The following is a 57,671-nucleotide window of genomic DNA, read 5'->3' as shown; positions in this document are numbered from 1 at the left end:
GGCAAGGTCGACCTGCTCGGGTTGCAGGACGAGAAGATCTGGGTCGAGCTGTCCAACGTCAAACTCGCCACCCTCGGCCTGCCATTGGCGGCGGTTCAGCAGGCGCTGGAAGAGCAGAACGCAGTGTCCACTGCCGGGTTCTTTGAAACCGGCAGCGAGCGATTGCAGCTACGGGTCTCGGGGAATTTTCAGACAGTCGACGAGATCAGGAACTTCCCGATCCGCGTCGGTGACCGAACGTTCCGCATCTCCGATGTCGCCGATGTGCGGCGCGGTTTCAACGATCCGCCGGCGCCGCGCATGCGCTTCATGGGCGAAGACGCGATCGGGCTTGCGGTGGCGATGAAGGACGGTGGCGATATTCTGGTGCTGGGCAAGGCCCTGGAAGTCGAATTCTCCCGCATCCAGAAAAACCTGCCGGCCGGCATGCAGTTGCGCAAGGTGTCCGATCAGCCGGCGGCGGTGAAAAGTGGCGTCGGCGAGTTCGTCCAGGTGTTGGTTGAAGCGCTGGCCATCGTGTTGCTGGTGAGCTTCTTCTCCCTCGGCGTGCGCACCGGCATGGTGGTAGCGCTGACCATTCCGCTGGTGCTGGCGATGACCTTCGCCTGCATGTATTACCTCGGTATCGGCCTGCACAAGATTTCCCTCGGCGCGCTGGTGCTGGCGCTGGGTTTGCTGGTGGACGACGCGATCATCGCTGTGGAAATGATGGCGATCAAAATGGAGCAGGGCTTCGACCGGATCAAGGCCGCCAGCTATGCCTGGACCAGCACCGCGTTCCCGATGCTCACCGGTACGTTGATCACCGCCGCAGGTTTCCTGCCGATTGCCACCGCGCAGTCCGGCACCGGTGAATACACCCGCTCGATCTTCCAGGTGGTGACCATCGCCTTGCTCGCTTCGTGGGTGGCGGCGGTGATGTTTGTGCCGTACCTCGGGGAAAAGCTCCTGCCGGATCTGGCGAAAATTCACGCCGCCAAACACGGCACTGGCGACGGACATCCGGACCCTTATGCCACACCGTTTTACCAGCGGGTACGACGTCTGGTGGAGTGGTGCGTGCGTCGGCGCAAGACGGTGATCGTGCTGACGGTGGGGCTGTTCGTCGCCTCGGTGATGCTGTTCAAGTTCGTCCCGCAGCAGTTCTTCCCGGCCTCCAACCGGCTGGAGTTGATGGTCGATCTGAAACTGGCCGAAGGCGCTTCGTTGGCCAACACCACCGCCGAGGTCAAGCGACTGGAAGCGATGCTCAAGGATCACGCCGGCATCGACAATTACGTCGCCTACGTCGGCACCGGGTCGCCGCGTTTCTATTTGCCGCTGGATCAGCAACTGCCGGCGGCGAGCTTTGCCCAGTTCGTGGTGTTGGCGAAAACCATCGAGGAGCGTGAAGCGCTGCGTACGTGGCTGATCGATACCTTGAACGAACAATTCCCGGCCCTGCGCTCGCGGGTCACGCGGCTGGAGAACGGCCCACCGGTCGGCTATCCAGTGCAGTTCCGCGTCACGGGCGAGCACATCGAGGAAGTCCGCGCATTGGCACGCAAGGTCGCGGCCAAGGTTCGCGAGAACCCGCATGTGGTGAACGTGCATCTGGACTGGGAAGAACCGAGCAAGGTCGTGTACCTGAACATCGATCAGGATCGCGCCCGGGCGCTGGGTGTGAGTACGGCGAATCTGGCGAAATTCCTCCAGAGTTCGTTGACCGGTTCCAGCGTCAGCCAGTACCGCGAAGACAACGAGTTGATCGAAATCCTCCTGCGCGGCACCGTGCATGAGCGCACCGAACTGTCGCTGCTGCCGAGTCTGGCGGTGCCGACCGACAACGGTCGCAGCGTTGCGCTGTCGCAGATTGCCACGCTGGAATATGGCTTCGAGGAAGGCATCATCTGGCACCGCAACCGGCTGCCGACCGTGACCGTGCGTGCGGACATTTACGGCAAGGAGCAGCCGGCGTCGCTGGTCAAACAGATCATGCCGACACTTGATCCGATTCGGGCTGAGTTGCCTGACGGTTACCTGCTGGATGTCGGCGGCACGGTTGAGGATTCCGAGCGCGGGCAGAAGTCGGTGAACGCCGGGGTGCCGATGTTCATTGTGGTGGTGCTGACCTTGCTGATGGTGCAACTGCGCAGTTTCTCGCGCACGGCGATGGTGTTTCTGACGGCGCCGCTGGGGTTGATCGGGGTGACGCTGTTTCTGTTGGTGTTCCGTCAGCCGTTCGGGTTTGTGGCGATGCTCGGGACGATTGCGTTGTCGGGGATGATCATGCGCAACTCGGTGATTCTGGTGGATCAGATCGAGCAGGATATTGCGGCGGGGCTCAAGCCTTGGCAGGCAATCATCGAGGCGACGGTGCGGCGGTTCCGGCCGATTGTGTTGACGGCGTTGGCGGCGGTGCTGGCGATGATTCCGCTTTCACGCAGTGTGTTTTTCGGGCCGATGGCGGTGGCGATCATGGGGGGGTTGATTGTGGCGACGGCTCTGACGCTTTTGTTTTTGCCGGCGTTGTATGCGGCTTGGTTCAGGGTTCGCAAGGAGGCTTGAGGCTGGTTGAGCTTGGCGGCCTTTGGGCCGGCCAGGCTCTTGGGTTTTGGGTGAATATCCGTTTCTGCGGGTGTACCCGCTGGCGGTTTCGCTTTTACAGCGACTCACTTTTGCAGACGCCCAAAAGTAAGCAAAACGCTGGGCCCCGGCGTTCGGCACCTCGCTTTGGCTCGGTGTTCCTTCGTTCCGGGATTCATCCGGGGGCATCGCCTCCGGTTTGCTTCGCTGCACCTCCTCTCGATGTGTTCGACTTCGTCGAACGGCGCTTCGCGCCTACCCCCGGATAAATCCCTCCACTCAGCCTGCCGATGGGGCCGGCACGTCAAAAGCGGTACTTGAGCTAACGCTCATCGTGTTGAGTGGGGCGGCTGCGCCGCATGCTGTGGGGGCTCCTACAGCTTTTTCAGATTTCTCTGATATTGAGGCGGTCCGGTCTGGGGTGTTGTACTCGGTCCTCTGTTTTTATGAGTGGTCGAGAGGTTTTTTGTGAAGAAGCCGCCAGTGTTGAAAGGACGGTCCGATCCGGTGTTCGATTTGCTGGCGCGGGCGCCTCACAAGCAGCATCTGGTGGATTATCTGGCGCTGCTCAAGCCTCTTGATGATCGGGGGCGTTATTTGCCTTTTGAGGATTTGCGCTATCGCTGGGCGCCGGGGCTGGATGCTCGTTTGTGTTGGGCGTTGGTGAAGAAGGCGAGGGCTGCGCAGTACATCAATCTCTTGCCGTTGGGCGAGCCGTCGCAGTGGGGCAAGTATTTGCTGACGCCCTCGGCACGGAAAACCCTTTCGGTCGTCGATCAGCAGACGACTTGTGCCTCGCTGGAATGCATGACCGGGCAGATCGGCGAACGCTCGCATTTCAGTTATTTGCTCAATGATCTGATCGAAGACGAAGTGATCGCCAGCAGCCAGTTGGAAGGTGCGGCCACGACCACGCGAGTTGCCAAGGACATGCTCAAGTATCAACGGCAGCCGCGCACGCCGGATGAGCGCATGGTCATGGGCAATTACAGGATGATGAATTTCGCCTGGGAAAACCGTTACCAGCCCTTGAGCGTCGACTTGATCGCGGCAATGCATCGGGTGGGTGTCGAGGGGATCGATGATGCGCAATACAGTCCCGGTTTTTTCAGGACGAACGATGAAGTGGTGGTACAGGATGGCGAGGGCAACACGGTGCATACACCGCCGCCGGCTGTGGGGCTGGTGATGCGTTTGCAGAAGCTCGTACGCTGGATCAATCAGCCACTGGATTCACCTCAAGAAAGGGACTACCTGCACCCGTTGATCAAGGCGATCACGCTGCATTTTTCTCTGGGCTACGAACATCCGTTTCGCGATGGCAACGGACGGGTTGCGAGGGCGTTGTTCTACTGGTTTATGTTCAAGCACGAGTTTTCGGCATTTCGCTACATTGCGATCAGTCCTTTGCTGCGCAATGCGCCGGTGAAGTACGGGCGGTCGTATTTGCACAGCGAGGCCGATGAGCTCGATCTGACGTATTTCATCGAGTTTCAGTGTTCGGTGATTCAGCGTGCAGTCAGTCGCTTCACGGACGTCTACCGCAAAAGCCTGGCGTACACGGAAGACTTTGAGCGGTGGTTGATGGCGTCGGGTTTTTTCGAGCGGCTGACGCAAAGGCAGCGGGCGCTGTATCAGGTGGCCAAGAGTGGAGTGGCGAAGGAGTTTACGGCGAGCAATGTGAGGGAGCACTTGGGCTGTTCTTGCAGCACGGCGATGTCAGCTCTGAATGGGCTGGTCGAGTTGCAGGTCTTCGAGAGAAGGAAAATGGGCAGCGAGTGGGTGTTCTTTTTACGCAGTCCAGCCAGAGAGTTAAAGGACGGGAGCGAGTTGTCTCGCTCCCGTGCAGCGTCGGCCTAGAGGCTGCCAAACACCTTCTTCGCCAGACTCGTCGCCGCAGCGGCCGGGTTCTTGCGGATGGTTTCTTCCTGTTTGCCGATCATCTCGAACAGGCCGTTCAGCGCTTGTTCGGTCACGTAGTTTTCGACATTGGCGCTTTTTGCATCCACTACACCCAACGTTGCCGCCTGGCCGGCGAAGGCGTTGTATTTCTGCGCTACGCCGACTTTGTCGGTCGCCTGTTTGACGATCGGCAGGAACTTGGCGCGGATCTGTTCGCGGCTGGATTTGTCCAGGTACTGCGTCGCGGAGTCGTTGCCGCCGCTGAGGATGCCTTTGGCGTCGGCCACGCTCATTTTCTTCACGGCGTCGACCAGGATCGGCTGAGCCTGGGTCACGGCGGTTTCCGCGGCCTTGTTCATGGCGGTTTCCAGCTCATCGACCTGGGCGCCCATGCCGAACGCTTTCATCTTGCTGGCGACTTTGCCGAGTTTGCCCGGCAGTTCGATTTTCACGTCCGGGTTATTGCTGAAACCGCCCGGCGTGCCGAGTTGTTTGACGGCCAGTTGCGCGCCTTGGGTCAGGGCGTCCTTGAGGCCGCCGGTGGCGTCGCCTTGCGACAGGTCGCTGAGGGACAGGGCCATGGCGCTGGCAGAAATCATCAGGCCCGCGCACAGGCCGGCGAAGCGAAGGGTAGGGCGGAGCATGAAAGCTTCCTTGTTCAAAAAATTAGCGGGCGGCGTCGACGCGGATCTTCAGCGGCTGCGGATCCTTGCCATCAAGCTGCACGGCATGGTTTTCGGTGGTGATGAACATCAGCTCGCCGTTGACTTCGATGCGTGCGCTGACAGAGTAGCGGTGGCCGGGTTTGACCTGGGCCGGATCGTAGCTCAAATGAAACGGCAGTGGCACCTGCCCCTTGATCGGGCCTTTCTGTTCATCGAGCACGACGGCCGGAGCATCGGCCAGCGAAATGTCCTGAAGACTCACACTCAAGGTCGCGCTTGGCGGCAGAGCGATGCGTTGCAGGTAGAACACTTCGCCGTCGAGGCTTGCCTTGCCGCTTGGTGTAGTGGACTGACAGGCGCTCAACAAGGTGGCGGCGGCGAGAAGAGAAAGTTTTTTCATGGGGACCTCAAAAGACTTGGGCGCCAGAGGGGCGCCCAGAGAAATCTAGCGGATTTTGGAAAGTGAGTCAGTGAACAAACGTAACGGTTCACTCAGCCACTGATTGACTACCTTCAATAAACGCGGACCAGACGGGCGTGACGCTGGTACAAGTTCGATATATCCAGGAAATACGGAAAGCCGTTGGTGATACCTGTTTTCTATACCCGTCAGTGCATAGCGTTTGCCTGGCACGACATGGTCTGGATCATATTTAAGATAAAAAGAAGTGGCGGTTTCTTCATCATGGGAAACGCGCGCCAGTTCGACTTCCGGACTTTCATTTTCATGCAGGCTGATGGTGATTGCCTGTTCGGGCGCGATCGCTTCGGGTTCCTGCACTTCAACATACAAGTAGCCGACCGGGCTCAAGTGCAGCGTCTGGCGATAGGGTGCCTGATGAACAATCACGAAATGTTCCTGCTCCAGCAACAAGGGTTTCCCGTTATGGAACAACTGGATGATGACGCGATATTTGACGCTGGCGCCGCTATAACGGTGAGGGAACGTGAAGTTCCACTGGCCGTCGACGACGGAAGGATTTTTCCAGTCCGTGACGTTTACCGTTTGTCCGGCATTGACTACCTGAACTTCGACGACGGTTTCATTATCGCCGTCGAGGGGAGCTTTGAAATCGGGTGGCAGACTGAAGGTTACGGTGATGTTTCGGAGGGTGTCGGCTAATGGGCTCATTTCGATTTCCTTATCGATTCAAAAGAGCCCATTAATTCATATAACAACTAACCGGAAAACAATCCGGTCTGCCAGTTAGTTGTCTTCAAGTTTCAGATGTCTGCGGTCGTTGCTGTTTCCGCCGCATCTTCACTGCGATGCAACGCCACCTGACGAATCGACAAACGAATCTCCGCCGGCAACACCCGTTTCGCTGCGCCTTCGGCCAGTTCGCCGAGCAGTTCGTGATAGCTCAATTTGCCTGCTTCGTCGCGACGCAGCACGTCGAGGTCGAGCATCGTCTGGATGAAGTGGCGGAACAGGCTCTTGTCGAAGAACTCCGGGGCATTCAGGCCGTGCAGGATCGACAGACGCTGGGCCATGACCGTGCACAGGTCTTCCAGCTCTTCGGCGCTGATGCTGTTCTGGCCGCTGTTGAGCAGCAGGGAAACGGTCATGTAGAAGCGTTGCAGGGTCTGGGCGATGCTCTTCGACAGCAAGGTCAGCAGCACGAAATGCCGCGAGCTTGGCGCCGGACGCAGGTACACGTCTTTTTCGAAACGCAGCAGGCCTTGTTCGACGAAGGCTTCCAGCCATTGGTCGATCACTGCATCCAGTTCATCCAGGGTCCAGCGGATGAACAGCTCCGCCTGCAGGTACGGATACAGCGCGCGGGTGTAGCGCAGGATCTGCTCGCGACTCATGCGCGAAGTGCTCTGGAAGAAACTCGCCAGCAGCGCCGGCAGGGCGAAGATGTGCAGCACGTTGTTGCGGTAGTAGGTCATCAGGACGGCGTTCTGTTCGTCCAGATACAGAATCTTGCCCAGCGCATCATTCTGCTCGGACAGAAGATCCATGTCCTTCACGTGTTCGATCAGCGCTCGGCCATCGCCCTCTGGCAACGTGGTATGCGGCGAGTACGGGACCTTGCGCAGCAGCGCCAGGTACAGATCCAGCACCCGCGCCATGGCCCGATCATCGAGCGCCAGTCGGGTGGTCGACAGCAGCGCCAGCGCCACCAGGTTGACCGGGTTGATCGCCGCCGCTTCGTTCAGGTGCTGCGCGACTTTCTCGCCGAGACGGTTGGTGGTTTCGTTGAGCCACGCCGGTTTGTACTGCGGGCCGAGTTCTTGTTGGCGCCAGTCCGGTTGTTCGCTGTCGAGGAATTCCGCGAGCTTGATCGGTTCGCCGAAGTTCACCGCCACCTGGCCGAAGCGCTGCTTGAGCGCGCCGATGACTTTGAAGATGTCGAAGATCGATTCTTTTTTCTTGCTCGCGCCGCGCAGTTCGCCGAGGTAGGTACGACCTTCGAGCACGCGCTCGTAACCGATGTACACCGGCACGAACACGATCGGCATCCGCGACGAGCGCAGGAAGCTGCGCATGGTGATCGCCAGCATCCCGGTTTTCGGTTGCAGCATGCGGCCGGTACGCGAGCGGCCACCCTCAACGAAGTATTCGACCGGGAAGCCTTTGGTGAACAGGGTGTGCAGGTATTCGTTGAAGACCGAGGTGTATAGCGGGTTGCCCTTGAACGTGCGGCGCATGAAGAACGCACCGCCACGACGCAGCAGGCTGCCGATCACCGGCATGTTGAGGTTGATCCCAGCGGCAATGTGCGGCGGGGTCAGGCCGTTGCGGAACAGCAAGTACGACAGCAGCAGATAGTCGATATGGCTGCGGTGGCACGGTACGTAGATCACTTCGTGACCCTGGGCGACCTTCTGCACGCCTTCGATGTGGTTGACCTTGATCCCGTCGTAGATCTTGTTCCAGAACCAGCTCAGCACCACTTCGAGAAAACGGATCGCGGTGTAGGTGTAGTCCGAGGCGATCTCGTTGCCGTAGCGCAGGGCCTGGGCCTTGGCTTTTTCCGGGGAAATGTTTTCGCGCTCGGCTTCGTCGAGGATCGCTTGCTTGACCAGTGGCTGGTTGAGCAGGCCCTTGACCAGATTGCGTCGGTGGGAAATGTCCGGCCCGATCACTGCGGCCTTGAGGTTGCGGAAATGCACCCGCAGGATCCGCTGGGCCATGCGCACGGTGCGCTCGTGGCCCTTGTTGTGTTCGATCAGTTCGCGCAGGTGGATCGGTGCGGAGAATTGCACGCGGGTCTTGCGGCCCAGAATCATGATGCTCAGCAGGCGACGCAGACGTCCGGTGACGGCCCAGCTGTCGGCGAACAGCAGTTTCCACGGACTGTTTTCGCTATCCGGCGACTGGCCCCAGAACACGCTGACCGGAATGATCTGCGCGTCTTCGGCCGCATTCTGGCTCAGGGCGCTGACCAGTCGGGTCAGGGTCGGCGGCGCGCCGCGTTTGTCCTGGCGGCCGAGCCAGTCCGGGTCCGGCGTCAGGTAGAAGAACGCCGCCGGCTCCAGCAGATTTCCGACTGACACCGGCAGCACCGGGCGCGGCAAACCGGCCTTGGTGCATTCGGTGTCGACCACCGCCAGATCAGTCAGCGATGGGTTTTGCAGGACGTAGAACACCGGACGACTGCGGTCGAGGTTGAGGGTGAACGACGACTGGTTGATCGTCTCGGAGCGAACCCAGAGATACAACAGTCGGCGCAAGGTGCCAAACACAAGACGGCGGAACGGGGAACGGGTCATACGGCTTCTGCATGAGTGGATAAACCGAGCGTTTGCTCGGGCGGTCGATAGTGTGCCGGATTCACGGAAAATCGGCAAAAAAGCGGCGAAGTAATCTCCTGTTGAGAGTTTTGTCGCCTGTCATATACTCGGCGCTCTGTCGCCGGGGCCCTTTTATGGACGTCGGACGCAGGCTGACGTTCCGCAAAGGCTTTCCTGCGAAAAGCCTGTTCAATAATAAAAAAGGAGTATGAACAGATGGCAACACGTGAAACCGGCAACGTGAAGTGGTTCAACGACGCCAAGGGCTACGGCTTCATTCAGCGCGAAGACGGGGTGGACGTGTTCGTGCACTACCGCGCGATCCGCGGCGAAGGCCACCGTTCGCTGACCGAGGGTCAGCAGGTTGAATACGCGGTGGTGGAAGGGCAGAAGGGCTTGCAGGCCGAGGATGTTGTAGGCCTGTAATGACTGTTCCCGCGCTCTGCGTCCGCCGTGGGTCGCAGAGCGTGGGAGTGTTCAGCGTCAGGCAGTTTTCCAGGTGATCTCTTCTTCACCGTCTTCGCTGATACGAATCCAGCGATCCGCCGTTTCCTCACCTTCTTCCTCGACCCACGTCCCCGGCGCGCAGCGCACTTCGACGTTCAGCGCGGCGAACGCGGCGCGGGCGCAGGCGATGTCGTCGTCCCATGGCGTCTGGTCGCTTTCCAGGTACAGGCTGTTCCACTTGCCCACGGCTTTCGGCAGCCAGGTCACCGGGATGTTGCCGGCCTTGCACTTGTAGGTCTGACCTTTCTGTACCCAGTCGCTGCACGGGCCAAGGGCTGCACCCAGCCAGGCGGAAATGGCCTTGTGGTCGACGTCGGCGTCTTTCAGGTAAATCTCGATGTCCGGTTGGCGCATGGATATCCTCACTGCGGGTCTGAAAAATCCATTCGCGGATTTAGCCGGCCCCGGGTCGTTGCCCGGGACCAAAAGTTATTGAAGAACGAAATAATCGTAGCGCATCGACACGGTGGTCACGAACGGCTCGGGCTGTTCGATTACCGCCGCGCGGCGTTCGGCACTGGCGCGCCAGCCGTGGGGCGTCATCGCCAGCAGGTTGGCGCGATCCTCGGGCTTGTCCAGCGTCAGCTTGAATTCCAGGGTTTCACTGTGCGCCAGCGCCATGCCTTCCGGCACCAGGGCCAGGTGCTTGTCGTCGGTGTACTCGCGCACTTCGTCGTACAGACGTTCGCGCAGTTCCATCAGGTGGCCGCTGGTCGGACCGACTTTCATCAGACCGCCGCCGACGCTGAGCAGACGCTTGGCTTCTTCCCAGTCCAGGGGACTGAAGACGCTGGCCAGAAACTGGCAGCTGCCGGAAGCCAAAGGCACCCGGGCCATGCTGGCGATCAACCAGGTCAGTGCCGGATTGCGTTTGCAGGCGCGTTTGACCGCTTCCTTGGATATGTCCAGCGCGTAACCGTCAGCATCCGGCAAAGCCTCGGCGATCTGTGCGGTGTAATAACCCTCGCCACAGCCGATATCGACCCAGCGGGCTGGCGCATAACTCGCCGCCAGTTCCGCCAGACGCTTGGCCACCGGCGCATAGTGGCCGGCGTTCAGGAAGTCGCGGCGAGCCTCGACCATCGCCTGATTGTCGCCGGGGTCGCGGCTGTTCTTGTGCTGCACCGGCAACAGGTTCAGGTAACCCTGGCGCGCACGGTCGAAGCGGTGGCCGGCGGGGCAGACCACGCCGTTGTCCACCGCGTTCAGCGGTTCACTGCAGATCGGGCACGCGAGCATCAGGCGAGCAACTTGATCAGGGTCTGGTAGTAGATCTCGGTCAGTACGTCGAGATCGGCCGCCAGCACGCGCTCGTTGACCTGGTGGATGGTCGCGTTGACCGGGCCCAGTTCAACCACTTGCGTGCCCATGGTCGCGATGAAACGGCCATCGGAGGTGCCACCGCTGGTGGACGCCTTGGTCTCGCGACCGGTGATCTGCTTGATGCTCGACGACACCGCGTCGAGCAGCGCGCCCGGCTCGGTGAGGAACGGCAGACCGGACAGCGCCCAGTCGATGTGCCAGTCCAGGCCGTGCTTGTCGAGGATGTCGGCCACGCGTTTCTGCAGGCCTTCAACGGTCGATTCGGTGGAGAAACGGAAGTTGAACAACGCCACCAGATCGCCCGCAATCACGTTGGTCGCGCCGGTGCCGGAGTTGACGTTGGAAATCTGGAAACTGGTCGGCGGGAAGAAATCGTTGCCGTGATCCCAGTGCTCGGCGGCCAGCTCGGCCAGGGCCGGGGCGGCGAGGTGGATCGGGTTCTTCGCCAGGTGCGGATAGGCCACGTGCCCCTGCACACCGCGTACGGTCAGTTTGGCGCCGAGGGAGCCGCGACGACCGTTCTTCACCACGTCGCCGACCAGAGTAGTGCTCGACGGTTCGCCGACAATGCACCAGTCCAGACGCTCGTTACGTGCCGCCAGACGCTCGACCACAGCCTTGGTGCCGTGATGCGCCGGGCCTTCTTCGTCGCTGGTGATCAGGAACGCGACCTTGCCCTTGTGATCCGGGTAGTCGGCGACGAAGCGCTCGGCGGCTACGGTCATGGATGCCAGGCTGCCTTTCATGTCCGCCGCGCCACGGCCGCAGAGCATGCCGTGCTCGTCGATCACTGCGTTGAACGGGTCGATCTGCCACGCGGTCACCGGGCCGGTCGGCACCACGTCGGTGTGACCGGCGAAGCACAGCACCGGGCCGTCGTTTTTGCCGTGGATCGCCCAGAAGTTATCCACATCTTCGATGCGCATCGGTTCCAGGGTGAAACCGGCATCGCCCAGGCGCTGCATCATCTGCTTCTGGCAATCGGCGTCGACCGGCGTCACGGACGGACGGCGGATCAGGTCGATGGCGAGTTGGAGGGTCGGCGAAAGGTCGGCGTGGGCCGTCATGGAAAACTCCGGATGCTTGAAATTGGGCAAGGGCCAATGGGGGAGCCAGCCTGCTGGCGATGGCGGTGTGTCAGTCAACATAAAGGCTGATTGTTACATTGCCATCGCGAGTCAGCTCGCTCCCACAGGGTTGGATATCACGCCAAGCCCCGCAAAATGGCGGTTATCTTAAAGCAAAACGGCGACCATTGGCCGCCGTTTAGTGCATCGCAGAGGATTTAGACAGCCGGTGCCGGTTCAGGCGTCGGCGTCGGTTTTGGCAGCGACGACAGGAACGCCATGATCAGCGCCGCCACGTACGGCAGCGACTGCACCAGCAGCATGGTCACCCAGAAGCGCATGTCGTTGCTCGGCAGGCCCTGCACCAGGAAGATCCCCAGCGCCGCGCCCCACAACAGCAGCATGATGAACAGCTCTTCCCGAGCCTCGGAAATCGCCACCCAGAAGCCATGGTTGTCGGCGTTTTTCGGGGTGCGGAAGAACGGAATGCTGCTGGTGAAGAAGCCGTACAGCACCGCTTTGGCGATGGTGTGTGACAACGCCAGACCGGCCAGTGCCGCGCAGAACGCATCCTTCAGGTTCACGCCCACGGCGCGACGGTAGAGGAAGATGATCTTGCCGACCTTGAACACGAACAGCGCCAGTGGCGGGATTGCGAAAATCAGCAGCGGCGGATCGACCCGTTGCGGCACGATGATCATCGCCGCCGACCACAACAGCGCGCCGACGGTGAAGAAAATATTCATGCCGTCCGCCACCCACGGCAGCCAGCCCGCGAGGAAGTGGTAGCGCTGGCCGCGAGTCAGTTCGGTGTCTTTGCCGCGCAGCAGGCTGCCGGTGTGACGCTTGATGATCTGGATCGCGCCGTAGGCCCAGCGGAAACGCTGCTTTTTGAAGTCGATGAAGGTGTCCGGCATCAGACCCTTGCCGTAACTGTCGTGGTAATACGCCGCCGACAGGCCTTTTTCGAACACACGCAGACCGAGTTCGGCGTCTTCACAGATGCACCAGTCGGCCCAGCCCAGTTCTTCGAGCACCGAGCGACGGGTCATGGTCATGGTGCCGTGCTGGATGATCGCGTCGCGGTCGTTGCGGGTCACCATGCCGATGTGGAAGAAGCCTTTGTATTCGGCGTAGCAGAGCTTCTTGAAGGTGGTTTCGTTCTGGTCGCGATAGTCCTGCGGCGACTGCACCACGGCGATTTTCGGGTCGGCGAAGTGCGGCACCATGTGCTTGAGCCAGTTCGGGTGCACGCAGTAGTCGGAGTCGATCACCGCGATCACTTCGGCGTCCTTGGCGGTGTGCGGGATCAGGTAATTCAGCGCACCGCCCTTGAAACCGGCCAGGGGCGAGACGTGGAAGAACTTGAAGCGCGGGCCGAGCGTTTCGCAGTAGTCGCGCACCGGTTCCCAGACCGCCGGGTCCTTGGTGTTGTTGTCGATGATCAGGACTTCGAAGTCCGGGTAATCGAGGTTGGCCAGGGCGTCGAGGGTCTGTTTGACCATCTCCGGCGGCTCGTTGTAGCACGGCACGTGAATCGAGACTTTCGGGCGGTAGTCGGAATCGCCGACCACCGGCAGGAATTCACGGCGACGCTTGTGAATCCACACTGCCTCGGCCAGTTCGTGGGCCTCGGTCAGCAATACGATGAACACCCCGAGCGCACCGAGCGCCAGCAGGAAACCCACCGTCAGGCTGAACCACGTGCTGTATTGCTGGCTGTAGTCGTAACCGATCCACACCAGTACCGAACCGCACAGAAACGCGATAAAGGTCAGGAACGTACGGCCGCGCTGGCGCAGGGCCGAGCCGTCGATCATCAGCAGGGTCAGCGACAACAGCGCCAGCACCACCGAGCCGATGGCCAGCACGCGCCATTGCGGGATCGCTACCACCGGGCCTTCGAAGTTGAATTTCTGTTGGCGTGCGGCGTTGAACACGCCCCAGTAAGCGCCGACCGAACCTTCGTCGCTGGCCTTCCACGGCTGGTCAAATGCTTCGATCACGAAGTAGTTGAAGCCCTGGCGGTTGAGTTTGTTGACCAGCGTGCGCAGGTAGATCGCCTGATCCGCCGGCGACGCATCGGCGCCACCGCGCATGCGGCCGTTGCTCGGCCAGCCCACTTCGGACAGCAGCAGCGGTTTTTTCGGGAACATCTTTTTCAGGTCGCGGGCGCGGTCGAAAACGAACTGCCCGGCCTTGTCCACCGGAATGAACTCCCAGTAAGGCAGAACGTGTGCGGCGATCAGGTCGACGTGCTTGGCCAGTTCCGGGTGCTCTTCCCAGACGTGCCACTGTTCAGAGGTGGTCACGGGCACTTTCACTGCTGCACGTACGCGGTCGAGTAGAACGCTGAGTTGTTCGGCGGTGATTTCCTTGCGGAAGATCGCTTCGTTACCGACCACCACGCGAACCACGCTGCGCGAGGTGTTGGCCAGTTCGATGGCGCGGGTGATTTCGCGCTCGTTACGTTCCTGGTCCGGGCTGATCCAGATCCCCAGCGTCACGCGCAGGCCGAATTCTTCAGCCAGTTTCGGGATGTCCTGCAGGGAGCCGTCGACCGAGTAGATGCGGATGTTGTCCGTCAGCTTGCTCATGATCTCCAGGTCGCGGCGCATTTCATCGTCGGACGGATACTGATCCTTCTGCGGGAACTGTCCTTGCTGGAACGGTGAATAGGAGAAGCCGGAGATCTGCTCCGGCCAGTTCGGCGCGGAGACGGGGCGGTTGATCAGCGCCCAGAAACCGGTGAACAGGGCGGCGATTGCCAGAACCACCACCAGGTTGAGTCCAAATTTACGCGATGACATAGCTGTGTCGGGTTCCAAGGTCTGTGGAACGAAGGGTCGGCTGGTTGACGCCTGAGGGCGCGCATCCTACACCGGCAGTTCGCCGAGTCCTACAACAGACAGGGAAATGCCGGACGTTGGGCAATCCAACCCGACTTAAGTTCTTTCGTTTCAGCATGTAAGGCAAAACTTTGTTACGTGCAGCTTTAATTAAAGCAGGCAGGTTCACCGTTCATAGCGCAAAGATGCTCTTGGCCGCCGACGGCCCTATAATGCGCGCCGGTTTTTGGGGTAATGGTCATGAGTACAGAAGATCCGCGGTTTGCAGGCATCGCCCGTTTGTATGGCGTCGAGGGGATGGAGCGTTTGCGCGCCGCCCACGTGGCGATTGTCGGCGTTGGCGGCGTCGGTTCCTGGGCGGCGGAAGCCATGGCCCGTTGCGGGGTGGGCGAGATTTCGCTGTTCGACCTCGACGATGTCTGCGTCAGCAACGCCAACCGGCAGTTGCATGCGCTGGACAGCACGGTCGGCAAACCCAAGGTCGAGGTGATGGCCGAGCGTCTGCGTGGGATCAACCCGGACTGCAAGGTGCACGCCGTGGCGGACTTCGTCACCCGCGACACCATGGCCGAATACATCACGCCGAACATCGACTGCGTGATCGACTGCATCGATGCGGTCAACGCCAAGGCGGCGCTGATTGCCTGGTGCAAACGCCGCAAGATCCAGATCATCACCACCGGCGGCGCGGGCGGGCAGATCGATCCGACGCTGATTCAGGTCTGCGATCTCAACCGCACCTTCAACGATCCACTGGCCTCGAAAGTGCGTTCTACGTTGCGCCGCGACTACGGTTTTTCGCGCACCGTGACCCGTCACTACAGCGTGCCGTGCGTGTTCTCCACCGAACAACTGCGCTATCCGAAACCGGACGGCAGCATTTGCCTGCAGAAGAGTTTTGTCGGTGACGGCGTGAAGCTGGACTGCGCTGGCGGCTTTGGCGCGGTGATGATGGTGACGGCGACGTTCGGCATGGTCGCGGCGACCAAGGCTGTGGACAAGATTGTGGCGGGCGTTCGGCGCCCGGCGGATCGGGTCAAGCCTCAGGCCTGAAGCATAGGGCTGCGCAGCAGCCCTTTTACTGCGCCAGCTCGTTCATCCGTTGCAGCACGGCATTCAAGCCATTGCTGCGCGACGGCGACAACTGTCGCGACAGCCCCAGCTGATTGAACCAGTCCGGCAGATCCACCTGCTGCAACTCGTCAGCGGTCAAGCCGTTGACTCGCAACAACAGCAACGCCACCAACCCGCGAATCATCCGCGCATCGCTGCTCGCCGCGAACTGCCAGTGGCCATCGCGCAACTCACCGACCAGCCACACCTGACTTTCACAGCCGTGCACCCGATTGGCCTCGCACTTGTCGGCATCGCTCAACGGCGGCAGGCGATCACCGAACTGCATCAACAGCCGCGCCCGCTGTTCCCAACCGGCCGCATTCTGAAACGTTTGCAGCGCTTCGGCGGCCTCGACCGGCAGGCTCATCGCAACAACTCCAGTGCCTGATCCAGTGCTTCAAAGAACCGCTCCAGGTCTTCGGAATCGTTGTACAGCGCCAGCGACACGCGAATCGCCCCCGCCAGCTCAAAGCGTTTGAGCAGCGGCATCGCGCAGTGATGCCCGGCGCGTACGGCAATGCCCTGTTCGGTCAACAAATGCGCCAGATCAGAGTTGTGCACGCCTTCGACGACAAAACTGGCCAGCGCCAGTTGCGGTTTGCCCAGCAGACGGATGCCATTGCGGGCGGCGAGGCCACGCAACAGGTAATCGTGCAACGCGGCTTCGTGGGCGGACACGGCGTCCAGATCCAGACCGGCGAGGTAGTCGAGGGTCGCGCCAAGGCCGATCACGCTGGCAATCGGCGGCGTTCCCGCTTCGAAGCCCAGCGGAGCAGGGCGGAAGCGTGATTCGTGATAATTGGCTTCCAGCACCATTTCGCCACCGAACTGCCACGGGCGCAGTTGCTCAAGCGCTTCGTTGCGCCCGAACAGTACGCCGAGGCCATCGGGGCCGTACAGCTTGTGGCTGGAAAACACATAGAAGTCGCAACCGAGGGCCTGCACGTCATGCCGGCCGTGAACCACGCCTTGAGCGCCATCGACCACGGTCAGCGCGTTCTGCGCCTTGGCCATCGCCAGCAGGGCCGGCAAGGGCTGCCAGGCACCGAGCACGTTGGACAACTGGCTGACCGCCAGCAGACGGGTACGCGGGCCGATCAGGTGCACGGCGGCGGTGAGGTCGATCACCCCGTCATCGTCCAGCGGCAGGATCACCAGTTTCAGGTCGCGACGTTGCGCCAGTTGCTGCCACGGCAGCAGGTTGGCGTGATGCTCCAGGGCGCTGATGACAATTTCATCGCCCGGATGGAAAAGATGTTCCAGGCCGTAAGCCAGGAGATTCAGCGCACTGGTAGCGCCGTGGGTGAAGATGATCTGCCCGCTGTCACCGGCATTCAGCCACTGGGCAACCTTCAGGCGACTGTCCTCGAACGCCTGCGTGGCGTGGGCGCCGGGCAGATGCTGGGCACGATGCACGTTGGCTGCGCCATTGGCGTAGTAATGCGCCAGCGCGTCGAGCAGGGCCTGGGGTTTTTGCGTGGTGGCGGCGTTGTCCAGATAGGTCTGGTCTTGCCGTTGCAGGGCGGCGATGGCCGGGAAATCGGCGCGCCAGGGGGAGGGAATCATCATGCTTTCGAGCCCTGGTGAACTTGGGCGGGTGTGCGCCAAACCCTGTGGAAGCGAGCAAGCCCGCTCCCACAGAAGGATTACGCGCGCTTAGTTGTGAGCGTGCAGCGCTTCGTTCAGTTCGATCGCCGATTTGTGGGTCTTGCATTCCACAGCACCGGTTTCCGAATTGCGACGGAACAGCAGGTCGGTCTGACCGGCCAGTTCACGGGCCTTGACCACTTTGACCAGGTTGTTGTGCTCGTCCAGCAGCGCCACCTTGGTGCCGGCGGTCACGTACAGGCCCGACTCGACGGTGTTGCGGTCGCCCAACGGGATACCGATACCGGCGTTGGCGCCGATCAGGCAGCCTTCGCCGACCTTGATCACGATGTTGCCGCCGCCCGACAGGGTGCCCATGGTCGAGCAGCCGCCGCCCAGGTCCGAACCCTTGCCGACGAAAACGCCAGCGGAGACGCGGCCTTCGATCATGCCCGGGCCTTCGGTACCGGCGTTGAAGTTGATGAAACCTTCGTGCATCACGGTGGTGCCTTCGCCCACGTAGGCGCCCAGACGCAGACGTGCGGCGTCAGCGATACGCACGCCGGCCGGAACCACGTAGTCGGTCATTTTCGGGAACTTGTCCACCGAGAACACTTCCAGCAGCTCGCCGCGCAGACGGGCTTCGAGTTGCAACTCGGCCAGTTCGCTCAGGTCGATCGCGCCCTGGCTGGTCCAGGCAACGTTTGGCAGCAGCGGGAAGATCCCGGCCAGGCTCACGCCGTGCGGCTTGACCAGTCGATGGGACAGCAGGTGCAGCTTGAGGTAGGCCTCAGGCGTGGAAGTCAGTTGCGCGTCTTCGGCCAACAGGGTGGCGACCAGCGGCTTGTGGCTTTCGGCCAGACGGGTCAGCAGCTTGCCTTGTACCGCGTCGATGCCTTTTACGGCTTCAGCCAGTTGGGCGGCTTGTGCGGTGGTGAAGGTGATGGCCTGGTTGCCTTCGGTGTAGCCGAGGATCGGTGCAACGGCGGCGACCAGCTCGGCCGAAGGATTGAGCAGCGGCTGGGCGTAGAACACTTCCAGCCATGCACCTTGACGGTTCTGGGTGCCGACGCCGAAGGCAATACTGAACAGGGAATTGGACATGTGAATACCTCTACAAAAAGTGACGGGCTGCTTACTTGAGGGCGGCCGCGTAGATATCTGGCTTGAAGCCAATCAGGGTTCGGTCACCGAGATCGAGCACCGGGCGCTTGATCATCGAGGGTTGAGCGAGCATCAGTTCGATGGCTTTCGACTGGTCGAGATCGGCTTTGCGTTCGTCGTCGAGTTTGCGAAAGGTCGTGCCTGCGCGGTTCAACACCGTTTGCCAGCCGTGTTCGTTACACCATTGGGTCAGGTGTTCACGGTCGATGCCGGCGGTTTTGTAATCGTGGAAGTCGTAGCTGACAGCGTGTTCATCGAGCCAGGTGCGCGCCTTTTTCATGGTGTCGCAGGCTTTGATGCCGAAAAGGTGCAACGTTTTGCTTGAAACGGTCAAGGAATCGCCCCCTTTACAGGTGCTGGAGAAAAATGGTGTCGGATTATGCCATGACCAAACCGTTTCGCGGCGGCCGAGGTTGATTTCCCGGACGGGGGCTGCGACATAGGTGCAACGGTCACGCACAGCCTAAGCGGCTAATATGGCAGTTCAACGCTGTCGATTGTCTGAGATTTCCGCTTTATGCAAACCGCTTATACGGTCCTGATCCTGCTGATGCTGGTCAGTGTTTCGCGTCTGGTCGGACGGGTCATCCCGTTGCCGCTGCCGCTGGTACAGATCGCCGCCGGGGCATTGCTGGCCTGGCCGACCCTTGGCCTGCACGTGGCTCTGGATCCCGAACTGTTCCTGTTTCTGTTCCTGCCGCCGCTGCTGTTTTCCGATGGCTGGCGCATGCCCAAACGCGAATTGTGGCGTCTGCGCGGGCCGATACTGACGCTGGCGGTCGGGTTGGTGCTGTTTACGGTGGTCGGTGCCGGCTACTTCATTCACTGGTTGTTGCCGACGATTCCATTGCCGGTGGCGTTCGCGTTGGCGGCGGTGCTGTCGCCGACCGATGCCGTGGCGGTGTCAGCGATTTCGCAGAACCGCTTGCCCACGCCTTTGATGCACATGCTGCAAGGCGAAGCACTGATGAACGATGCCTCGGGCCTGGTGACGTTTAAATTCGCCCTGGTTGCGGCGGTCACTGGTGCGTTCTCCCTGGCCAACGCCAGTCTGACGTTCGTGCTGGTCGCGGTCGGCGGGCTCGCAGTCGGCGTGGCATTGAGTTGGTTGGTGGGTCGGCTGCGGGCGTGGATGATCGCTCGGGGCTGGGACGATCCGGCAACCCACGTGGTGTTCATGTTGCTGCTGCCGTTTGCCGCTTACGTGTTGGCCGAACGGCTCGGCGCCTCGGGCATTCTTTCGGCAGTGGCGGCGGGGATGATGCAGAGCTGGCTCGACCTGTTGCCGCGCCAGACCAGCACGCGTTTGCTCAACCGCAGCGTCTGGTCGTTGCTGGAGTTCGCCTTCAACGGTTTGATCTTCCTGCTGCTCGGCCTGCAACTGCCGGACATCATCAAAGCTGTGGTCAGCCACGAAACGTCATTGTGGCCGACGCTGTTCTACCGCTGCCTCGATGTGGTGGCGATTTTCCTGGCGCTGGTGCTGCTGCGTTTCATCTGGGTGCAAAGCATCTGGCGTTTGTCGGTGCTGCTGCGTCGCTTGCGCGGCAAGGGTGAATTGACACAAGTGCCGACTGCCCGGTCCTGCTGGCTGCTGACCGTCGGTGGTGTACGCGGTGCGGTGACCCTGGCGGGCGTGATGTCGGTGCCGATGCTGATGGGCAGCGAGGCCTTTCCCGAGCGTGATTTGCTGATCTTCATTGCTGCGGGGGTGATTCTGATGTCGCTGGTCGCAGCCTGCATCGCCTTGCCGTTGCTGTTGCGCGGGATCCAGAAAAGCCCCGACGACAAACGCCGCCAGGAAGTCCGCGACGCCTGGCGCAAGACCGCTGAAGCGGCCATTCATGCGCTGGAAGTCGAAGAGGTCAACCCGCAGGATGCCGCGCAAGCGGCACTGTCGGCCGAGCTCAAGGCGCGGATCATGTCTGAATACCGTCATCAGCTTGAGGTGTTCAACGATTCGGCCGAAGCCCAGGCGCTGGCATTCCAGATGGATCTGCTTGAGCGCCGTTTGCGTCTCAAGGCGCTGCGTGCGCAACGCCTTGAGTTGTACAGCCTGAGCCGTCAGCACCAGATTGGTGATGATGTGCTGCGTGAGGTGTTGGGCGAGCTGGATTTGAGTGAGGCGAACCTGGGGCAGGTCAAATAGGAAAAGCGTTATTTGGGATAAAGCAATCGCATCAGTCGTTTGTCTTTCCTACTGATCCGGCGGTTGATCGGTACCTCCCAGTTGCCCACTGTCAATGTGTTTGCCACCGGGTGATGCATGATCGATTTTCGGTCGTAGGAGGTGTAGATCGCGTCCAGTGTGTCGAAGGATGCGAACAGGTTCCTGTCGACCTGCTCCTCGGTGAGCGGGTTCATTTCGCGGTTCTTGTAGAACTCATACACCTTCGGCTTATCCCACGGAATATTGGCCCTTGGGTGCTGATGTTCGTGCATCGCACCCAGTGCGTGGCCGAATTCGTGGATCACGATCACCTCGAAGTCTTCATGTTCCGGTTTGACCCCCAGGTTCATGGTGGGATGGTCGGGGTGGATCAACAGCGCATCGGTGCCCAGCATCGAGCTGTTGTCATTGTTCTTTGTCGCAATCCGGATGTCGCCTTTCAAATCGTCGACAAATTCAAACTTCAGGTTGATGTACGGCAACCATTGGTTGGCCGCAGCGATAATCCTGCTCTTGTGGTCAGCGTCGGGTGCGTCCATGAAGGCCACTTTCAAGGTTCGGCCGTTGGCCCACAATTTTGAATAATCAAGGATTGAGCGTTTGCGTCGAGTGCCGGCAGTTTTACCGGCATTGGCGGGGTTTTCATTGATGGCTGCCGTATAAGCGGCTTGATCATCGGGCCATTGAATGAGTTTGCAATCCAGCAGGTCGTTCATGTTCACTTCTTCCTTGAAGTTAAAGTCTTGAGTTTGTTTCAGGCGCAGAGATATCCGCGGCTCAAGACTAACGTCTGGCCGGCCGGCAAGTGGGGTAAATAGTTGGAGGGTCTGTAACCCGATGTATGAGGCGCCCATGCCGGATTGCCCGGCACGGGCGTTCAGGCATTACTTGTGGCGCAGGACGAAATCACGGATGCGTTCGGCCGCTTCCACACATTCCGCCAGCGGCGCGACCAGCGCCATGCGCACGCGGCCGGCACCGGGGTTGACCCCGTTGACATCGCGGGACAGGTACGAACCCGGTACCACGGTCACGTGTTCTTCGGCAAACAGGTCCCGGCAGAACGCTGCGTCATCACCTTGCACGTTTGGCCAAAGGTAGAAGCTGCCATCCGGACGCTGCACATCCATCACCGGGCTGAGGATCGCCAGCACGGCATCGAACTTCTCGCGATACAACGCGCGGTTGGCGCGTACATGCACTTCATCGTTCCACGCGGCAACGCTGGCCAGTTGGGTCTGAACCGGCATCGCGCAGCCGTGGTAGGTGCGATACAGCAGGAAGCCCTTGAGGATGTCGGCGTCGCCGGCAACGAAACCGGAGCGCAGGCCCGGCAGATTCGAACGCTTGGACAGGCTGTGGAAGACCACGCAGCGTTTGAAATCCTTGCGACCCAGTTCGGCGCAAGCGCTGAGCAGGCCCGGCGGTGGCGTTTGCTCGTCGAAGTACAGCTCGCTGTAGCACTCGTCGGCGGCGATCACGAAGTCGTATTCGTCGGCCAGGGCGATCAGCTTTTTCAGCACGTCGACCGGAATCAACGCACCGGTCGGGTTGCCTGGCGAGCACAGGAACAGGATCTGGCAGCGTTTCCAGATGTCTGGCGATACCGCGTCGAAGTCCGGGTTGAAGCCGTTTTCATCCAGGCATGGCAGGTAGTGTGGCTTGGCGCCGGCGAGGAACGCCGCACCTTCGTAGATCTGATAGAACGGGTTCGGGCTGACCACCAGCGCGTCGTCACCGCGGTTGACTACGGTCTGGGTGAAGGCGAACAACGCTTCACGGGTGCCGTTGACCGGCAGAACGTTGCGCGCCGGGTTGATCCAGCCGCTCGGCACGTTGAAGCGACGCTCGCACCAGGCGGCAATGGCTTCGCGCAGGGCCGGAATGCCGAGGGTGGTCGGATACACCGCCATCTGGTCCAGGTTGTTGGCCAGCGCCTCGGCGACAAAGCTTGGCGAACGGTGTTTCGGCTCGCCGATGGACAGCGCGATCGGGCGCTTGTCCGGGTTCGGCGTGACGCTGCCGAGCAGGGCGCGGAGCTTCTCGAACGGGTAGGGCTGCAACTGGGTCAGAGCGTTGTTCATCGGTGCTGGGTCTCGTGCAAAGCGGTTGAATCCGGGCGCTCAGTCAAATGCTGATACGCGACAGTTTGATATCGGGTTCCTGATTGACGCTGAGCTGCTCGACGATGGCATCCTGCAAACGACTGCACAGCAGCGGGTCGGACAGCGGCTGATTGTGGGCGTCGGTGATGAAGAACACGTCTTCCACCCTTTCGCCCAGGGTGGCGATCTTGGCGTTCTGCAGCGACAGGTCGAACTCCAGGAAAATCCCGCCGATCCGTGCCAGCAGGCCCGGACGGTCGGGTGCGGTGAGTTCCAGCACCGTCACCGGACGCTGGGCGTCGTTGTGGATCGTCACTTGTGGTGCGAAAGCAAAATGCTTGAGCTGGCGGGGTACCCGACGCTGGATGATGGTCGGGTAGTCGTCCGGGTTGCGCAGGGCTTCGGTCAGGCCGTCGCGGATCTGTTTGACCCGGGTCGGATTGTCGCCGATGGATTCGCCTTCCGTATCGAGCACGATGTAGGTGTCGAGGGTGAACTGGCTGCTGGAGGTGATGACCCGGGCGTCGTGAATGTTCAGGTTGAGCTGGTCCATCGCGGCCACGGTCACAGCGAAGAAGTCGTGCTGGTCCGGTGCATAAATGAAGATCTGCGTACCGCCCTCGAATTCGCGCTGGGTGGTTTCCTTGATCAGCACCAGCGGGCCGCCGTCGGCCGGCTGCTGGAGAATCGCATCGCTGTGCCAGGCCACGTCGCCGGCGGTATGGCGCAGGAAATAGTCATCGCCCAGTTGCGCCCACAACTGCTCGACATCGTCAGGGTCGGTGCCGCCGCGCACCAGAATATCCAGCGCTGCGCTCTGGGTCTGGCGGATCTGTTCTTCGCGATCCACCGGGTTTTCCAGGCCACGACGCAGGGCGCGCTTGGTCTCCGTGTAGAGCTGGCGCAACAGGCTGGCGCGCCAGGAGTTCCACAGGGTCGGGTTGGTCGCGTTGATATCGGCCACCGTCAGCACGTACAGGTAGTCCAGACGGGTTTCATCACCGACCGCCAGGGCGAAGTCATGGATCACTTGCGGGTCGGACAAGTCCTTGCGCTGGGCGGTGGTCGACATCACCAGATGGTTCTGCACCAGCCAGACGATCAGGCGGCTGTCCCACACCGGCAGTTGGTGGCGCTGACAGAACGCCTCGGCATCGACCGCGCCGATCTCCGAATGATCGCCATGCCGGCCCTTGCCGATGTCGTGATACAGGCCTGCCATGTAGATGAGCTCAGGCTTGGGCAACTTGGCCATGAGCTTGGCGGCCAGCGGGAATTTCTCCGACACCTGGGTGTACTGCAACTTGCGCAGGTGTTTGATCAGGTTCAGCGTGTGCGCATCGACCGTATAGATGTGGAACAGGTCGTGCTGCATCTGCCCGACGATGAAGCCGAACTCCGGCAGGTAGCGCCCGAGAATGCCGTAGCGGTTCATCCGCCGCAGGTTGCGGTGGATGCCGATCTTGCACTTGAACAGTTCGATGAACAGGCTGGTATTGCGAATGTCGTTGCGAAAGTTGTCGTCGATCAGGTGACGGTTTTCCCGCAGCAGACGAATGGTGTCGGCGCGCACGCCTTTGATTTCCGGCTGCTGGGCCATCAGCACGAAGATCTCGAGCATGGCGAACGGCGTGCGGCGGAACACGTTGTCGTTGCGTGCCTCGATGTATCCGTCGTGCAGCTGGAAGCGCGAGTTGATCGGCTGCGGCGGCGCTTCGTCTTCCGGGGCGAGGATGACTTCCTCGAAGTGCTGGATGATCAGGTCGCTGAGCTGGGCGATGCTCATCACCACGCGAAAGTACTGCTGCATGAAGTTTTCGACGGCCTGCTTGGCGTCGTCACCTTCAAACCCCAGCAGCCCCGCAATGGTGCGTTGATGATCGAACAGCAGGCGATCTTCGGAGCGGCCGGCCAGCATGTGCAGGGCGTAGCGTACTTTCCACAGGAACTCCTGGGACGACGCCAGCAGGGCGTTTTCGCTCTCGACCAGGAAGCCTTCGCCTGCCAGGGCGCGCAGGTTCAGGGTGCCGTACTGGCGACGGGCGACCCACAGAATCGTCTGAATATCCCGTAGTCCGCCGGGCGAGCCTTTGACGTTGGGTTCCAGGTTGTATTCGGTGTCGTTGTACTTGTGGTGGCGGGCCTTTTGCTCTGCGCGCTTGGCCAGGAAGAATTCCTTGGCCGGCCACATGTGTGCGGTGCTGGTGACATCGAGCATGCGCTGGCGCAAGCGTTCAGGGCCGCAGATGGTGCGGCTTTCCATCAGGTTGGTGACCACCGTCAGGTCGGCGCGGGCCTCTTCGGCGCACTCGTCCACCGAGCGAACGCTCTGACCGACCTCCAGGCCGATGTCCCACAACAGCGTGAGAAAACGCTCGATGGAATCGCGGAAGATTTCGTGATCGGCACTGTCCAGCAGGATCAGCAGGTCGATATCGGAATAGGGGTGCAACTCACCGCGACCGTAGCCGCCGACCGCGACCAGCGCGATGTCGGCGTCTTCGCTCCAGTTGAACTGGTCCCAGGCCTTTTGCAGGATGTTGTCGACGAACCAGGCGCGATCCTCGATCAGCCGCCGGATATCGCGGCCGCTGCGAAAGCGTGCATCGAGCACTTCGCGGGCCTGACGGATCGCCTTCTTGAAGGCGGCGATAGGGCTCGCTTTCAGGGCCAGTTCAGCCTGGAACTGGCCGCGGTCGAAGAGTTCGGGATCCACCTGCGGCATCGATTGGCTTTCCTTCTATAGGCTGGGAGCGGTGTCGGGATCAGGCCGATACGCGCGGGATCGTGTCATCGCTGCGCAGGGTGAAGATCTCGTAGCCGGTGTCGGTGACAAGCAAAGTGTGTTCCCACTGGGCCGACAGCTTGCGATCCTTGGTGATCGCGGTCCAGCCGTCGCCCAGCACCTTGGTGTCGGCCTTGCCCTGGTTGATCATCGGTTCGATGGTGAAGGTCATGCCGGCCTTCAGTTCCATGCCGGTGCCGGCGCGGCCGTAGTGCAGGATCTGCGGCTCTTCGTGGAACACCTTGCCGATGCCGTGGCCGCAGAACTCGCGCACCACGGAGAAGCCGTTCTTTTCAGCGTGCTTCTGGATGATCTCGCCGATGTCGCCGAGACGGCAGCCGGGTTTGACGATCTCGATCGCCTTGTACATGCATTCCTGGGTGACCTGGGACAGGCGCTCGGCCCAGACCGGCACGGTGCCGACGTGGAACATGCGGCTGGTGTCGCCGTGGTAGCCGTCCTTGATCACGGTGACATCGATGTTCAGGGTGTCGCCGTTTTTCAGTGGCTTGTCGTTCGGGATGCCGTGGCAGACCACGTGGTTGATCGAGGTGCAGATCGACTTCGGGTAGCCCTTGTAGTTGAGCGGGGCGGGGATGGCCTTCTGCACGTCGACGATGTAGTCGTGGCAGATCTGGTTCAGCTCATCGGTGGTCACGCCCGGCTTGACGTGTTCGGCAATCATTTCCAGCACATCGGCGGCCAGTTTGCCGGCGACACGCATGGCGGCGATGTCCTCGGGGGTTTTGAGGGTGACGGTCATACAGGCTCTCTCTGCGCTCGGCGGCGCTTGTTGATACGGGCAGGGCGGCGGTTTTCGCCTGGTGGCCCTGAAAAACGCGATTCTAACAGACCAAAGGCGCAAATCCGCGCCTGCGTGCATCGCTTCGACCTATACAATAGTGCGCGTCAGGGCGATTCCAAGGGGCTGGCGCCCATGTCCCTGACGCGATTACAGATTCCGGGTTCCGTTTACGCCCTTCCTGTGATATAAAATGCGCCGCTTTCCGGGGATAGCTCCGGGAGCATTAACCCACACACGTGTCGACACGATGGCCTGGGTGCCTTTGATCCTCGGATCAGGGGTTGGTCATTGGGATACGTGGAGGCCCAACCCGACTTATCAAGGAACTATCATGTCCCAAGTCAATATGCGCGATATGCTGAAGGCCGGTGTGCACTTCGGTCACCAAACCCGTTACTGGAACCCGAAAATGGGTAAATACATTTTCGGCGCGCGTAACAAGATTCACATCATCAACCTTGAAAAAACCCTGCCAATGTTCAACGAAGCTCTGACTTTCGTAGAGCGTCTGGCCCAGGGCAAAAACAAGATTCTGTTCGTCGGCACCAAGCGTTCCGCTGGCAAGATCGTTGCTGAAGAAGCAGCACGTTGCGGTTCGCCGTACGTCGATCACCGCTGGTTGGGCGGCATGCTGACCAACTTCAAAACCATCCGTGCTTCCATCAAGCGTCTGCGTGACCTTGAAGTGCAAGCCGAAGACGGTACTTTCGCCAAGCTGACCAAGAAAGAAGCGCTGATGCGCTCCCGTGACCTTGAGAAGCTGGATCGCTCCCTGGGCGGCATCAAGGACATGGGCGGTCTGCCAGACGCACTGTTCGTGATCGACGTTGACCACGAGCGCATCGCGATCACCGAAGCCAACAAGCTGGGCATCCCGGTCATCGGCGTTGTCGATACCAACAGCAGCCCGGAAGGCGTTGACTACATCATCCCAGGCAACGATGACGCAATCCGCGCTATCCAGCTGTACATGGGTTCGATGGCTGACGCTGTGATCCGTGGTCGCAACAATGTTGCTGGCGGCACTGTTGAGTTCGCAGCTGAAGAAACTCAGGCTGCAGCTGAGTAATTGACGCCCTGGCGTTGACTCAGTAAGCAAAAAGGGGGCTTGGCCCCCTTTTTGCCACCTCGAAAACCAACTTGTCGGCAGCGCAGCTACAGCATCTGTAACGTGCAGCGGCTACAAGGTGGTTCGGGAAGAATTGAACGCCCGTTCGATCGGGTGGAATGGTTGAAAACCTATCCAAGAGGAATTTGAAAATGGCAGCAATTACTGCAGCGTTGGTTAAAGAACTGCGCGAGCGTACCGGCGAAGGCATGATGGATTGCAAGAAAGCCCTGGAAAAGGCTGACGGCGACATCGAAAAAGCCATTGATGACATGCGTGCTTCGGGCGCGATCAAGGCTGCCAAGAAAGCTGGCAACGTTGCCGCTGAAGGCGCTATCGCCATCAAGTCGAACGACAAGGCAGCCGTGCTGCTGGAAGTCAACTCGCAGACCGACTTCCTGGCCCTGCAAGACGACTTCAAAAACTTCGTTGCTGCCAGCGTAGAAAAAGCCTTCGACGAAAAACTGACCGACGCAGCTCCGCTGATCGCCGCTCAGGAATCGGCTCGTGAAGCTCTGGTTGCCAAAGTCGGCGAGAACGTCAACATCCGTCGTCTGGTACGCGTAGAGGGTGACGTTGTCGGCACCTACCTGCACGGTAACAAGATCGGTGTTGCTGTTGTCCTGAAAGGCGGTGACGTCGAGCTGGCCAAAGACATCGCGATGCACGTTGCTGCAAGCAACCCTGAGTTCCTGCTGCCTTCGCAAGTCTCCGACGAAGCGATCGAGCGTGAGAAGGCTGTGTTCCTGCAGCTGAACGAAGAGAAGATCAAAGGCAAGCCAGAAAACATTGTTGAGAACATGGTCAAAGGCCGTATCAGCAAGTTCCTGGCAGAAGCGAGCCTGGTTGAGCAGGCGTTCGTCAAGAACCCTGAAGTCAAGGTTGGCGATCTGGCCAAGAAAGCCGGTGCTGAAATCGTTTCCTTCACCTACTTCAAAGTAGGCGAAGGCATCGAGAAGCCGGTCGACAACTTCGCTGAAGAAGTTGCTGCCCAGCTGGCTGCCGCCAAGCAATAAGACAGTTTTTCAACTGTCGCCCGAAAGAGGCTGCCCGCTCACGCGCGCAGCCTCTTTTCAGATAGGGTTACCAATTTTTAATTGGTTTCCCCTTGGAACTGACTTACAAAGCCATGTTCCGATGGCGCTGAAGCAGCGCCAAGCTAGAGTGAACGCCAGCTGTAAACAGCTCGCAAAGAATTTTTAAATACGCCGCAGGAGAGATTCGCAATGGCTCAGCAGGGCAGTGGTTATCAGGCTCGCTATAAACGCATTCTACTCAAGCTTAGCGGCGAGGCCCTGATGGGCTCGGAAGAGTTCGGGATCGATCCGAAAGTGCTGGATCGCATGGCGCTGGAAGTCGGCCAACTGGTCGGTATCGGCGTTCAGGTCGGTCTGGTGATCGGCGGCGGCAACTTGTTCCGCGGTGAAGCGCTGAGCAAGGCCGGCATGGATCGGGTCACAGGCGACCACATGGGCATGCTGGCCACTGTGATGAACGCCCTGGCCATGCGCGATGCGCTGGAACGTGCCAATATCTCGGCCATCGTGATGTCGGCCATTTCCATGGTGGGTGTGACCGATCACTATGATCGTCGCAAAGCCATGCGTCACCTGAACTCCAAGGACGTGGTGATTTTCGCGGCCGGTACCGGCAATCCGTTTTTCACCACGGATTCGGCAGCCTGCCTGCGCGCAATCGAAATCGATGCGGACGTCGTACTCAAGGCGACCAAGGTCGACGGCGTCTACACTGCCGACCCGTTCAAAGACCCGCATGCCGAGAAGTTCGATCATCTGACTTATGATGAAGTACTGGATCGCAAGCTGGGTGTAATGGATCTGACGGCTATCTGCCTGTGCCGTGACCACAAGATGCCGCTGCGCGTATTCAACATGAACAAGCCTGGTGCCCTGCTGAACATCGTCCATGGCGGCGCTGAAGGCACCCTGATCGAGGAAGGTCAACAATGATCAACGAAATCAAGAAAGACGCTAAAGAGCGCATGACGAAGTCCGTCGAGTCTCTGGCTCACAACTTCGGTCGCATTCGTACCGGTCAAGCGCACCCAAGCATTCTGGAAGGTGTGATGGTTCCGTACTACGGTTCCGACACTCCGATCAAGCAAGTGGCCAACATCACCGTCAAGGACGCCCGTACCCTGCAAGTTGTGGCGTTCGAGCGCAACATGCTCGGTGCTGTGGACAAGGCGATTGGTAGCGCGGGTCTGAACCTGAACCCGACCAACCTCGGTGAGCTGCTGCTGATCAGCATGCCGGCCCTGACTGAAGAAACCCGTCGTGGTTTCACCAAGCAGGCGCGTGATGTGGCTGAAGACGCTCGTGTTGCCGTGCGCAACATCCGTCGCGATGCCAACAGCTCGCTGAAGGATCTGGTTAAAGAGAAAGAAATCAGCGAAGACGAAGAGCGTCGTGCCACTGGCGAAATCGACGACCTGACCAAGAAGTTCGTGGCTGAAATCGACGCGAAGCTGGCAGAGAAAGAAAAAGACCTGATGGCCGTATAAGGGTCGAGCTTTAAATGGATAAGACCAAGCAGACTGCGCCGTCCGCGGTGCCGCGCCATGTCGCGATCATCATGGATGGCAACAATCGCTGGGCGAAAAAACGCTTTATGCCGGGTGTCGCCGGGCATAAAGCGGGCGTGGACGCTGTCCGGGCGGTGATCGAGGTGTGTGCCGAGGCCGGGGTCGAGGTGCTGACCCTGTTCGCCTTTTCCAGTGAAAACTGGCAGCGCCCGGCCGATGAGGTCAGTGCCTTGATGGACCTGTTCTTCAAGGCATTGCGTCGTGAGGCCAAGCGCCTCAACGACAACAACATCAGTCTGCGCATCATTGGCGACCGTTCGCGTTTCCATCCCGAGCTTCAAGCTGCCATGCGCGAAGCCGAGGCCATGACCGCGGGCGCCAATCGTTTTGTCCTGCAGATCGCCGCCAACTACGGCGGTCAGTGGGATATCGCGCAAGCGGCGCAGCGCCTGGCTCGTGAGGTTCAGGCCGGGCATCTGCGTCCGGAAGACATCACGCCGGATCTGTTGCAAACCTGTCTGGCGACCGGTGACCTGCCGCTGCCGGATCTGTGCATCCGCACTGGCGGCGAGCACCGCATCAGCAACTTCCTGCTGTGGCAACTGGCCTATGCCGAGTTGTACTTCTCCGACCTGTTCTGGCCGGACTTCAAACACGATGCCATGCGTATTGCGCTGGCCGATTTCGCTTCGCGTCAGCGTCGTTTCGGTAAAACGAGCGAGCAGATCGAAGCTGGAGCCCGGGTTTAATGCTTAAACAACGAATCATCACTGCGCTGATCCTGCTGCCGATTGCCCTGGGCGGGTTTTTCCTGCTCGAGGGTTCCGGTTTTGCGCTGTTCATCGGGCTGGTCGTGAGTCTGGGTGCCTGGGAATGGGCGCGCCTGGCCGGCTTTACTGCGCAATCGTTCCGCGTCGGTTATGCGGCAGTGGTCGCGCTGATGTTGTTCGTCATGTACATCCTGCCGGGGCTGGCGCCTTGGGTGCTCGGCGCCTCGGTGATCTGGTGGGCGGTGGCGACCTGGCTGGTGCTGACCTATCCGCGCTCCAGTGAGCGCTGGGCCAGCGCCGCGAGCAAACTGGTGATCGGTTTGTTGATTCTGCTGCCTGCCTGGCAAGGTCTGATCCAGATCAAGCAATACCCGCTCGGCAACTGGCTGATCATGGCGGTGATGGTGCTGGTCTGGGGCGCCGATATCGGTGCCTATTTCTCCGGCCGTGCTTTCGGCAAGCGCAAGCTGGCCCCGCAAGTCAGCCCGGGCAAAAGCTGGGAAGGCGTGTATGGCGGTCTGGCGCTGAGCCTGGTGATCACCACGCTGGTCGCTCTGTTTCGTGACTGGACGGTGGCGCAGTTGTTCAAGGGCCTGATCGGCGCTGCGCTGATCGTGTTCATCTCGGTGGTGGGTGATCTGACGGAAAGCATGTTCAAGCGCCAGTCCGGCATCAAGGACAGCAGTAATCTGCTGCCTGGTCATGGCGGCGTACTGGATCGCATTGACAGTCTGACAGCGGCGATCCCGGTATTCGCGGTGTTGCTGTGGATGGCTGCGCCGTGAGTCGCCCGCAGCAGATTACCGTACTGGGGGCAACCGGCTCGATCGGTCTGAGCACCCTCGATGTCATTGCTCGTCATCCTGAGCGATACCAGGTTTTTGCACTGAGTGGCTTTACTCGTCTCAGTGAGCTGTTTGCCTTGTGCGTGCGCCATGTCCCTCAGTTTGCAGTAGTGCCGGAAGTCGGTGCCGCTCGTGGTTTGCAGGACGACTTGCGTGCCGCGGGGCTGTCGACTCGGGTGCTGGTAGGGGAGGAGGGCCTGTGTCAGGTCGCGGCTGCCCCTGAGGTGGATGCCGTGATGGCGGCCATCGTCGGCGCTGCGGGTCTGCGTCCGACCCTTGCGGCGGTCGAGGCGGGCAAGAAGATCCTCCTGGCCAACAAGGAGGCGCTGGTGATGTCCGGCGCCTTGTTCATGGACGCTGTGCGCAAGAGCGGTTCGGTCCTGCTGCCAATCGACAGCGAGCACAATGCGATTTTCCAGTGCATGCCGCAGGATTTTGCCCGTGGCTTGAGTACTGTCGGTGTGCGTCGGATTTTGCTGACAGCCTCCGGCGGTCCTTTCCGGCAGACGCCGATGGCCGAACTGGCGCATGTTTCACCCGACCAGGCCTGTGCTCATCCGAACTGGTCCATGGGCCGCAAGATTTCCGTGGATTCGGCCAGCATGATGAACAAGGGGCTCGAGTTGATCGAGGCCTGCTGGTTATTTGATGCCAGGCCGTCGCAAGTCGAAGTGGTGATCCATCCACAGAGCGTGATTCATTCTCTGGTTGATTATGTGGACGGCTCGGTGCTGGCGCAGTTGGGCAATCCCGACATGCGCACCCCGATCGCCAATGCGCTGGCCTGGCCTGAGCGCATCGATTCCGGCGTGGCGCCACTGGACCTGTTTGCCATCGCGCGTCTTGACTTCGAAGCGCCCGATGAAGAGCGCTTTCCGTGCCTGCGACTCGCGCGTCAGGCGGCCGAGGCCGGCAACAGTGCCCCGGCCATGCTCAATGCCGCGAATGAAGTGGCAGTGGCAGCGTTTCTCGACGGGCGGGTTCGCTACCTGGAAATCGCGAGTATCATCGAGGAAGTGTTGAATCTCGAGCCGGTAGTTGCTCTGAATGATCTCGATGCAGTGTTCACGGCGGACGCGGCAGCACGCGCTCTGGCCGGGCAATGGTTGACCCGTCACGGTCGATAGGCCCTGCGGTACATGGCTCCACGCGGCATAGAACAGGATTGCGGAGAAAGTAGATGAGCGCGCTCTATATGATTGCCGGCACCCTGATCGCCTTGGGTGTGCTGGTCACCTTTCACGAATTCGGCCACTTCTGGGTCGCGCGTCGCTGTGGCGTCAAGGTTCTGCGCTTTTCCGTAGGCTTTGGCATGCCGTTGCTGCGCTGGCACGACAAGCAGGGGACCGAGTTTGTTGTCGCGGCCATTCCGCTGGGCGGCTACGTCAAGATGCTCGATGAGCGTGAAGGCGAAGTGCCCGCTGAGCAGCTTCATCAATCTTTCAATCGCAAGTCCGTTCGTCAGCGTATTGCCATCGTTGCAGCCGGCCCGGTCGCCAACTTCCTGTTGGCCATGGTGTTCTTCTGGGTGCTGGCCATGCTGGGCAGCGAGCAGGTGCGTCCGGTCATCGGTGCGGTCGAGTCCGGCAGTCTCGCGGCAAAGGCCGGGCTGAATGCGGGCCAGGAAATCATTGCCATCGACGGTGAGCCGACTTCTGGCTGGGCGGCGGTCAATCTGCAATTGGTGCGTCGTCTGGGGGAAAGCGGTTCCCTGCAGGTGCTGGTGCGCGAGCAGGGCTCCACGGCCGATTCGCCACGTGAACTTGCACTCGATCACTGGCTGAAGGGTGCCGACGAGCCGGATCCGATTCGCTCCCTGGGTATCCGCCCGTGGCGTCCGGCATTGCCGCCGATTCTCGCTGAACTCGATCCGAAAGGCCCGGCTCAGGCAGCCGGTCTGAAAACCGGCGACCGTCTGCTGGCGCTGGATGGCAAGGCGCTGGATGACTGGCAGCAGGTGGTCGATACCGTTCGTACGCGTCCTGATACCAAAATCATGCTGCACGTCGAGCGCGACGGTGCTCAAATCGACATCCCTGTGACGCTGGCAGCACGTGGCGAAAGCAAGTCGCCAAGCGGTTATCTGGGGGCTGGAGTGAAAGCTGTCGACTGGCCGCCGGAGATGATCCGCGAGGTCAGTTATGGTCCTTTGGCCGCGATTGGCGAGGGCGCTCGTCGTACCTGGACCATGAGTGTCCTGACGCTGGATTCACTGAAGAAAATGCTGTTCGGCGAGCTCTCGGTAAAAAACTTGAGTGGACCGATAACCATTGCTAAAGTGGCGGGCGCTTCTGCCCAGTCGGGTGTCGCTGATTTCCTGAATTTCCTTGCTTATCTGAGTATTAGCCTGGGGGTTCTGAATTTGCTGCCCATTCCTGTACTGGATGGGGGGCATTTGTTGTTTTATCTGATCGAGTGGGCGCGTGGTCGTCCCTTGTCGGATCGGGTGCAAGGTTGGGGGATACAGATCGGTATCAGTTTGGTGGTCGGGGTGATGTTGCTTGCTCTGGTCAACGATCTGGGTCGACTGTAACGCTTCGCTGAATTGCGAATCTGCCGCATTTTGCGGCAGTTTGTTTATTGCCAGTTGGAATAAGAAAGGACTTCATGAAACGTCTGCTGCTAACTGCGGTTCTCACCGTATTGATGATCGCCGAAGTTCACGCCGAGTCCTTCACTATCTCTGATATTCGCGTCAATGGCCTCCAGCGGGTCTCCGCGGGTAGCGTCTTTGGTGCCTTGCCGTTGAACGTCGGCGAGCAGGCGGATGATCGTCGCCTGGTGGAATCCACTCGTGCGTTGTTCAAAACCGGTTTCTTTCAAGATATCCAGCTGGGCCGCGAAGGCAACGTTCTGGTGATCACCGTCGTCGAACGTCCATCGGTCGCGAGCATCGAGATCGAAGGCAACAAGGCGATCTCCACCGAAGACCTGATGAAGGGCCTCAAGCAATCCGGTCTGGCCGAAGGCGAGATCTTCCAGCGTGCGACCCTCGAAGGCGTGCGTAACGAGTTGCAACGTCAATACGTTGCACAAGGTCGTTATTCGGCCACGGTTGATACCGAAGTGGTATCGCAGCCGCGTAACCGTGTCGGCCTGAAAGTGAAGATCAACGAAGGCACCGTTGCTGCCATTCAGCACATCAACGTGGTGGGTAACACGGTTTTCCCTGAAGAAGACCTGACCGACCTGTTCGAACTGAAAACCACCAACTGGCTGTCGTTCTTCAAGAACGACGACAAGTACGCCCGTGAAAAGCTTTCCGGTGACCTGGAGCGTCTGCGTTCCTACTACCTGGACCGCGGCTATATCAACATGGATATCGCTTCGACCCAGGTGTCCATCACCCCGGACAAGAAACACGTCTACATCACCGTCAACGTGACCGAAGGCGAGAAGTACACCGTTCGTGACGTCAAGCTCAGCGGTGACCTGAAAGTTCCTGAAGACCAGGTCAAGTCGCTGCTGCTGGTGCAGAAAGGCCAGGTGTTCTCGCGCAAGCTGATGACCACCACCTCGGAACTGATCACTCGTCGTCTGGGTAACGAGGGCTACACCTTCGCCAACGTCAACGGTGTTCCGCAGCCGCACGATGATGACCACACCGTGGACATCCTGTTCGCTGTCGATCCGGGCAAGCGTGCCTACGTCAACCGCATCAACTTCCGTGGCAACACCAAGTCCGAAGACGAAGTGCTGCGCCGTGAAATGCGTCAGATGGAAGGTGGCTGGGCTTCGACCTACCTGATCGACCAGTCCAAGACCCGTCTGGAGCGTCTGGGCTTCTTCAAAGAGGTCAACGTTGAAACTCCGGCCGTTCCGGGTGTCGACGACCAGGTTGACGTGAACTACAGCGTTGAAGAACAGGCTTCCGGCTCGATCACCGCCAGCGTCGGTTTCGCCCAGAGCGCCGGTCTGATCCTCGGTGGCTCGATTACCCAGAACAACTTCCTGGGTACCGGTAACCGCGTCAGCGTCGGCCTGACCCGAAGCGAATACCAGAGCCGCTACAACTTCGGCTACGTTGACCCCTACTGGACCGCCGATGGCGTGAGCCTGGGCTACAACGCGTTCTATCGCACCACCGACTACAAAGACCTCGACGTCGACGTAGCAAGCTACGCGGTGGACAGCCTGGGTGCCGGTGTGAACGTTGGCTACCCGATCAGCGAGACTTCGCGTCTGACCTTCGGTCTGTCCGCTCAGCAGGACAAGATCAAGACCGGTACATACACCGTTGACGAGATTTTCGACTTCGTGAACCGTGAAGGCGATCAGTACCTGAACTTCAAGGCTTCGGCCGGTTGGTCCGAATCGACCCTGAACAAGGGCGTGCTGCCGACCCGTGGCCGTTCCCAGAGCCTGACTCTGGAAACCACCATTCCAGGCAGCGACCTGTCGTTCTACAAGCTTGACTACCGTGGCCAGCTGTTCCAGCCGATCACCGAGAACTACACCCTGCGTCTGCACACCGAATTGGGTTATGGCGACGGTTATGGTTCGACCGAAGGCTTGCCATTCTATGAAAACTACTATGCTGGTGGTTTCAACTCGGTACGTGGCTTCAAGGACAGCACTCTGGGTCCGCGCAGTACACCAAGTACCGGTGCAAACGGCACTCTGCGAGATCCGGATCAGGATCCACTGCCGTTCGGTGGTAACGTTCTGATCCAGGGTGGTGTTGAAGTGCTGTTCCCGCTGCCATTCGTCAAGGATCAACGTTCCCTGCGTACTTCGGTATTCTGGGATGTGGGTAACGTGTTTGATTCGCAGTGCAAGAACACCACGAACAGTGATGGTTCGAAGTCCAACACGCAGTGCAACGACATCAGCTTGAGCAACATGGCCAGTTCCGTCGGTGTCGGCGTGACCTGGGTTACCGCACTGGGTCCTTTGAGCTTCGCGTTGGCCACACCGATCAAGAAACCGGATAACGCTGAAACTCAAGTGTTCCAATTCTCCCTCGGCCAGACGTTCTAAGCGTCTGACCCAAGATAACGACAATGGATTTTGTAGGAGTACATCGTGCGTAAGTTGACTCAATTGGTTCTCCTGGCCTCCGTACTGGTGGCAGGCCCGGCATTTGCCGACATGAAAATCGCTGTTCTGAACTATCAGATGGCACTGCTGGAATCCGACGCAGCCAAGAAATACGCTGTAGATGCCGAGAAGAAGTTCGGTCCTCAACTGACCAAGCTCAAGACGCTGGAAAGCAGCGCCAAGGGTATCCAGGATCGTCTGATGGCTGGCGGCGACAAGATGCAGCAGGGCGAGCGTGAGCGTCTGGAGCTGGAATTCAAGCAAAAGGCCCGTGATTTCCAGTTCCAGTCCAAGGAACTGAACGAAGCCAAAGCCGTTGCTGACCGTGAAATGCTCAAGCAGCTCAAGCCGAAACTGGATAGCGCAGTGGAAGAAGTCATCAAGAAAGGTGGTTTTGACCTGGTGTTCGAGCGTGGCGCAGTGATCGATGTCAAACCTCAATATGACATCACGCGCCAGGTTATCGAGCGCATGAATCAGCTGAAGTAACCCATGACCGTGACTATCAAACTCGGCCAGTTGGCCGAGTTCCTCGGTGCCACCCTGAGTGGCGACCCCGAGAAGCAAATTACTGGGCTAGCCACCTTGCAGGAGGCTGGCCCAGCTCAGTTGAGCTTTCTGGCAAACCCCCAATACCGCAAATACCTCGCTGGCTCGCAGGCGGCGGCACTGCTGCTCAAAGCGGCTGATGCCGACGGTTATGCCGGTAATGCGTTGGTGGTGCCGGATCCTTATCTGGCTTACGCACGCATTTCCCACCTGTTCGATCCGAAGCCGAAATCTGCAGCCGGTATCCATCCGACCGCAGTGATTGCTTCGGACGCCATGGTCGATCCGACTGCCAGTATCGGTCCCTTTGTGGTGATCGAAGCCGGCGCCCGGATCGGTGCAGGCGTGACACTCGGCGCGCATTGCGTTGTCGGTGCCCGCAGCGAAGTCGGCGAAGGTGGCTGGCTGGCTCCGCGAGTGACGCTGTATCACGATGTGCGCATCGGCAAGCGGGTGGTGATCCAGTCCGGTGCAGTGCTCGGCGGTGAAGGCTTCGGCTTTGCCAACGAGAAAGGCATCTGGCAGAAAATCGCCCAGATCGGCGGCGTGACCATTGGCGACGATGTGGAGATTGGCGTGAACACCGCCATCGACCGCGGTGCGTTGGCCGATACCGTGATCGGCAACGGTGTGAAGCTCGACAACCAGATTCAGATCGCCCACAACGTTCAGGTCGGTGATCACACCGCCATGGCGGCGTGCGTGGGGATTTCCGGCAGCACCAAAATCGGCAAGCACTGCATGCTCGCCGGCGGTGTTGGCCTGGTAGGGCACATCGATATTTGCGACAACGTTTTCCTGACCGGGATGACCATGGTGACTCACTCGATTACCGAGCCGGGTGCCTATTCTTCCGGTACAGCCATGCAGCCGGCTGCCGAATGGCGCAAAAGCGCGGCACGCATCCGTCAGCTCGATGACCTCGCGCGACGGTTGAAACAGCTGGAAAAGCGGGCAGGGGAAGTGACCCCTGGCGGTAATGCTTCATCTGAAGGCTGATACCATTTCCATATCAAGTGTGCACAGCCTCTGGACTGCCTCCTTGATTTGCTAGAGGAGTGCGCGTCAGTCGCGCTCCCAATCTTTACATAGGCTTCCCCCCGAAATGATGGACATCAACGAGATTCGCGAATACCTGCCTCACCGTTACCCGTTCCTGCTGGTGGACCGGGTAGTGGAACTGGATACTGAAGGCAAGCGAATTCGCGCCTACAAGAATGTCAGCATCAACGAACCGTTCTTCAATGGTCACTTCCCTGCGCATCCGATCATGCCGGGCGTCCTGATCATCGAAGCGATGGCTCAGGCAGCCGGGATTCTCGGTTTCAAGATGCTCGACGTGAAGCCCGCTGATGGCACGCTTTACTACTTTGTCGGCTCCGACAAACTGCGTTTCCGCCAGCCGGTCAAGCCTGGCGATCAGTTGATTCTTGAGGCCACGTTCATTAGCTGCAAGCGCAAGATCTGGAAGTTTGAATGCCAGGCGTCGGTTGATGGCAAGCCGGTCTGCTCCGCCGAGATCATCTGCGCGGAACAAAAAGTATGAGTTTGATTGACCCTCGCGCAATCATCGATCCTTCGGCCGTACTGGCTGAAGGTGTCGAGGTCGGCCCGTGGTCGATCATCGGCGCAGGTGTGGAAATCGGCGAGGGGACAGTGATCGGGCCGCACGTGATCCTCAAAGGCCCGACCCGAATCGGCAAGCACAATCGCATCTACCAGTTTTCCTCGGTAGGCGAAGACACGCCTGATCTCAAGTACAAGGGTGAAGAAACCCGCCTGGTGATCGGTGACCATAACGTTATCCGTGAAGGCGTGACGATTCACCGTGGCACTGTTCAGGATCGCTCGGAAACCACCCTGGGCGATCACAACCTGATCATGGCTTACGCCCACATCGGTCACGACAGTGTCATCGGCAACCACTGCATTCTGGTCAACAACACCGCGTTGGCCGGGCATGTGCACGTCGAGGACTGGGCGATCCTGTCCGGTTTCACCCTGGTGCACCAGTATTGCCATATTGGCGCCCACAGCTTTTCCGGCATGGGCACCGCCATCGGCAAGGACGTTCCGGCGTTCGTCACGGTGTTCGGCAACCCGGCCGAAGCGCGCAGCATGAACTTCGAAGGCATGCGTCGTCGTGGGTTCAGCGAGGATGCCATTCATGCCTTGCGCCGCGCCTATAAAACTGTCTACCGCCAGGGACTGACTGTCGAGCAAGCCCTGGCCGAACTGGCCGAGCCTGCCGCCCAGTTCCCGGAAGTCGCGGTGTTCCGTGACTCCATCCAGTCGTCGTCTCGCGGCATCACCCGCTGATCATGGCCAATCTGCGTATTGCGCTGGTGGCGGGTGAGGCTTCCGGTGACATTCTGGGCGCCGGTCTGATGCGTGCCCTCAAGGCACAGCATCCCGCTGTCGAGTTCATCGGCGTCGGCGGCCCGTTGATGCAGGCCGAAGGCCTGAGCTCCTACTTCCCCATGGAGCGGCTGTCGGTCATGGGGCTGGTGGAAGTCCTCGGGCGACTGCGTGAACTGCTCAAGCGCCGCAAGGACCTGATCGCCACGCTGATCGCTGAAAAGCCGGATGTGTTCATTGGCATCGACGCCCCGGATTTCAACCTCAATATCGAACTCAAGCTGCGTCAGGCCGGGATCAAGACCGTGCACTACGTCAGCCCTTCGGTATGGGCGTGGCGGCAGAAGCGGGTGCTGAAGATCCGCGAAGGCTGCGACCTGATGCTCACGCTGCTGCCGTTCGAAGCCAGATTCTACGAGGAGAAAGGCGTGCCGGTGCGGTTCGTCGGTCATACGCTGGCCGATACCATTCCACTGGAAGCCGATCGCACTGCTGCGCGCGCCGAACTGGGACTGCCGGATGGTCCGCTGGTGGCTTTGATGCCGGGCAGTCGCGGCGGCGAAGTCAGTCGTCTGGGTGCACTTTTTCTCGATACCGCCGAACGCCTGCGCGCCATGCGCCCGGGTTTGCGCTTCGTCATACCGTGCGCCAATCCTGAGCGTCGGGCCCAGCTTGAAGAACTGCTGGCCGGTCGTGACCTGCCGGTGACCTTGCTCGACGGCAAATCCCACTTGGCCTTGGCAGCGTGCAACGCAGTCCTGATCGCGTCAGGCACTGCGACCCTCGAGGCGCTGCTGTACAAGCGCCCGATGGTCGTGGCCTATCGTCTGGCACCGCTGACGTTCTGGATTCTCAAACGCATGGTCAAGAGCCCGTACGTTTCCCTGCCGAACCTGCTGGCCCAGCGACTGCTGGTGCCGGAATTGTTGCAGGATGATGCGACGGTCGAAGCACTTGCCCAGACTCTGTCGCCGTTGATCGACGGTGGCGAAGAGCAGACGCGCGGCTTCGACGAGATCCACCGCACCCTGCGTCTGGACGCTTCCAATCAGGCGGCTGACGCCGTTCTGAACCTGATCGGTCAAACACGATGAGCAAGACAAGCATGCAGATGGGCCTGGATTTCACCCTGGTTGCCGAAGTCGAAGAGCTGGTGGCCGGCGTTGATGAAGTCGGTCGTGGCCCGTTGTGCGGGGCGGTCGTCACGGCGGCGGTGATCCTCGATCCGAACCGTCCGATTCTCGGTCTCAACGACTCGAAGAAACTCACTGAAGCCAAGCGTGAAAAGCTCTACGACGAAATCTGCGAGAAGGCACTGAGCTGGTGCATCGCCCGTGCCGAAGTCGAAGAAATCGACGAGCTGAACATCCTTCACGCCACCATGCTGGCGATGCAGCGCGCGGTGGCGGGGCTGCATATCCAGCCGAAACTGGCGATGATCGACGGCAACCGCTGCCCGAAACTGCCGATGCGTTCCGAAGCGGTGGTCAAGGGCGACAGCAAGGTGCCGGCCATCGCCGCCGCGTCGATTCTGGCCAAGGTCAGCCGTGACCGCGAGATGGCGGCGTTCGAATTGATCTATCCGGGTTACGGCATCGGTGGTCATAAAGGCTACCCGACGCCCGTTCATCTGGAAGCGTTGGTGCGCCTCGGGCCGACGCCGATTCACCGGCGTTCGTTTGCCCCGGTGCGGCAGGCTTATGAAGCGCTGGAAGGCCTCACGCAGGTTTAGCGGCGAGGCTGATGTTTTGTTCAGGGCCCGGTACAATCCGGGCCTTGTTGTCTCTATGTAACTGGACAGGATCACTATGCCGGCTTCATTCGTTCATCTACGCCTGCACACTGAATACTCCCTGGTCGACGGGCTGGTGCGGATCAAGCCGCTGGTCAAGGCCCTGACCGGCATGGGCATGCCGGCCGTTGCGGTTACCGACCAGAACAACATGTGTTCGTTGGTCAAATTCTATAAAAACACCATGGGCGCCGGGATCAAGCCGATCTGCGGCGCCGACCTGTGGCTGTCGAACAAGGACCCGGAGGGTCCGCTGAGCCGGATCAGCCTGCTGGTCATGAACGCCCTGGGTTATCGCAACCTGACCGAGCTGATTTCCCGTGGCTTCATCGAAGGTCAGCGCAACGGCATGATCATCATCGAGCGCGAGTGGGTCGCCGAGGCCAACGAAGGCCTGATCATGCTGTCCGCCGCGAAAGAAGGCGAGATCGGTATGGCCATGATCGGCGGCAACCCCGCCGAGGCAGAGACCCTGACGCGCGAATGGATGGCGGTGTTCCCGGATCGTTTCTATCTGGAGATTCAGCGTACCAACCGTCCGAATGACGAAGAACAATTGCACGGCGCCGTGGCCCTGGCCGACAAGCTCGGTGCGCCGTTGGTCGCGACCAACGATGTGCGTTTCATCAAGCAGGAAGACTTCGCCGCTCACGAAACCCGCGTCTGCATCGGTGAGGGCCGGGCCCTCGACGATCCGCGTCGTTCGAAGAACTACAGCGATCAGCAGTACCTGAAAAGCGCCGAGGAAATGGCCGAGCTGTTCAGCGACCTGCCGGATGCGGTGGAAAACTCCGTCGAGATCGCCAAGCGTTGCAACATTGAAGTGAAGCTGGGCACGCACTTTTTGCCCAACTTCCCGATCCCCGATGGCATGACCATCGACGAGTATTTCCGCAAGGTGTCCTTCGAAGGTCTGGAAGAGCGGTTAACCGTTCTGCTGCCAAGGGACACGACCGAAGACTACGAAGCCAAGCGGCAGGTCTATGTCGACCGACTGAATTTCGAGCTGGATATCATTATCCAGATGGGGTTCCCCGGTTACTTCCTGATCGTGATGGACTTCATCCAGTGGGCCAAGAACAACGGTGTGCCGGTGGGCCCGGGCCGGGGGTCGGGTGCCGGATCGCTGGTGGCCTACGTGCAGAAGATCACCGACCTCGACCCGCTGGAATACGACCTGCTGTTCGAACGTTTCCTTAACCCGGAACGGGTATCGATGCCCGACTTCGACGTCGACTTCTGCATGGACGGTCGCGACCGCGTGATCGACTACGTGGCGGAGAAATACGGCCGTAACGCCGTGAGCCAGATCATCACCTTCGGTTCCATGGCGGCGAAAGCTGTGGTGCGGGACGTGGCGCGGGCGCAGGGCAAGTCGTTCGGCCTGGCAGATCGCCTGTCGAAGATGATTCCGTTCGAAGTCGGCATGACCCTGGAAAAAGCCTACGAGCAGGAAGAAATCCTGCGCGACTTCATCAAGGTCGATGAAGAAGCGGCGGAAATCTGGGAGATGGCGCGCAAGCTTGAGGGCGTTGTGCGTAACGTCGGCAAGCACGCCGGTGGTGTGGTGATCGCACCGACCAAGCTGACCGACTTCTCGCCGATCTATTGCGACGAGGCCGGTGACGGTCTGGTAACCCAGTTCGACAAGGATGACGTCGAGGCGGCCGGTCTGGTGAAGTTCGACTTCCTCGGTCTGCGAACGCTGACGATCATCGACTGGGCGCTGAAAACCATCAACCGCGACCGCGCCAAGGTCAACGAGCCGCCGCTGGACATCGCGTTCATCCCGTTGGATGACAAACCGACGTATCAACTGCTGCAAAAAGCTGAAACCACCGCGGTATTCCAGCTTGAATCCCGCGGCATGAAAGAGCTGATCAAAAAACTCAAGCCCGACTGCCTGGAAGACTTGATCGCACTGGTGGCCCTGTTCCGTCCGGGTCCATTGCAATCGGGCATGGTGGATGACTTCATCAACCGTAAGCACGGTCGCGCCGAACTGGCCTATCCGCACTCCGATTACCAGTACGAGGGCCTCAAGCCCGTCCTGGCACCGACTTACGGCATCATCCTGTATCAGGAACAGGTGATGCAGATTGCCCAGGTCATGGCCGGTTACACCCTCGGTGGTGCGGACATGCTGCGGCGGGCCATGGGTAAGAAAAAGCCCGAGGAAATGGCCAAGCAGCGCGGCGGCTTCATTGAAGGTTGCGCCACCAACAATATCGACGCGGACCTGGCCGGTAACATTTTCGACCTGGTGGAGAAATTCGCCGGTTACGGCTTCAACAAATCCCACTCCGCCGCATACGGCCTGGTGTCGTACCAGACCGCCTGGCTGAAAGCCCACTACCCGGCGCCGTTCATGGCCGCGGTACTGTCGGCGGATATGCACAACACCGACAAGGTCGTGACCTTGATCGAGGAAGTGCGCACGATGAAACTGCGCCTCGACGCGCCGGACGTGAATACCTCGGAGTTCAAGTTCACGGTGAACGACGAAGGTCGCATCGTGTATGGCCTGGGCGCGATCAAAGGCGTCGGCGAAGGCCCGGTGGAAGCGATCACCGAGGCTCGTCAGGCCGGTCCGTTCAAGGATCTGTTCGACTTCTGCGCCCGGGTCGACCTCAAACGCATCAACAAGCGCACGCTGGACGGATTGATTCGCGGCGGCGCGCTGGATCGTCTCGGTCCGTACTTCAATGACGAGCAAAAGGCTTATCAGGCCAACATCGACCGTAACCGTGCCGTACTGCTGGCGGCGATGGAAGAGGCAATCAAGTCGGCCGAGCAGACTGCGCGTACCCGCGACAGTGGCCACGCCGACCTGTTCGGCGGGCTGTTCGTCGAGGAAGATGCGGACGTTTACGCGCTGCATCGCAAGGCCAAGGAACTGACCCTCAAGGAACGCCTCAAGGGTGAAAAAGACACCCTCGGCCTGTATCTGACCGGTCACCCGATCGACGAATACGAAGGCGAAATCCGCCGTTTCGCTCGCCAGCGCATCATCGACCTGAAACCGGCCCGGGATACCCAGACCGTGGCGGGGATGATCATTGCCCTGCGTGTGATGAAGAACAAAAAGGGCGACAAGATGGGCTTCATCACCCTCGACGACCGCTCCGGGCGGATCGAGGCGTCGCTGTTTGCCGAGGCGTTCCACTCCGCGCAATCGCTGCTGCAGACCGACGCAATGGTGGTGGTCGAAGGCGAGGTCAGCAACGATGACTTCTCCGGCGGCCTGCGCCTGCGGGTCAAGCGGGTGATGAGCATGGAAGATGCGCGCACCAACTTGGCCGAGAGCTTGCGCCTGAAGTTGCAGACCCAGGATCTGAAAGGCGATCAGCTACGCTGGTTGGGGGATTTGCTCAAGCGTCACCGCGGGGCATGCCCGATCACCATGGAATACACCAGTCCCGATGCGAAGACCTTGCTGCAGTTTGGCGAGACCTGGCGGATCGACCCGGCGGATGCCTTGATTCAAGCCCTGCGTGACCAGTTCGGGCGAGACAACGTCTTCCTCCAATACCGTTGACCGGCAGGTGATATCAAACCGCCTGCCCGCAACCTGAATTTTTAATCTCGACCTTAGCGCGCCTCTCCCTTAAGGTAGGGCGCGAATAGACAACCGGCCGGCCCAAGCTCACTTGGGACACGACCCTAGACGGACGCCTATGAACCCGAATTTTCTAGATTTCGAACAGCCGATCGCCGACCTGCAAGCCAAGATCGAAGAGTTGCGCTTGGTCGGTAATGACAATTCGCTGAATATCGGCGATGAGATCTCCCGCCTGCAGGACAAGAGCAAAACGCTCACCGAAGACATTTTCGGCAAGCTGACCAGCTGGCAGATCGCACGTCTGGCGCGTCACCCGAAACGTCCATACACCCTGGACTACATCGAACACATCTTCACCGAGTTCGACGAACTGCACGGTGATCGTCACTTCTCCGACGACGCGGCCATTGTGGGCGGCGTGGCACGTCTGGAAGACCAGCCAGTGATGGTCATCGGTCACCAGAAGGGCCGTGAAGTACGTGAAAAGGTACGCCGCAACTTCGGCATGCCGCGTCCGGAAGGCTACCGCAAGGCTTGCCGCCTGATGGAAATGGCCGAGCGTTTCAAAATGCCGATCCTGACCTTCATCGACACCCCGGGCGCCTACCCTGGGATCGACGCTGAAGAGCGTAACCAGAGCGAAGCGATTGCCTGGAACCTGCGTGTCATGGCTCGCCTGAAAACCCCGATCATCGCCACCGTGATTGGTGAAGGTGGTTCCGGCGGTGCACTGGCGATCGGTGTCTGCGATCAGTTGAACATGCTGCAGTACTCGACTTACGCGGTGATCTCGCCGGAAGGTTGCGCTTCTATTCTGTGGAAAACCGCAGAAAAGGCGCCGGATGCCGCTGAAGCGATGGGCATCACCGCCGAGCGCCTGAAAGGCCTGGGCATCGTCGACAAAGTGATTGGCGAGCCTCTGGGCGGCGCCCACCGTGATCCGGCGGCTGCCGCGGCCTCGATCCGTGCCGAGCTGAGCTCGCAACTGGCGATGCTGAAGAAGTTCGACAACGAAGCGCTGCTCAAGCGTCGTTACGATCGTCTGATGAGCTACGGCCTCTAAGTCGACCGCGCAATACCCGATGTGGGAGCGAGCCTGCTCGCGATGAGGGGTAACATTCAACCAATGAGTTGGCTGTTGCACCGCTATCGCGAGCCGGCTCGCTCCCACATTTGATTTGTGCCAAGGGAAAAAAATGGATCAGTCGACGATTGATTTGTCTTCCAGGCTTTTGCGCCATCTCAAGCCCTGGCTCGGTGCTTCCCATTGGCGCATCGCCTACTCGGGTGGACTCGACTCCACCGTCCTGCTGCACCTTCTGGCCAGTCTCGCCAAAACCGAAACTATTCCTGCGTTAAGCGCCATCCATGTCCATCACGGCCTTCAGGCTGCGGCCGATGCGTGGCCGGCGCATTGCCAGGCTGTCTGCGATGAGCTGGCGGTGTCGTTGCAAGTGGAGCGTGTGCAGGTGCAGCCGGGGGCGAGCCTGGAGCGGGCGGCGCGGGATGTGCGCTATGCGGCGTTCAGTGCGGCGATTCAGGCCAACGATGTGTTATTGACCGGACAACACCGCGATGATCAGGCTGAAACGCTGCTGTTCCGTCTGTTGCGCGGTGCCGGGGTCCGAGGCCTCTCCGGCATGCCGGCGCAACGAGCGTTGGGGCAGGGCAGTCTGGTTCGGCCTTTGCTCGACGTTACACGTGCCGAGCTGGAAGTCTATGCGCGGGACCATGGCCTGCGCTGGATAGAGGATCCGTCGAATCAGGATCGACAGTTCTCGCGCAATTACCTGCGCCATCAGGTCATGCCGCTGCTGACCGGTCGCTGGCCGCAGGCTCACGCCAGCATGGCCCGCAGTGCGGCACATTTGCGTGAGGCGCAAGGTTTGCTCGATGAGCTGGCGCAGATTGATCTGGCTCAAGCGACCTTGTCCGATGATTTCGAGTGGCTGGGATTGCCATCGCTGGGATTGGTGGCAATCGCGGGGTTGTCCGATTCGCGGCAGCGAAACGCACTCAGTCACTGGCTGGAACCGCTCACCCGACTGCCGGATACCGACCATTGGTCGGGTTGGGTCGATTTGCGTGATGCTGGCAATGATGCCTCGCCGGTCTGGCGTCTGGCGGACGGGGAGTTGCATCGAGGCGCCGGTCGCCTGTGGTGGCTCAGCGGGCAATGGTTGCGGGCGCCAGTGGTCAGCGGCGACTGGCATGACCCGTCGCTGGCGCTACGCTTGCCCGATAACGGGCGTGTCATGTTCAGCGGTCAGACTCCCGCAGGGCCGCTGCGCATCCGCTATCGGCAGGGCGGCGAGGTGATGCATCTGGCGGATCGTGGTCGCCGCGATCTCAAGCGCCTGCTCAATGAACGCGCGGTGCCGGGCTTCGTGCGTGGCAGATTGCCGCTGCTGTTTCGCGGTGAAGAATTGCTCGCCGTGGCGAACCTGCCGGGGCTTGATGGCAACGTGCAGGAAGGCTGGCGATTGCATTGGGTGCCTTTTGATGAAGATCAAGGTTTGAGCTGAAGGGGGCATTCCGGTAGACTACGCTCCCTTCTTGATACAACTTCTGTGGATTCGCCTGAATTGCAGGAGTTGCCGATTACCAAGCAGTCTTTGCTGGGCGATTCCAAAAAATGTGTAGCGAGCAACGTACCGGTGTTTTCACTTCCGGTCTGTCCCAACGCGGCGGTTTTTTTGAAAGGTGCACTGTGATTAATGCAGGTGATCGGGGGCTTCGGCCTTCCTTCGCTTTCCCCGGCGGCTCGGACCGCTTTAACGCAGACTTCTAGGGTTTTTCATGACGCGCTACATATTCGTCACGGGCGGTGTTGTTTCTTCTTTGGGGAAAGGCATTGCATCGGCTTCATTGGCGGCCATCCTGGAGGCGCGGGGGCTTAAGGTCACCATGCTGAAGCTGGATCCGTACATCAACGTCGACCCGGGCACCATGAGCCCGTTCCAGCACGGTGAAGTGTTCGTCACCCACGACGGCGCCGAGACCGACCTGGACCTGGGCCACTACGAGCGGTTCATCCGCACGACCATGACCCAGAACAACAACTTCACCACCGGCCGTGTCTACGAACACGTGCTGCGCAAAGAGCGCCGTGGTGACTACCTGGGTGCAACCATCCAGGTGATTCCGCACATCACCGACGAAATCAAGCGTCGCATCATCAAGGGCGCCGGCGATGCCGACGTTGCTCTGGTGGAAATCGGCGGTACCGTTGGCGACATCGAATCGCAACCGTTCCTCGAAGCCATCCGCCAGCTGCGTGTGGAAGTCGGTTCCAAGCGCGCGATGCTGATGCACCTGACTCTGGTTCCGTACATCGCCACTGCTGGCGAGACCAAGACCAAGCCGACCCAGCACTCCGTAAAAGAGCTGCGTTCGATCGGCCTGCAGCCAGACGTGTTGATCTGCCGCTCCGACCATCCGGTGGATGTGTCGTCGCGTCGCAAGATCGCGCTGTTCACCAACGTTGAAGAGCGTGCGGTGATCTCCCTGGAAGACGTCGACACCATCTACAAGATCCCGGCCGTGCTGCACGCCCAGGGTCTGGACGATTTCGTCGTCGAGCGCTTCGGCCTGCAATGCAATGGCGCCGACCTGTCCGAGTGGGAAAAGGTTGTCGATGCCAAGCTGAATCCTGAGCACGAAGTCACCATTGCGATGGTCGGCAAGTACATGGAGCTGCTGGACGCCTACAAGTCGCTGATCGAAGCGATGAGTCACGCTGGCATCACCAACCGCACCAAGGTCAACCTGCGCTACATCGATTCCGAAGACATCGAAAACCAGGGCACCGCGCTGCTGGAAGGCGTCGACGCGATCCTCGTACCGGGCGGCTTCGGTCTGCGTGGCGTGGAAGGCAAGATCACTGCCGTTCAATATGCTCGCGAAAACAAGGTTCCGTACCTGGGTATCTGCCTGGGCATGCAAGTGGCGGTCATCGAGTTCGCCCGTAACGTGCTGGGCTGGAAAGACGCCAACTCCACCGAGTTCGATCGTGCCAGCGGCCATCCGGTTGTCGGCCTGATCACCGAGTGGGAAGACGCTACCGGTGCAGTCGAAACCCGTACCGAATCGTCCGATCTGGGCGGCACCATGCGCCTCGGCGCTCAGGAATGCCTGCTCGAAGCCGGCTCCAAGGTGCACGACTGCTACGGCAAGGATGTGATTGTCGAGCGTCACCGTCACCGTTACGAAGTGAACAACAACCTGCTGCCGCAAATCATCGAGGCCGGCCTGAAGATTTCCGGTCGCTCCGCTGATGCTGCGCTGGTTGAAGTGGTCGAAGCACCGGATCATCCATGGTTCGTCGCTTGCCAGTTCCACCCAGAGTTCACCTCGACGCCACGCGATGGCCATCCGCTGTTCAGCGGCTTCGTCAAAGCGGCATTGGCTCAACACCAGAAGAAGGCGTAACCCGATGGCACAGAAGATCATCCGCGTCGGCGACATCGAGATTGCCAACGACAAACCCATGGTGCTGTTCGGCGGCATGAACGTGCTGGAAAGCCGTGACATGGCCATGCAGGTTTGCGAAGAGTACGTGAAGGTCACCGAAAAGCTCGGTATCCCTTACGTGTTCAAGGCCAGCTTCGACAAGGCCAACCGTTCTTCTGTGACCTCCTATCGCGGTCCTGGCCTGGAAGAGGGCATGCGCATCTTCCAGGACATCAAACAAGCCTTCGGCGTACCGATCATCACCGACGTCCACGAGCCTGACCAGGCCGCGGTCGTCGCTGAGGTCTGCGACATCATCCAGCTGCCGGCCTTCCTGTCGCGCCAGACCGACCTCGTGGTCGCGATGGCCAAGACCAATGCCGTCATCAATATCAAGAAAGCCCAGTTCCTCGCGCCTCAGGAAATGAAACACATCCTGAACAAGTGCGTGGAAGCGGGTAACGATCAATTGATCCTCTGCGAGCGTGGTTCGAGCTTCGGCTACAACAACCTCGTGGTCGACATGCTCGGCTTCGGCATCATGAAGCAGTTCGAATACCCGGTATTCTTCGACGTGACCCATTCGCTGCAAATGCCGGGCGGTCGTTCCGACTCCGCCGGCGGTCGCCGCGCCCAGGTCACCGACCTGGCCAAGGCTGGCATGAGCCAGTCGCTGGCGGGTCTGTTCCTCGAAGCGCACCCGGATCCGGACAACGCCAAATGCGACGGCCCTTGCGCCTTGCGTCTGGACAAACTGGAGCCATTCCTGGCCCAGCTCAAAGCCTTGGACGAACTGGTGAAGAGTTTTCCGACGGTAGAAACCGCGTAAACCTCAATTCTCCGGTAAAGTACCGCACGATTTGTCGCTCATGCCCTCGGGTATGAGCGTTGTCGTCTGCAAGCTGCCCGCTGCACACCACTTGCCGACGGTAAAAAGATTTCCTCTAGCTGCGTCGTTTTCGTCAACTTTGGAGTGTTTACAACAATGGCAAAAATCGTCGACATCAAAGGTCGTGAAGTTCTCGACTCCCGTGGCAATCCCACCGTGGAAGCGGACGTGCTTCTCGACAACGGCATCATCGGCAGCGCTTGCGCGCCGTCCGGTGCATCCACTGGCTCGCGTGAAGCGCTCGAGCTGCGTGATGGCGACAAGAGCCGTTACCTGGGCAAGGGCGTGCTCAAGGCGGTAGCCAACATCAACGGTCCGATCCGCGATCTGCTGCTGGGCACCGACCCAAGCGACCAGAAAGCCCTGGATCACGCGATGATCAAGCTTGACGGTACCGAAAACAAAGCGACCCTGGGCGCCAACGCCATCCTCGCCGTCTCCCTGGCTGCGGCCAAGGCTGCTGCGCAGGATCAGGATCTGCCACTGTACGCACACATCGCCAACCTGAACGGCACCCCGGGTGTGTACTCGATGCCGGTTCCGATGATGAACATCATCAACGGTGGCGAGCACGCCGACAACAACGTCGACATCCAGGAATTCATGGTTCAGCCGGTTGGCGCCAAGTCTTTCTCGGAAGGTCTGCGCATGGGCACCGAGATTTTCCATCACCTGAAAGCTGTTCTGAAGGCCCGTGGCCTGAGCACTGCTGTCGGTGACGAAGGCGGTTTCGCGCCGAACCTGGCTTCGAACGAAGACGCACTGAAAGTGATCTCCGAAGCTGTTGCCAACGCCGGTTACAAGCTGGGCACCGACGTGACCCTGGCTCTGGACTGCGCGGCCAGCGAATTCTACGAAGACGGCAAGTACAACCTGTCCGGCGAAGGCCAGGTGTTCACCGCTGAAGGTTTCGCCGACTACCTGAAAGGTCTGACCGAGCGTTACCCGATCATCTCGATCGAAGACGGTCTGGACGAGTCCGACTGGGCTGGCTGGAAGATCCTCACCGACAAGATCGGCGAGAAGACCCAACTGGTAGGCGACGACCTGTTCGTGACCAACACCAAGATCCTGAAAGAAGGCATCGATAAAAAGATCGCCAACTCGATCCTGATCAAGTTCAACCAGATCGGCACCCTGACCGAAACCCTGGAAGCCATCCAGATGGCCAAGGCTGCCGGTTACACCGCCGTGATCTCGCACCGTTCGGGCGAAACCGAAGATTCGACCATTGCCGACCTGGCGGTGGGTACTTCGGCTGGCCAGATCAAGACCGGTTCGCTGTGCCGTTCCGACCGCGTTTCCAAGTACAACCAACTGCTGCGTATCGAAGAGCAGTTGAATGGCAAAGCCAAGTACAACGGTCGCTCCGAGTTTCGCGGCTGAGTTGTAGATGGTAAAAAGACACCGGATTGTGTCGGAAAAGTCGTGACAGCGATGGATTTGCCACTAATCTGATGCCTTATATGCACAAGCCTGGATATTCCAGGCTTCGTGCTATCAGATGCTTCAAAGTTTTTTGCGTGGCTGTCTTTTTTCACTGGATACCTGATATTCGATGCGCAGTCCTTACTGGTTGTTTCTCGTCTTGCTCTTGCTGCTGGCCGGTCTGCAGTACCGCCTGTGGGTGGGCAATGGCAGTCTGGCGCAAGTTGCCGAACTGAATCAGCAGATTGCTGATCAACACGCCGAGAACGAAGCCTTGCTGGAGCGCAACCGGGTGATGGACGCTGAAGTCAGCGAGTTGAAGAAAGGCATGGAGACCGTTGAAGAACGGGCTCGTCACGAACTGGGCATGGTCAAGGACGGCGAAACCCTTTACCAGTTGGCCCAATGATCGATTCCCTGCCGGCCTTCTGGGCCGTGATTCCTGCCGCGGGCGTCGGTGCCCGTATGGCTGCGGACCGTCCCAAGCAATATCTGCAACTGGGCGGACGCACAATTCTCGAACACAGCCTCGGCTGTTTCCTCGATCACCCGAGCCTCAAGGGCCTGGTGGTCAGTCTTGCTGTCGATGATCCTTATTGGCCGAACCTGGCTTGCGTCAGTGATCCGCGGATTCAGCGGGTCGAGGGTGGCGCCGAGCGTTCAGGTTCGGTGCTCAACGCTTTGCTTCATCTGCACGCCCAAGGTGCCGACGATGAGGATTGGGTGCTGGTGCACGATGCGGCACGGCCCAATCTGAGCCGTGACGATCTCGATAAACTGCTGGCTGAGCTGGCGAGCGATCCGGTCGGTGGCTTGCTGGCCGTGCCGGCGCGCGACACCCTGAAACGGGTCGACAAGCACGGTCGAGTGGTCGAAACCGTGGATCGCAGCGTGATCTGGCAGGCCTACACGCCGCAGATGTTCCGCCTCGGAGCATTGCACCGCGCATTGGCGGACAGTCTGGTGGCCGATGCGCTGATCACCGATGAAGCCTCGGCGATGGAGTGGGCCGGCATGGCGCCGCGTCTGATCGAAGGTCGCGCGGACAACCTGAAAGTCACCCGCCCCGAAGACCTCGAATGGTTGCGCCAGCGCTGGGCCAACCGCCGTTAAATCCGATACTCCGGCCGTTCGGCCAAACCTTCCTTGAGAAAATCCACCAGTTTGCGCACCTTGGGTGACAAGTGCCGTTGCTGCGGATACAACGCCCACACCGCCGTGTTCGGCGGTTGATGGGCCTCCAACAAAGAAATCAACGCGCCGCTGTGCAGATGCTCCAACACGTAGTAGTCCGGCAACTGACACAGACCGACGCCTTGTAGCGCCGCATCCAGCACCGCCTGCCCACTGTTGCAGCGCCAGTTTCCCTGCACTCGCTGGGAAAATTCCCGCCCGTTCTGTTCAAGTTGCCAGATGTCCGAGCTGCCGATCAGGCAATTGTGCCGGCTCAGTTCCGACAAACTGTGTGGCCGACCGTACCGTTCGAGGTAGGACGGCGACGCGCAGAGGTACATCCGCCGTGGCGCCAGGCGGGTTGCCACCAACCGGGAATCCTGAAGACGCCCGAGGCGAATCGCCAGGTCCAGGCCTTCGTGCACCAGATCGAGCTGCCGGTTGGTCAGTTCGATATCGATGCGCAGTTGTGGGTAGTGCCCCATGAACCGGGTCACCAGCGGCACGATGAAGCGCTCGCCATAAGCCACGGCGCAGGTCATGCGCAACATGCCTTTGGGTTCGCTGGTCAGATCACCGACCGCACGCAATGCTTCTTCGCGACCGTCCTGCAAACGCTGACAATGTTGCAGAAAGGTCTGGCCGGCTTCGGTCAGGGTGACGCGACGGGTGCTGCGATACAGCAGTCGCGTCTGTAAACGCTCTTCCAGTCGTACGATTTGTCGACTGATGTGCGAGGAAGAAACGCCCAGCCGTTCAGCAGCGGCGGTGAACTGGCTGCACTCGGCAACGGCGACGAACTCGTCGATGCCTTCCCAGCGGTTTTCGGACATGGGGATTATCCCTGTATGGCAATAATGTTTTGCTTTTGTCCGGATTATTCATCAAGCAGCGCTGGACTACACTGCCTGTCTGGTTTTTTATTCAATGGATTCACTGGAGAGTCAGCATGATCAAGTCGCGCGCCGCCGTTGCCTTCGAGGCCAAGAAGCCGCTGGAAATCGTAGAAGTCGATGTCGCCATGCCCAAGGCCGGTGAAGTGTTGCTGCGCGTGGTGGCTTCCGGGGTTTGCCACACCGATGCCTACACCCTGTCCGGTGCTGACCCGGAAGGTATCTTCCCGTCGATCCTCGGCCACGAAGGTGGTGCCATTGTTGAAGCGATCGGCGAAGGCGTGACTTCCGTTGCCGTCGGCGACCACGTGATCCCTCTGTACACCCCGGAATGCGGCCAGTGCAAATTCTGCAAATCGGGCAAGACCAACCTGTGTCAGGCGATTCGGGCCACTCAGGGCAAGGGCCTGATGCCGGACGGCACTTCGCGCTTTTCCTACAAGGGCCAAACGATTTTCCACTACATGGGTACCTCGACCTTCTCCGAGTACACCGTGTTGCCGGAAATCTCCGTGGCCAAGATCTCCAAGGATGCACCGCTGGAAAAGGTCTGCCTGCTCGGTTGCGGCGTGACCACCGGTATCGGTGCGGTGATCAACACCGCCAAGGTCAAACCGGGTGACACCGTGGCCATCTTCGGCCTGGGCGGCATCGGTCTGTCGGCCGTGATTGGTGCAGTGAAGGCCAAGGCCTCGCGCATCATCGCCATCGACATCAACCCGGCCAAGTTCGAAATCGCCAAGCAGCTGGGCGCTACCGACTGCGTGAACCCGAAAGATTTCGATCGTCCGATCCAGGAAGTGATCGTCGACATGACCGACGGTGGCGTCGACTTCTCCTTCGAATGCATCGGCAACGTGCAACTGATGCGCGCAGCTCTGGAGTGCTGCCATAAAGGCTGGGGCGAGTCGGTGATCATCGGTGTTGCCGGTGCCGGCCAGGAAATCGCCACCCGTCCGTTCCAGTTGGTGACCGGTCGCGTCTGGCGCGGTTCGGCGTTCGGCGGCGTGCGTGGCCGTACCGAGTTGCCAAGCTACGTCGACATGGCGCAAAGCGGCGAAATCCCGCTGGATACTTTCATTACCCATACCATGGGCCTGGAAGACATCAACAAGGCCTTCGACCTGATGCACGAAGGCAAGAGCATCCGCACCGTCATTCATTTCTGATCAATCGCGATGCCACGGCTGCCTGAGTGCAGCCGTGGTTGCGTAGGAGTCCTACATGAGTCTGGAAAATATCTCCTGTCAGAAAAGTTTCGGCGGTTGGCACAAGCGTTATCGCCATCGTTCCGAGGTGTTGGGCTGTGACATGGTGTTCGCTGTGTATCTGCCGCCGCAGGCAGAGCAGGGCGGCAAGCTGCCGGTGCTGTACTGGTTGTCGGGCCTGACGTGCACGGACGAGAACTTCATGCAGAAGGCCGGCGCCATGCGCATGGCGGCTGAACTGGGATTGATCATCGTGGCGCCGGACACCAGTCCCCGTGGCGCCGATGTACCGGGTGATCCGGATGGCGCGTGGGATTTTGGTCTCGGTGCCGGGTTCTATCTGAATGCCACGCAGGAACCGTGGTCGCGGCATTATCGGATGCATGACTACGTCGTGCAGGAATTGCCTTCGCTGGTTGAAGCGCATTTCCCGGCCTCGGACAAACGCAGCATAAGCGGCCATTCCATGGGTGGTCACGGTGCATTGGTCTGTGCCTTGCGCAATCCTGGGCGTTACCAATCGGTGTCGGCATTTTCTCCAATCAACAACCCGATGGATTGTCCGTGGGGCCAGAAGGCATTCTCCCGTTATCTGGGCGAAGACCGTTCGAAATGGCGCGAGTGGGATGCCTGTGCGCTGATCGCCGAGGCGGACGAGAAACTGCCATTGCTGGTCGATCAGGGTGACCGCGACGATTTCCTCGCCACCCAGCTCAAACCCGAAGCGCTGCAACAAGCAGCAAAACAGGCGGGCCATCCGCTGACATTGCGCCTGCAGCCGGGCTACGACCACAGCTATTTCTTCATCGCGAGCTTCATTGACGACCACTTGCAGCATCACGCACGCGCCCTCAAGGGCTAATGCAGGTAGAATCACGCCCTGACAAAATTCGGGGCGTTTTTTTATGCGTATTGGCCACGGCTATGATGTGCACCGTTTCGCTGAAGGCGATTTCATTACTCTGGGCGGCGTGCGAATCGCACACAGCTTCGGGCTGCTCGCTCACTCCGACGGTGACGTCCTGCTGCACGCCTTGAGCGATGCCTTGCTCGGCGCCGCTGCGCTGGGTGATATCGGCAAGCATTTCCCGGACACCGATCCGCAATTCAAGGGCGCCGACAGCCGTGTGCTGTTGCGTCACGTGGTCAGCCTGATCCACGCCAAAGGCTGGAAAATCGGCAACGTCGACAACACCATCGTTGCCCAGGCACCGAAAATGGCCCCCCATATCGAATCGATGCGCGCGCTGATTGCCGCGGATCTGCAAGTAGAACTGGATCAAGTGAACGTGAAAGCCACCACCACCGAGAAGCTCGGCTTCGTCGGTCGCGAAGAAGGCATCGCCGTGCATTCCGTTGCCTTGTTGCTGCGCGCATGAACGAACTGCAATTGCTCGGCCCGCGGGCCTATGGCGACACGCTCGGCACCGCGGTACTGAAAGCCATCGCCGAAGACTTCCAGGTCGATGAAGTCCTCGACATTCCGTTCAGCGGTGACGGCGAGCACCTGTGGATCTGGGTGGAAAAGCGCGGTCTGAACACTGAAGAAGCGGCACGCCGCATTGCCAAGGCGGCCGGTGTGCCGTTGCGCACGGTCAGCTATGCCGGCCTCAAGGACCGTCAGGCGCTGACGCGCCAGTGGTTCAGCGTGCAACTGCCGGGCAAGGCCGATCCGGATCTGTCGGCCGCGGAAAACGACACGCTGAAGATCCTCAAGACCACGCGCCACAAGCGCAAGCTGCAACGCGGCGCGCATTCGGCCAATGGTTTCACCTTGCGCCTGACCCAGTTCAATGGCGACAAGGCTGCCATCGACGAGCGCCTGCAACTGATTGCCAAGCAAGGTATCCCGAACTACTTCGGCGCCCAGCGTTTCGGCCATGACGGTGGTAACGTCGTCGATGCCCGTTCATGGGCGGCACGCAAGGCCCTGCCGGAGCAGCGCAATGTGCGTTCGCGCCTGCTGTCGACCGCTCGCAGCTTTCTGTTCAACCAGGTACTGGCGGCACGAGTGACAGACGGCACCTGGCAGCGCGCCCAGGTCGGCGATCTGCTGGCCTTCACCGACAGCCGCAGTTTTTTCCCGGCGGGTGAAGCCGAGTGCAGCGACCCGCGCCTGGCGATTCTCGACCTGCATCCGACCGGTCCGCAGTGGGGCGAAGGTGACTCACCGGCCGCCGGCGCTGTCCATGATCTGGAGCAGGCAATTGCCGCACGCGAGGCGGATCTGCGCGATTGGTTGATTAATGCCGGTATGAGCCACGAACGTCGCATCCTTCGACTGCCCATTGGCGGGTTGACGTGGCATTATCCCGAGCCTGACATTCTGCAACTGGAATTCGTCCTCCCGGCCGGATGCTTCGCCACCGTATTGGTGCGCGAACTCGTTGATCTGGTGCCGGTGGGGCAGACGGACAGCCCATGCGTATTCTGATTTCTAACGACGATGGGGTAACCGCACCCGGTCTTGCCGCGCTTTATGCTGCGCTGGCGGATTACACCGAATGCGTGGTTATCGCCCCGGAACAGGACAAGAGCGGTGCCAGCAGTTCGCTGACGCTGGACCGTCCGCTGCACCCGCAATACCTGGCCAACGGCTTCATCAGTCTCAACGGCACGCCGACCGACTGTGTGCACCTGGGGCTCAATGGTTTACTGGAGCGCGAGCCGGACATGGTGGTTTCGGGCATCAACCTCGGCGCCAA

General features: G+C 60.0%; 50 protein-coding genes (2 of these 50 cut by a window edge). 33 read left to right on the top strand and 17 right to left on the bottom strand.

What is annotated here, in order from left to right; translation table 11 throughout:
* Window positions 1-2,547 carry the 3' portion of an efflux RND transporter permease subunit gene (locus AC07VV_RS15255; RefSeq protein ID WP_495036682.1) on the top strand. Its footprint begins 522 nt before the window's first position, so 2,547 of the gene's 3,069 nt are visible here — the last part of the coding sequence; its start codon lies off the left edge, out of view; its stop codon occupies window positions 2,545-2,547.
* 486 nt (window positions 2,548-3,033) lie between these two features.
* Window positions 3,034-4,425, top strand: a complete 1,392-nt coding sequence (locus tag AC07VV_RS15250; RefSeq protein ID WP_495036681.1) for a Fic family protein — start codon at window positions 3,034-3,036, stop codon at window positions 4,423-4,425.
* Here the strand turns inward: AC07VV_RS15250 and AC07VV_RS15245 are convergent.
* The 4 genes from AC07VV_RS15245 to plsB form a co-directional block, all read right to left on the bottom strand.
* The gene (locus tag AC07VV_RS15245; RefSeq protein WP_495036680.1) at window positions 4,422-5,111 is read right to left on the bottom strand and encodes a DUF4197 domain-containing protein; all 690 of its coding nucleotides are present in this window, start codon (window positions 5,109-5,111) and stop codon (window positions 4,422-4,424) included. The genes AC07VV_RS15250 and AC07VV_RS15245 overlap by 4 nt on opposite strands.
* Window positions 5,112-5,133: 22 nt before the next feature.
* Window positions 5,134-5,532 carry a YbaY family lipoprotein gene (locus AC07VV_RS15240; protein ID WP_495036679.1) on the bottom strand — a complete coding sequence of 133 codons (399 nt, stop codon included), beginning with the start codon at window positions 5,530-5,532 and terminating at the stop codon, window positions 5,134-5,136.
* Window positions 5,533-5,577: 45 nt separating this feature from the next.
* Window positions 5,578-6,264, bottom strand: coding sequence for a hypothetical protein (locus AC07VV_RS15235; RefSeq protein ID WP_495036678.1), 687 nt, complete (start codon window positions 6,262-6,264; stop codon window positions 5,578-5,580).
* Between the two features lie 92 nt (window positions 6,265-6,356).
* A complete protein-coding gene (plsB, locus tag AC07VV_RS15230; RefSeq protein ID WP_495036677.1) occupies window positions 6,357-8,855 on the bottom strand; it encodes a glycerol-3-phosphate 1-O-acyltransferase PlsB in 2,499 nt (832 codons plus the stop codon).
* Window positions 8,856-9,092: 237 nt separating this feature from the next.
* Here plsB and AC07VV_RS15225 point away from each other — a divergent pair, with 237 nt between their 5' ends.
* Entirely contained in the window at window positions 9,093-9,302 is a 210-nt protein-coding gene (locus AC07VV_RS15225; protein ID WP_007954750.1) for a cold shock domain-containing protein, read from the top strand.
* A 57-nt stretch (window positions 9,303-9,359) separates the two neighbouring features.
* On the opposite strand, the gene AC07VV_RS15220 is transcribed toward AC07VV_RS15225, so the two are convergent.
* The 4 genes from AC07VV_RS15220 to AC07VV_RS15205 form a co-directional block, all read right to left on the bottom strand.
* The gene (locus tag AC07VV_RS15220; RefSeq protein ID WP_085729795.1) at window positions 9,360-9,737 is read right to left on the bottom strand and encodes a hypothetical protein; all 378 of its coding nucleotides are present in this window, start codon (window positions 9,735-9,737) and stop codon (window positions 9,360-9,362) included.
* A gap of 75 nt (window positions 9,738-9,812) precedes the next feature.
* Entirely contained in the window at window positions 9,813-10,622 is an 810-nt protein-coding gene (locus tag AC07VV_RS15215) for a putative RNA methyltransferase (protein WP_096819640.1), read from the bottom strand.
* Window positions 10,622-11,773, bottom strand: a complete 1,152-nt coding sequence (dapE, locus tag AC07VV_RS15210; protein WP_495036676.1) for a succinyl-diaminopimelate desuccinylase — start codon at window positions 11,771-11,773, stop codon at window positions 10,622-10,624. The genes AC07VV_RS15215 and dapE overlap by 1 nt, the downstream gene beginning before the upstream one ends.
* A gap of 218 nt (window positions 11,774-11,991) precedes the next feature.
* On the bottom strand, window positions 11,992-14,583 hold the full coding sequence (locus AC07VV_RS15205; RefSeq protein ID WP_096819638.1) for a glycosyltransferase: 2,592 nt from the start codon (window positions 14,581-14,583) through the stop codon (window positions 11,992-11,994).
* Window positions 14,584-14,856: 273 nt separating this feature from the next.
* Between AC07VV_RS15205 and tcdA the strand changes: the two genes are divergently transcribed.
* On the top strand, window positions 14,857-15,675 hold the full coding sequence (gene tcdA, locus AC07VV_RS15200) for a tRNA cyclic N6-threonylcarbamoyladenosine(37) synthase TcdA (protein ID WP_493091604.1): 819 nt from the start codon (window positions 14,857-14,859) through the stop codon (window positions 15,673-15,675).
* A gap of 25 nt (window positions 15,676-15,700) precedes the next feature.
* Here tcdA and AC07VV_RS15195 read toward each other — a convergent pair whose 3' ends face one another.
* The 4 genes from AC07VV_RS15195 to AC07VV_RS15180 all read right to left on the bottom strand — a co-directional run bounded on the left by AC07VV_RS15195 (window position 15,701) and on the right by AC07VV_RS15180 (window position 18,823).
* A complete protein-coding gene (locus AC07VV_RS15195) occupies window positions 15,701-16,105 on the bottom strand; it encodes a SufE family protein (protein WP_495036675.1) in 405 nt (134 codons plus the stop codon).
* On the bottom strand, window positions 16,102-17,307 hold the full coding sequence (locus tag AC07VV_RS15190) for an aminotransferase class V-fold PLP-dependent enzyme (RefSeq protein WP_495036674.1): 1,206 nt from the start codon (window positions 17,305-17,307) through the stop codon (window positions 16,102-16,104). The genes AC07VV_RS15195 and AC07VV_RS15190 overlap by 4 nt, the downstream gene beginning before the upstream one ends.
* Before the next feature lie 87 nt (window positions 17,308-17,394).
* Window positions 17,395-18,429: a 2,3,4,5-tetrahydropyridine-2,6-dicarboxylate N-succinyltransferase gene (dapD, locus tag AC07VV_RS15185; RefSeq protein ID WP_007954762.1), complete on the bottom strand. Its 1,035-nt coding sequence runs from the start codon at window positions 18,427-18,429 to the stop codon at window positions 17,395-17,397.
* A gap of 31 nt (window positions 18,430-18,460) precedes the next feature.
* On the bottom strand, window positions 18,461-18,823 hold the full coding sequence (locus AC07VV_RS15180; protein WP_041072357.1) for an ArsC family reductase: 363 nt from the start codon (window positions 18,821-18,823) through the stop codon (window positions 18,461-18,463).
* A gap of 183 nt (window positions 18,824-19,006) precedes the next feature.
* Between AC07VV_RS15180 and AC07VV_RS15175 the strand changes: the two genes are divergently transcribed.
* Entirely contained in the window at window positions 19,007-20,638 is a 1,632-nt protein-coding gene (locus AC07VV_RS15175; protein WP_495036673.1) for a Na+/H+ antiporter, read from the top strand.
* 8 nt (window positions 20,639-20,646) lie between these two features.
* Here the strand turns inward: AC07VV_RS15175 and AC07VV_RS15170 are convergent, their stop codons facing one another.
* The 4 genes from AC07VV_RS15170 to map form a co-directional block, all read right to left on the bottom strand.
* Window positions 20,647-21,375, bottom strand: a complete 729-nt coding sequence (locus AC07VV_RS15170; protein WP_495036672.1) for a M12 family metallopeptidase — start codon at window positions 21,373-21,375, stop codon at window positions 20,647-20,649.
* Window positions 21,376-21,543: 168 nt separating this feature from the next.
* Window positions 21,544-22,743, bottom strand: coding sequence for a succinyldiaminopimelate transaminase (gene dapC, locus AC07VV_RS15165; RefSeq protein ID WP_495036671.1), 1,200 nt, complete (start codon window positions 22,741-22,743; stop codon window positions 21,544-21,546).
* A 43-nt stretch (window positions 22,744-22,786) separates the two neighbouring features.
* Window positions 22,787-25,489, bottom strand: coding sequence for a [protein-PII] uridylyltransferase (locus AC07VV_RS15160; RefSeq protein WP_096819630.1), 2,703 nt, complete (start codon window positions 25,487-25,489; stop codon window positions 22,787-22,789).
* Window positions 25,490-25,529: 40 nt separating this feature from the next.
* Window positions 25,530-26,312: a type I methionyl aminopeptidase gene (gene map / locus AC07VV_RS15155; protein WP_096819629.1), complete on the bottom strand. Its 783-nt coding sequence runs from the start codon at window positions 26,310-26,312 to the stop codon at window positions 25,530-25,532.
* Between the two features lie 373 nt (window positions 26,313-26,685).
* Here map and rpsB point away from each other — a divergent pair, with 373 nt between their 5' ends.
* The 23 genes from rpsB to ispD all read left to right on the top strand — a co-directional run bounded on the left by rpsB (window position 26,686) and on the right by ispD (window position 52,805).
* Window positions 26,686-27,423 (top strand): 30S ribosomal protein S2, encoded by a 738-nt coding sequence (gene rpsB / locus AC07VV_RS15150; protein WP_003222119.1) that lies wholly within the window; start codon window positions 26,686-26,688, stop codon window positions 27,421-27,423.
* Between the two features lie 191 nt (window positions 27,424-27,614).
* Window positions 27,615-28,478 (top strand): translation elongation factor Ts, encoded by an 864-nt coding sequence (tsf, locus tag AC07VV_RS15145; protein ID WP_096819628.1) that lies wholly within the window; start codon window positions 27,615-27,617, stop codon window positions 28,476-28,478.
* Between the two features lie 210 nt (window positions 28,479-28,688).
* Window positions 28,689-29,432, top strand: coding sequence for a UMP kinase (gene pyrH / locus AC07VV_RS15140; RefSeq protein ID WP_003222124.1), 744 nt, complete (start codon window positions 28,689-28,691; stop codon window positions 29,430-29,432).
* Window positions 29,429-29,986, top strand: coding sequence for a ribosome recycling factor (gene frr / locus AC07VV_RS15135; protein WP_096819627.1), 558 nt, complete (start codon window positions 29,429-29,431; stop codon window positions 29,984-29,986). Before pyrH ends, frr begins: the two co-directional genes overlap by 4 nt.
* Before the next feature lie 14 nt (window positions 29,987-30,000).
* Complete coding sequence (gene uppS / locus AC07VV_RS15130; RefSeq protein WP_096819626.1) at window positions 30,001-30,756, top strand: polyprenyl diphosphate synthase; 756 nt, start codon at window positions 30,001-30,003, stop codon at window positions 30,754-30,756.
* A complete protein-coding gene (locus AC07VV_RS15125; protein WP_495036670.1) occupies window positions 30,756-31,562 on the top strand; it encodes a phosphatidate cytidylyltransferase in 807 nt (268 codons plus the stop codon). Before uppS ends, AC07VV_RS15125 begins: the two co-directional genes overlap by 1 nt.
* Complete coding sequence (gene ispC / locus AC07VV_RS15120; protein WP_096819624.1) at window positions 31,559-32,749, top strand: 1-deoxy-D-xylulose-5-phosphate reductoisomerase; 1,191 nt, start codon at window positions 31,559-31,561, stop codon at window positions 32,747-32,749. The genes AC07VV_RS15125 and ispC overlap by 4 nt, the downstream gene beginning before the upstream one ends.
* 53 nt (window positions 32,750-32,802) lie before the next feature.
* Window positions 32,803-34,155, top strand: coding sequence for a sigma E protease regulator RseP (gene rseP / locus AC07VV_RS15115; protein ID WP_495036669.1), 1,353 nt, complete (start codon window positions 32,803-32,805; stop codon window positions 34,153-34,155).
* A gap of 74 nt (window positions 34,156-34,229) precedes the next feature.
* Window positions 34,230-36,602 (top strand): outer membrane protein assembly factor BamA, encoded by a 2,373-nt coding sequence (gene bamA, locus AC07VV_RS15110; RefSeq protein WP_495036668.1) that lies wholly within the window; start codon window positions 34,230-34,232, stop codon window positions 36,600-36,602.
* Between the two features lie 45 nt (window positions 36,603-36,647).
* Window positions 36,648-37,151, top strand: a complete 504-nt coding sequence (locus tag AC07VV_RS15105) for an OmpH/Skp family outer membrane protein (RefSeq protein ID WP_003222140.1) — start codon at window positions 36,648-36,650, stop codon at window positions 37,149-37,151.
* A gap of 3 nt (window positions 37,152-37,154) precedes the next feature.
* Complete coding sequence (gene lpxD / locus AC07VV_RS15100; RefSeq protein ID WP_495036667.1) at window positions 37,155-38,210, top strand: UDP-3-O-(3-hydroxymyristoyl)glucosamine N-acyltransferase; 1,056 nt, start codon at window positions 37,155-37,157, stop codon at window positions 38,208-38,210.
* A gap of 106 nt (window positions 38,211-38,316) precedes the next feature.
* Complete coding sequence (gene fabZ / locus AC07VV_RS15095) at window positions 38,317-38,757, top strand: 3-hydroxyacyl-ACP dehydratase FabZ (RefSeq protein ID WP_016771469.1); 441 nt, start codon at window positions 38,317-38,319, stop codon at window positions 38,755-38,757.
* Window positions 38,754-39,530, top strand: a complete 777-nt coding sequence (lpxA, locus tag AC07VV_RS15090; RefSeq protein ID WP_085712845.1) for an acyl-ACP--UDP-N-acetylglucosamine O-acyltransferase — start codon at window positions 38,754-38,756, stop codon at window positions 39,528-39,530. Before fabZ ends, lpxA begins: the two co-directional genes overlap by 4 nt.
* Before the next feature lie 2 nt (window positions 39,531-39,532).
* Complete coding sequence (lpxB, locus tag AC07VV_RS15085) at window positions 39,533-40,663, top strand: lipid-A-disaccharide synthase (protein WP_096819620.1); 1,131 nt, start codon at window positions 39,533-39,535, stop codon at window positions 40,661-40,663.
* 11 nt (window positions 40,664-40,674) lie between these two features.
* Window positions 40,675-41,301 (top strand): ribonuclease HII, encoded by a 627-nt coding sequence (rnhB, locus tag AC07VV_RS15080; protein WP_085712847.1) that lies wholly within the window; start codon window positions 40,675-40,677, stop codon window positions 41,299-41,301.
* Window positions 41,302-41,377: 76 nt separating this feature from the next.
* On the top strand, window positions 41,378-44,899 hold the full coding sequence (dnaE, locus tag AC07VV_RS15075; RefSeq protein WP_495036666.1) for a DNA polymerase III subunit alpha: 3,522 nt from the start codon (window positions 41,378-41,380) through the stop codon (window positions 44,897-44,899).
* Between the two features lie 139 nt (window positions 44,900-45,038).
* On the top strand, window positions 45,039-45,986 hold the full coding sequence (locus tag AC07VV_RS15070; protein ID WP_085748116.1) for an acetyl-CoA carboxylase carboxyltransferase subunit alpha: 948 nt from the start codon (window positions 45,039-45,041) through the stop codon (window positions 45,984-45,986).
* 133 nt (window positions 45,987-46,119) lie between these two features.
* A complete protein-coding gene (gene tilS / locus AC07VV_RS15065; protein WP_495036665.1) occupies window positions 46,120-47,448 on the top strand; it encodes a tRNA lysidine(34) synthetase TilS in 1,329 nt (442 codons plus the stop codon).
* Between the two features lie 274 nt (window positions 47,449-47,722).
* Window positions 47,723-49,354 (top strand): CTP synthase, encoded by a 1,632-nt coding sequence (gene pyrG, locus AC07VV_RS15060; protein WP_249485190.1) that lies wholly within the window; start codon window positions 47,723-47,725, stop codon window positions 49,352-49,354.
* A gap of 4 nt (window positions 49,355-49,358) precedes the next feature.
* Window positions 49,359-50,204, top strand: coding sequence for a 3-deoxy-8-phosphooctulonate synthase (gene kdsA / locus AC07VV_RS15055; protein ID WP_007954807.1), 846 nt, complete (start codon window positions 49,359-49,361; stop codon window positions 50,202-50,204).
* A gap of 156 nt (window positions 50,205-50,360) precedes the next feature.
* A complete protein-coding gene (gene eno, locus AC07VV_RS15050; protein ID WP_093436567.1) occupies window positions 50,361-51,650 on the top strand; it encodes a phosphopyruvate hydratase in 1,290 nt (429 codons plus the stop codon).
* Between the two features lie 172 nt (window positions 51,651-51,822).
* On the top strand, window positions 51,823-52,101 hold the full coding sequence (gene ftsB / locus AC07VV_RS15045; protein WP_003222158.1) for a cell division protein FtsB: 279 nt from the start codon (window positions 51,823-51,825) through the stop codon (window positions 52,099-52,101).
* Window positions 52,098-52,805: a 2-C-methyl-D-erythritol 4-phosphate cytidylyltransferase gene (gene ispD, locus AC07VV_RS15040; protein WP_102621421.1), complete on the top strand. Its 708-nt coding sequence runs from the start codon at window positions 52,098-52,100 to the stop codon at window positions 52,803-52,805. Before ftsB ends, ispD begins: the two co-directional genes overlap by 4 nt.
* Here the strand turns inward: ispD and AC07VV_RS15035 are convergent.
* Window positions 52,802-53,698 (bottom strand): LysR family transcriptional regulator, encoded by an 897-nt coding sequence (locus tag AC07VV_RS15035; protein ID WP_085712852.1) that lies wholly within the window; start codon window positions 53,696-53,698, stop codon window positions 52,802-52,804. The genes ispD and AC07VV_RS15035 overlap by 4 nt on opposite strands.
* A 116-nt stretch (window positions 53,699-53,814) precedes the next feature.
* Here AC07VV_RS15035 and AC07VV_RS15030 point away from each other — a divergent pair, with 116 nt between their 5' ends.
* The 5 genes in view from AC07VV_RS15030 to surE are tightly spaced (at most 55 nt apart) and all read left to right on the top strand, a layout consistent with a single transcriptional unit that may run on beyond the window.
* Window positions 53,815-54,927, top strand: a complete 1,113-nt coding sequence (locus tag AC07VV_RS15030; RefSeq protein ID WP_007954819.1) for an S-(hydroxymethyl)glutathione dehydrogenase/class III alcohol dehydrogenase — start codon at window positions 53,815-53,817, stop codon at window positions 54,925-54,927.
* Between the two features lie 55 nt (window positions 54,928-54,982).
* Window positions 54,983-55,828 carry an S-formylglutathione hydrolase gene (gene fghA, locus AC07VV_RS15025; RefSeq protein ID WP_408986160.1) on the top strand — a complete coding sequence of 282 codons (846 nt, stop codon included), beginning with the start codon at window positions 54,983-54,985 and terminating at the stop codon, window positions 55,826-55,828.
* 43 nt (window positions 55,829-55,871) lie between these two features.
* On the top strand, window positions 55,872-56,345 hold the full coding sequence (ispF, locus tag AC07VV_RS15020; RefSeq protein ID WP_495036664.1) for a 2-C-methyl-D-erythritol 2,4-cyclodiphosphate synthase: 474 nt from the start codon (window positions 55,872-55,874) through the stop codon (window positions 56,343-56,345).
* Window positions 56,342-57,400 carry a tRNA pseudouridine(13) synthase TruD gene (gene truD / locus AC07VV_RS15015; RefSeq protein WP_495036663.1) on the top strand — a complete coding sequence of 353 codons (1,059 nt, stop codon included), beginning with the start codon at window positions 56,342-56,344 and terminating at the stop codon, window positions 57,398-57,400. Before ispF ends, truD begins: the two co-directional genes overlap by 4 nt.
* A protein-coding gene (gene surE, locus AC07VV_RS15010; protein WP_096819612.1) for a 5'/3'-nucleotidase SurE crosses the window boundary here: on the top strand, window positions 57,388-57,671 show its 5' portion. 466 nt of this gene lie beyond the right edge of the window; only the first 284 of its 750 coding nucleotides appear in the window; its start codon is at window positions 57,388-57,390; the stop codon falls past the right edge of the window. The genes truD and surE overlap by 13 nt, the downstream gene beginning before the upstream one ends.

It is taken from the genome of Pseudomonas sp. GW821-FHT02C04 (assembly GCF_059421845.1).
Note: the sequence above shows the minus strand (reverse complement) of the source record. Positions and strands in the feature narration are given on the sequence as shown.

Excerpts from the sequence above, each read along its gene's own strand:
- AC07VV_RS15245 (WP_495036680.1), bottom strand. The coding sequence starts at position 5,111 with ATGCTCCGCCCTACCCTTCGCTTCGCCGGCCTGTGCGCGGGCCTGATG.
- AC07VV_RS15240 (WP_495036679.1), bottom strand. The coding sequence starts at position 5,532 with ATGAAAAAACTTTCTCTTCTCGCCGCCGCCACCTTGTTGAGCGCCTGT.
- AC07VV_RS15235 (WP_495036678.1), bottom strand. The coding sequence starts at position 6,264 with ATGAGCCCATTAGCCGACACCCTCCGAAACATCACCGTAACCTTCAGT.
- plsB (WP_495036677.1), bottom strand. The coding sequence starts at position 8,855 with ATGACCCGTTCCCCGTTCCGCCGTCTTGTGTTTGGCACCTTGCGCCGA.
- AC07VV_RS15225 (WP_007954750.1), top strand. The coding sequence starts at position 9,093 with ATGGCAACACGTGAAACCGGCAACGTGAAGTGGTTCAACGACGCCAAG.
- AC07VV_RS15220 (WP_085729795.1), bottom strand. The coding sequence starts at position 9,737 with ATGCGCCAACCGGACATCGAGATTTACCTGAAAGACGCCGACGTCGAC.
- AC07VV_RS15215 (WP_096819640.1), bottom strand. The coding sequence starts at position 10,622 with ATGCTCGCGTGCCCGATCTGCAGTGAACCGCTGAACGCGGTGGACAAC.
- dapE (WP_495036676.1), bottom strand. The coding sequence starts at position 11,773 with ATGACGGCCCACGCCGACCTTTCGCCGACCCTCCAACTCGCCATCGAC.
- AC07VV_RS15205 (WP_096819638.1), bottom strand. The coding sequence starts at position 14,583 with ATGTCATCGCGTAAATTTGGACTCAACCTGGTGGTGGTTCTGGCAATC.
- tcdA (WP_493091604.1), top strand. The coding sequence starts at position 14,857 with ATGGTCATGAGTACAGAAGATCCGCGGTTTGCAGGCATCGCCCGTTTG.
- AC07VV_RS15195 (WP_495036675.1), bottom strand. The coding sequence starts at position 16,105 with ATGAGCCTGCCGGTCGAGGCCGCCGAAGCGCTGCAAACGTTTCAGAAT.
- AC07VV_RS15190 (WP_495036674.1), bottom strand. The coding sequence starts at position 17,307 with ATGATGATTCCCTCCCCCTGGCGCGCCGATTTCCCGGCCATCGCCGCC.
- dapD (WP_007954762.1), bottom strand. The coding sequence starts at position 18,429 with ATGTCCAATTCCCTGTTCAGTATTGCCTTCGGCGTCGGCACCCAGAAC.
- AC07VV_RS15175 (WP_495036673.1), top strand. The coding sequence starts at position 19,007 with ATGCAAACCGCTTATACGGTCCTGATCCTGCTGATGCTGGTCAGTGTT.
- AC07VV_RS15170 (WP_495036672.1), bottom strand. The coding sequence starts at position 21,375 with ATGAACGACCTGCTGGATTGCAAACTCATTCAATGGCCCGATGATCAA.
- dapC (WP_495036671.1), bottom strand. The coding sequence starts at position 22,743 with ATGAACAACGCTCTGACCCAGTTGCAGCCCTACCCGTTCGAGAAGCTC.
- AC07VV_RS15160 (WP_096819630.1), bottom strand. The coding sequence starts at position 25,489 with ATGCCGCAGGTGGATCCCGAACTCTTCGACCGCGGCCAGTTCCAGGCT.
- map (WP_096819629.1), bottom strand. The coding sequence starts at position 26,312 with ATGACCGTCACCCTCAAAACCCCCGAGGACATCGCCGCCATGCGTGTC.
- rpsB (WP_003222119.1), top strand. The coding sequence starts at position 26,686 with ATGTCCCAAGTCAATATGCGCGATATGCTGAAGGCCGGTGTGCACTTC.
- tsf (WP_096819628.1), top strand. The coding sequence starts at position 27,615 with ATGGCAGCAATTACTGCAGCGTTGGTTAAAGAACTGCGCGAGCGTACC.
- pyrH (WP_003222124.1), top strand. The coding sequence starts at position 28,689 with ATGGCTCAGCAGGGCAGTGGTTATCAGGCTCGCTATAAACGCATTCTA.
- frr (WP_096819627.1), top strand. The coding sequence starts at position 29,429 with ATGATCAACGAAATCAAGAAAGACGCTAAAGAGCGCATGACGAAGTCC.
- uppS (WP_096819626.1), top strand. The coding sequence starts at position 30,001 with ATGGATAAGACCAAGCAGACTGCGCCGTCCGCGGTGCCGCGCCATGTC.
- AC07VV_RS15125 (WP_495036670.1), top strand. The coding sequence starts at position 30,756 with ATGCTTAAACAACGAATCATCACTGCGCTGATCCTGCTGCCGATTGCC.
- rseP (WP_495036669.1), top strand. The coding sequence starts at position 32,803 with ATGAGCGCGCTCTATATGATTGCCGGCACCCTGATCGCCTTGGGTGTG.
- bamA (WP_495036668.1), top strand. The coding sequence starts at position 34,230 with ATGAAACGTCTGCTGCTAACTGCGGTTCTCACCGTATTGATGATCGCC.
- lpxD (WP_495036667.1), top strand. The coding sequence starts at position 37,155 with ATGACCGTGACTATCAAACTCGGCCAGTTGGCCGAGTTCCTCGGTGCC.
- fabZ (WP_016771469.1), top strand. The coding sequence starts at position 38,317 with ATGATGGACATCAACGAGATTCGCGAATACCTGCCTCACCGTTACCCG.
- lpxA (WP_085712845.1), top strand. The coding sequence starts at position 38,754 with ATGAGTTTGATTGACCCTCGCGCAATCATCGATCCTTCGGCCGTACTG.
- lpxB (WP_096819620.1), top strand. The coding sequence starts at position 39,533 with ATGGCCAATCTGCGTATTGCGCTGGTGGCGGGTGAGGCTTCCGGTGAC.
- rnhB (WP_085712847.1), top strand. The coding sequence starts at position 40,675 with ATGCAGATGGGCCTGGATTTCACCCTGGTTGCCGAAGTCGAAGAGCTG.
- dnaE (WP_495036666.1), top strand. The coding sequence starts at position 41,378 with ATGCCGGCTTCATTCGTTCATCTACGCCTGCACACTGAATACTCCCTG.
- AC07VV_RS15070 (WP_085748116.1), top strand. The coding sequence starts at position 45,039 with ATGAACCCGAATTTTCTAGATTTCGAACAGCCGATCGCCGACCTGCAA.
- tilS (WP_495036665.1), top strand. The coding sequence starts at position 46,120 with ATGGATCAGTCGACGATTGATTTGTCTTCCAGGCTTTTGCGCCATCTC.
- pyrG (WP_249485190.1), top strand. The coding sequence starts at position 47,723 with ATGACGCGCTACATATTCGTCACGGGCGGTGTTGTTTCTTCTTTGGGG.
- kdsA (WP_007954807.1), top strand. The coding sequence starts at position 49,359 with ATGGCACAGAAGATCATCCGCGTCGGCGACATCGAGATTGCCAACGAC.
- eno (WP_093436567.1), top strand. The coding sequence starts at position 50,361 with ATGGCAAAAATCGTCGACATCAAAGGTCGTGAAGTTCTCGACTCCCGT.
- ftsB (WP_003222158.1), top strand. The coding sequence starts at position 51,823 with ATGCGCAGTCCTTACTGGTTGTTTCTCGTCTTGCTCTTGCTGCTGGCC.
- ispD (WP_102621421.1), top strand. The coding sequence starts at position 52,098 with ATGATCGATTCCCTGCCGGCCTTCTGGGCCGTGATTCCTGCCGCGGGC.
- AC07VV_RS15035 (WP_085712852.1), bottom strand. The coding sequence starts at position 53,698 with ATGTCCGAAAACCGCTGGGAAGGCATCGACGAGTTCGTCGCCGTTGCC.
- AC07VV_RS15030 (WP_007954819.1), top strand. The coding sequence starts at position 53,815 with ATGATCAAGTCGCGCGCCGCCGTTGCCTTCGAGGCCAAGAAGCCGCTG.
- fghA (WP_408986160.1), top strand. The coding sequence starts at position 54,983 with ATGAGTCTGGAAAATATCTCCTGTCAGAAAAGTTTCGGCGGTTGGCAC.
- ispF (WP_495036664.1), top strand. The coding sequence starts at position 55,872 with ATGCGTATTGGCCACGGCTATGATGTGCACCGTTTCGCTGAAGGCGAT.
- truD (WP_495036663.1), top strand. The coding sequence starts at position 56,342 with ATGAACGAACTGCAATTGCTCGGCCCGCGGGCCTATGGCGACACGCTC.